Annotated in this window: 46 protein-coding genes (2 of these 46 cut by a window edge); 31 read left to right on the top strand and 15 right to left on the bottom strand. The window is 57.2% G+C overall.

What is annotated here, in order from left to right; all coding sequences use genetic code 11:
* From pgm to AB4P91_RS18230, 4 genes are all read right to left on the bottom strand, one after another.
* Positions 1-600, bottom strand: partial view of a phosphoglucomutase (alpha-D-glucose-1,6-bisphosphate-dependent) gene (gene pgm / locus AB4P91_RS18245; protein WP_150687264.1) — the beginning only. The gene continues 1,047 nt to the left of window position 1, outside the view; the window shows 600 of its 1,647 coding nt (coding positions 1-600); its start codon is at positions 598-600; its stop codon lies off the left edge, out of view.
* 105 nt (positions 601-705) lie between these two features.
* Entirely contained in the window at positions 706-2,106 is a 1,401-nt protein-coding gene (locus AB4P91_RS18240; protein WP_150591916.1) for a PLP-dependent aminotransferase family protein, read from the bottom strand.
* 49 nt (positions 2,107-2,155) lie between these two features.
* Positions 2,156-3,610 (bottom strand): hypothetical protein, encoded by a 1,455-nt coding sequence (locus AB4P91_RS18235; protein ID WP_395603359.1) that lies wholly within the window; start codon positions 3,608-3,610, stop codon positions 2,156-2,158.
* A gap of 549 nt (positions 3,611-4,159) precedes the next feature.
* Complete coding sequence (locus AB4P91_RS18230; protein ID WP_150591918.1) at positions 4,160-5,182, bottom strand: zinc-dependent alcohol dehydrogenase family protein; 1,023 nt, start codon at positions 5,180-5,182, stop codon at positions 4,160-4,162.
* 269 nt (positions 5,183-5,451) lie between these two features.
* Here AB4P91_RS18230 and AB4P91_RS18225 point away from each other — a divergent pair, with 269 nt between their 5' ends.
* A complete protein-coding gene (locus AB4P91_RS18225; protein WP_042559271.1) occupies positions 5,452-6,366 on the top strand; it encodes a LysR family transcriptional regulator in 915 nt (304 codons plus the stop codon).
* Between the two features lie 162 nt (positions 6,367-6,528).
* Here AB4P91_RS18225 and AB4P91_RS18220 read toward each other — a convergent pair whose 3' ends face one another.
* Entirely contained in the window at positions 6,529-7,278 is a 750-nt protein-coding gene (locus AB4P91_RS18220; RefSeq protein ID WP_150591919.1) for an SDR family NAD(P)-dependent oxidoreductase, read from the bottom strand.
* Between the two features lie 192 nt (positions 7,279-7,470).
* On the opposite strand from AB4P91_RS18220, the gene AB4P91_RS18215 reads away from it, so the two are divergent.
* The gene (locus tag AB4P91_RS18215; RefSeq protein ID WP_150591920.1) at positions 7,471-8,364 is read left to right on the top strand and encodes an AraC family transcriptional regulator; all 894 of its coding nucleotides are present in this window, start codon (positions 7,471-7,473) and stop codon (positions 8,362-8,364) included.
* 16 nt (positions 8,365-8,380) lie between these two features.
* On the opposite strand, the gene AB4P91_RS18210 is transcribed toward AB4P91_RS18215, so the two are convergent.
* Genes AB4P91_RS18210 through AB4P91_RS18200 form a run of 3 tightly spaced genes read right to left on the bottom strand, consistent with a single transcriptional unit; the run spans position 8,381 to position 10,515 of the window.
* On the bottom strand, positions 8,381-9,355 hold the full coding sequence (locus tag AB4P91_RS18210; protein WP_395603358.1) for a saccharopine dehydrogenase family protein: 975 nt from the start codon (positions 9,353-9,355) through the stop codon (positions 8,381-8,383).
* A complete protein-coding gene (locus AB4P91_RS18205; protein WP_210699962.1) occupies positions 9,352-9,753 on the bottom strand; it encodes a VOC family protein in 402 nt (133 codons plus the stop codon). Before AB4P91_RS18205 ends, AB4P91_RS18210 begins: the two co-directional genes overlap by 4 nt.
* Positions 9,754-9,771: 18 nt before the next feature.
* The gene (locus AB4P91_RS18200; RefSeq protein ID WP_395603357.1) at positions 9,772-10,515 is read right to left on the bottom strand and encodes an SDR family NAD(P)-dependent oxidoreductase; all 744 of its coding nucleotides are present in this window, start codon (positions 10,513-10,515) and stop codon (positions 9,772-9,774) included.
* A gap of 137 nt (positions 10,516-10,652) precedes the next feature.
* Here AB4P91_RS18200 and AB4P91_RS18195 point away from each other — a divergent pair, with 137 nt between their 5' ends.
* A complete protein-coding gene (locus AB4P91_RS18195) occupies positions 10,653-11,546 on the top strand; it encodes an AraC family transcriptional regulator (RefSeq protein ID WP_150591924.1) in 894 nt (297 codons plus the stop codon).
* 158 nt (positions 11,547-11,704) lie between these two features.
* On the opposite strand, the gene AB4P91_RS18190 is transcribed toward AB4P91_RS18195, so the two are convergent.
* Positions 11,705-11,857, bottom strand: coding sequence for a hypothetical protein (locus AB4P91_RS18190; RefSeq protein ID WP_191623970.1), 153 nt, complete (start codon positions 11,855-11,857; stop codon positions 11,705-11,707).
* Positions 11,858-12,191: 334 nt separating this feature from the next.
* Here AB4P91_RS18190 and AB4P91_RS18185 point away from each other — a divergent pair, with 334 nt between their 5' ends.
* The 9 genes from AB4P91_RS18185 to AB4P91_RS18145 all read left to right on the top strand — a co-directional run bounded on the left by AB4P91_RS18185 (position 12,192) and on the right by AB4P91_RS18145 (position 25,720).
* Positions 12,192-13,931, top strand: a complete 1,740-nt coding sequence (locus tag AB4P91_RS18185) for a dipeptidase (RefSeq protein ID WP_395603356.1) — start codon at positions 12,192-12,194, stop codon at positions 13,929-13,931.
* 193 nt (positions 13,932-14,124) lie between these two features.
* Complete coding sequence (locus AB4P91_RS18180) at positions 14,125-14,472, top strand: DUF4190 domain-containing protein (RefSeq protein WP_150591926.1); 348 nt, start codon at positions 14,125-14,127, stop codon at positions 14,470-14,472.
* 15 nt (positions 14,473-14,487) lie between these two features.
* Positions 14,488-14,940: a DUF805 domain-containing protein gene (locus AB4P91_RS18175; protein WP_150591927.1), complete on the top strand. Its 453-nt coding sequence runs from the start codon at positions 14,488-14,490 to the stop codon at positions 14,938-14,940.
* Between the two features lie 272 nt (positions 14,941-15,212).
* Positions 15,213-16,466, top strand: coding sequence for a multidrug efflux RND transporter periplasmic adaptor subunit MexE (mexE, locus tag AB4P91_RS18170; RefSeq protein WP_150596434.1), 1,254 nt, complete (start codon positions 15,213-15,215; stop codon positions 16,464-16,466).
* 15 nt (positions 16,467-16,481) lie between these two features.
* On the top strand, positions 16,482-19,673 hold the full coding sequence (locus AB4P91_RS18165) for an efflux RND transporter permease subunit (RefSeq protein WP_150591929.1): 3,192 nt from the start codon (positions 16,482-16,484) through the stop codon (positions 19,671-19,673).
* Entirely contained in the window at positions 19,670-21,091 is a 1,422-nt protein-coding gene (locus AB4P91_RS18160) for an efflux transporter outer membrane subunit (protein ID WP_150591930.1), read from the top strand. Before AB4P91_RS18165 ends, AB4P91_RS18160 begins: the two co-directional genes overlap by 4 nt.
* Positions 21,092-21,340: 249 nt before the next feature.
* Positions 21,341-22,396: a tetratricopeptide repeat protein gene (locus AB4P91_RS18155; protein ID WP_150591931.1), complete on the top strand. Its 1,056-nt coding sequence runs from the start codon at positions 21,341-21,343 to the stop codon at positions 22,394-22,396.
* Between the two features lie 157 nt (positions 22,397-22,553).
* Positions 22,554-24,053, top strand: a complete 1,500-nt coding sequence (locus AB4P91_RS18150; RefSeq protein ID WP_395603355.1) for an ATPase domain-containing protein — start codon at positions 22,554-22,556, stop codon at positions 24,051-24,053.
* Positions 24,050-25,720 (top strand): ATP-binding protein, encoded by a 1,671-nt coding sequence (locus AB4P91_RS18145; protein ID WP_150591933.1) that lies wholly within the window; start codon positions 24,050-24,052, stop codon positions 25,718-25,720. The genes AB4P91_RS18150 and AB4P91_RS18145 overlap by 4 nt, the downstream gene beginning before the upstream one ends.
* 104 nt (positions 25,721-25,824) lie before the next feature.
* Here the strand turns inward: AB4P91_RS18145 and AB4P91_RS18140 are convergent, their stop codons facing one another.
* From AB4P91_RS18140 to AB4P91_RS18120, 5 genes are read right to left on the bottom strand one after another with little or no spacing between them, the layout of a single operon-like run.
* Positions 25,825-26,202 (bottom strand): response regulator, encoded by a 378-nt coding sequence (locus AB4P91_RS18140; RefSeq protein WP_150591934.1) that lies wholly within the window; start codon positions 26,200-26,202, stop codon positions 25,825-25,827.
* Between the two features lie 44 nt (positions 26,203-26,246).
* Positions 26,247-27,461 carry a hybrid sensor histidine kinase/response regulator gene (locus AB4P91_RS18135; protein WP_150596436.1) on the bottom strand — a complete coding sequence of 405 codons (1,215 nt, stop codon included), beginning with the start codon at positions 27,459-27,461 and terminating at the stop codon, positions 26,247-26,249.
* Positions 27,455-28,048, bottom strand: coding sequence for a chemotaxis protein CheB (locus AB4P91_RS18130; RefSeq protein ID WP_150591936.1), 594 nt, complete (start codon positions 28,046-28,048; stop codon positions 27,455-27,457). The genes AB4P91_RS18135 and AB4P91_RS18130 overlap by 7 nt, the downstream gene beginning before the upstream one ends.
* Complete coding sequence (locus AB4P91_RS18125; protein WP_150591937.1) at positions 28,045-28,878, bottom strand: protein-glutamate O-methyltransferase CheR; 834 nt, start codon at positions 28,876-28,878, stop codon at positions 28,045-28,047. The genes AB4P91_RS18130 and AB4P91_RS18125 overlap by 4 nt, the downstream gene beginning before the upstream one ends.
* Positions 28,878-32,372 carry a response regulator gene (locus AB4P91_RS18120; RefSeq protein ID WP_395603354.1) on the bottom strand — a complete coding sequence of 1,165 codons (3,495 nt, stop codon included), beginning with the start codon at positions 32,370-32,372 and terminating at the stop codon, positions 28,878-28,880. The genes AB4P91_RS18125 and AB4P91_RS18120 overlap by 1 nt, the downstream gene beginning before the upstream one ends.
* Positions 32,373-32,636: 264 nt before the next feature.
* On the opposite strand from AB4P91_RS18120, the gene AB4P91_RS18115 reads away from it, so the two are divergent.
* From AB4P91_RS18115 to AB4P91_RS18055, 13 genes are all read left to right on the top strand, one after another.
* Positions 32,637-33,008, top strand: a complete 372-nt coding sequence (locus AB4P91_RS18115; RefSeq protein ID WP_150591939.1) for a response regulator — start codon at positions 32,637-32,639, stop codon at positions 33,006-33,008.
* A 154-nt stretch (positions 33,009-33,162) separates the two neighbouring features.
* Positions 33,163-34,470, top strand: coding sequence for a glycosyltransferase (locus tag AB4P91_RS18110; RefSeq protein WP_395603353.1), 1,308 nt, complete (start codon positions 33,163-33,165; stop codon positions 34,468-34,470).
* 114 nt (positions 34,471-34,584) lie between these two features.
* Positions 34,585-35,481: a phospholipase gene (locus AB4P91_RS18105; RefSeq protein ID WP_395603352.1), complete on the top strand. Its 897-nt coding sequence runs from the start codon at positions 34,585-34,587 to the stop codon at positions 35,479-35,481.
* A gap of 87 nt (positions 35,482-35,568) precedes the next feature.
* Positions 35,569-36,474: an AraC family transcriptional regulator gene (locus AB4P91_RS18100; RefSeq protein WP_150591942.1), complete on the top strand. Its 906-nt coding sequence runs from the start codon at positions 35,569-35,571 to the stop codon at positions 36,472-36,474.
* Positions 36,475-36,732: 258 nt separating this feature from the next.
* Positions 36,733-38,043 (top strand): sugar ABC transporter substrate-binding protein, encoded by a 1,311-nt coding sequence (locus AB4P91_RS18095; RefSeq protein WP_150598277.1) that lies wholly within the window; start codon positions 36,733-36,735, stop codon positions 38,041-38,043.
* Between the two features lie 154 nt (positions 38,044-38,197).
* A complete protein-coding gene (locus AB4P91_RS18090; RefSeq protein ID WP_150591944.1) occupies positions 38,198-39,124 on the top strand; it encodes a carbohydrate ABC transporter permease in 927 nt (308 codons plus the stop codon).
* A gap of 8 nt (positions 39,125-39,132) precedes the next feature.
* A complete protein-coding gene (locus AB4P91_RS18085) occupies positions 39,133-39,963 on the top strand; it encodes a carbohydrate ABC transporter permease (RefSeq protein ID WP_150591945.1) in 831 nt (276 codons plus the stop codon).
* Between the two features lie 165 nt (positions 39,964-40,128).
* A complete protein-coding gene (locus tag AB4P91_RS18080) occupies positions 40,129-41,232 on the top strand; it encodes an ABC transporter ATP-binding protein (RefSeq protein ID WP_150591947.1) in 1,104 nt (367 codons plus the stop codon).
* A gap of 19 nt (positions 41,233-41,251) precedes the next feature.
* On the top strand, positions 41,252-42,724 hold the full coding sequence (locus tag AB4P91_RS18075; protein WP_395603351.1) for a mannitol dehydrogenase family protein: 1,473 nt from the start codon (positions 41,252-41,254) through the stop codon (positions 42,722-42,724).
* Between the two features lie 206 nt (positions 42,725-42,930).
* A complete protein-coding gene (xylB, locus tag AB4P91_RS18070) occupies positions 42,931-44,427 on the top strand; it encodes a xylulokinase (protein ID WP_395603350.1) in 1,497 nt (498 codons plus the stop codon).
* A 13-nt stretch (positions 44,428-44,440) separates the two neighbouring features.
* Complete coding sequence (locus AB4P91_RS18065) at positions 44,441-45,379, top strand: carbohydrate kinase (RefSeq protein WP_150597844.1); 939 nt, start codon at positions 44,441-44,443, stop codon at positions 45,377-45,379.
* Between the two features lie 46 nt (positions 45,380-45,425).
* Entirely contained in the window at positions 45,426-46,046 is a 621-nt protein-coding gene (locus tag AB4P91_RS18060) for a hypothetical protein (RefSeq protein ID WP_395603349.1), read from the top strand.
* Positions 46,047-46,248: 202 nt separating this feature from the next.
* Positions 46,249-47,454, top strand: a complete 1,206-nt coding sequence (locus AB4P91_RS18055; RefSeq protein WP_395603348.1) for a hypothetical protein — start codon at positions 46,249-46,251, stop codon at positions 47,452-47,454.
* A 132-nt stretch (positions 47,455-47,586) separates the two neighbouring features.
* Here AB4P91_RS18055 and AB4P91_RS18050 read toward each other — a convergent pair whose 3' ends face one another.
* Positions 47,587-48,888, bottom strand: coding sequence for an OprD family porin (locus tag AB4P91_RS18050; RefSeq protein WP_395603347.1), 1,302 nt, complete (start codon positions 48,886-48,888; stop codon positions 47,587-47,589).
* Positions 48,889-49,262: 374 nt separating this feature from the next.
* Here AB4P91_RS18050 and AB4P91_RS18045 point away from each other — a divergent pair, with 374 nt between their 5' ends.
* From AB4P91_RS18045 to AB4P91_RS18020, 6 genes are all read left to right on the top strand, one after another.
* Complete coding sequence (locus AB4P91_RS18045) at positions 49,263-51,311, top strand: type VI secretion system tip protein VgrG (protein WP_150591954.1); 2,049 nt, start codon at positions 49,263-49,265, stop codon at positions 51,309-51,311.
* Complete coding sequence (locus AB4P91_RS18040) at positions 51,302-52,159, top strand: DUF4123 domain-containing protein (protein ID WP_150591955.1); 858 nt, start codon at positions 51,302-51,304, stop codon at positions 52,157-52,159. The genes AB4P91_RS18045 and AB4P91_RS18040 overlap by 10 nt, the downstream gene beginning before the upstream one ends.
* Before the next feature lie 28 nt (positions 52,160-52,187).
* Positions 52,188-55,718 carry a LysM domain-containing protein gene (locus tag AB4P91_RS18035; RefSeq protein ID WP_224795314.1) on the top strand — a complete coding sequence of 1,177 codons (3,531 nt, stop codon included), beginning with the start codon at positions 52,188-52,190 and terminating at the stop codon, positions 55,716-55,718.
* A gap of 16 nt (positions 55,719-55,734) precedes the next feature.
* A complete protein-coding gene (locus AB4P91_RS18030) occupies positions 55,735-56,733 on the top strand; it encodes a tetratricopeptide repeat protein (RefSeq protein ID WP_224795315.1) in 999 nt (332 codons plus the stop codon).
* A gap of 261 nt (positions 56,734-56,994) precedes the next feature.
* Positions 56,995-57,273, top strand: a complete 279-nt coding sequence (locus tag AB4P91_RS18025) for a hypothetical protein (RefSeq protein WP_150591956.1) — start codon at positions 56,995-56,997, stop codon at positions 57,271-57,273.
* Positions 57,274-57,671, top strand: the 5' portion of a protein-coding gene (locus AB4P91_RS18020; RefSeq protein WP_150591957.1) for a tetratricopeptide repeat protein. The gene runs 295 nt beyond the window's last position; only the first 398 of its 693 coding nucleotides appear in the window; its start codon is at positions 57,274-57,276; its stop codon lies off the right edge, out of view. It abuts the gene before it with no gap.

Genomic DNA, 57,671 nt, shown 5'->3' with positions numbered 1-57,671 from the left:
GGCCTTGAGCGCCTGCTCGTAACTGATGCGTTTCACGCCAGCCAGTTTGTTGGCCAGCAGCTCGTTGGCCTTGGCTTCGATCCACTTGGTGATGTGGGTGTCTGCCGGGCCGCCGTTGGTTGGGTTGTATTTGTAACCCCCGCTTTGTGGCGGGTTGTGCGACGGCGTGATGACGATGCCGTCGGCCAGGCCCGAAGTACGGCCGCGGTTGTAGCAAAGGATGGCATGGGAAATGGCCGGCGTCGGCGTGTACTCATCGCCTTCGGCGATCATCACGGTCACGCCGTTCGCCGCCAGCACTTCCAGAGCGCTGGCACCTGCGGGAGTCGACAATGCGTGAGTGTCAATGCCGACAAACAGCGGCCCGGTGATCCCTTGCGCCTCGCGATACAGGCAGATCGCCTGACTGATCGCCAGCACGTGCCACTCGTTGAAACTCAGGTCGAAAGAACTGCCCCGATGCCCCGACGTGCCAAACGCCACACGCTGCGTGGAAATGGAAGCGTCAGGCTGGCCGGTGTAATAAGCCGTTACCAGTCGCGGGATATCGACCAACAATTCTGCCGGTGCCGGTTTGCCCGCAAAAGGACTGAGTGTCATGCAAAACCTCTGAAATAGAGTGATTCAGGAATAGAGCGCAGTTTACTGGCAGTTTGACCGTAGTGCGACGGGATCTATCCAGAACACTCCCGATGTTTTTTAACGTTAACCCTCGGGAGCCAGTCGCAATGCGTCGCCCAGCAGCCCGACGACGTTAGCCAGATCGTGGTCACCATGGCTCAACGAGTTCAAACGCAGATGGTGCGCGTGCAATCCCTGCAGGCTGAACAACTCCCCTGGTGCAATAATGATCTGGTGCTTGAGCAGGCGCTGAAAAACATTTCCCATGTCTACCGGACGCAACGAGCTCACCCAGACCGTCGCCCCGCCCTGCGGCTCGACAACCTGCAACGCGTCGCCCAGGCGCTCGCGCAGTAGCTGGATCAACTGCGTCCGGCGCTCCTTTAGCATCCGTCGCAGTACCGACAAATGCTGGTCCAGCCGTCCGCCGCCCAACAATCTTGCAATCGCTTTCTGGCGGATTAGCGACACGCTAAACGCGCGTAACAGGAAATGGCGTTGCAGCTCACTGCGCCAATGGCGCGACAGGACAAAACCGAAAGGCGCCTCTGCACCGATGAATTTCTCGAACGTGGAAAATACCAGCAGGCGATCCGGGTCCAGCCAGTCGCGCAGGCGCTGGGAGTCGATCCCTTCATCGAGTTCGCTGTAGCAGTCGTTTTCCAAAACCCAGGTGCCATGACATCCGAGCAGATGAGCGATGGCTTGCCGATTGGGCACAGATAGCAGGCTGCCGTGGGGCATGCTCAACGCTGAGGACAACAGGATCAATCGCACCGGTTCGTTCTTGAGCAAAGACTCCAGGCGTTGCGGATCAATCACCCCATCAGCAAGTAGCGGCAACTCGATCACGCGCACGTTGGCGCAATCCAGCAGACGCAGGATCACCCAGTCACACGGAGACTCCACCACGACGGTGGCCCCACGCAACTCGAGCACCGAAATCAGGATTTCCAGCACCCCGCGCAAATCGGCGCCGATGTAGACGTCATCGGCATGCCAGCAATTCACCGTCGATGAGGTGTAACGCGCAGCGAGTACGGTGCGTAACTCCAGCTCACCGCAAGGCTGCACCAGTATTTGCGGCTGGCGCGGGTACTGGCGCAGCAGTTCCCGCTCAAGCATTAATAAAGGGCGGTCCAGCGGTTGCAGTGAAGCCGGGTCGTCAGTGCTCAGTACACACATGCCCGGTCGCTTGGCATTGACGTAGACGGTTTCGAGCAGGTCCCTGCCACAACCAGGCACGTCCAGCGCGGGCAATGCTTTCGCGTAATAACCCGACTTGGCGATGGAATAAACCCGACCTTCCTTTTCCAGCAACGAATAGGCGTACTGGACGGTCGAGATCGACACATTCAGTCGATCAGCCAGTTGCCGCAAGGACGGCAAGCGCACTGCCGAGCTGCTCCCTGCTTCCTCGATCAGCAGCGTCAGGTAGCGATAAACAGCCTGATAAACAAAGTCGTTTTCCCGCGACGCTTTCACGAGCCGGCATCCATGGGCTGAGACTCCGAGTTAGACGATTGGCTCACGGTCAGCCTTCCGCCGATCGATCGTTTGTCGGCTCGGCACCCGCCTCCTCCGCAGTGGGGCTATCGCCGCACGCCAGTAACCGAACGGGCCCCATCGAGTAAAGACGCACAATCAATTTGACCGGCAACCCACTGACGTCCGTCATCCACTTCAGCACTTGCTCGGGCGCATGCAGGCCCTGCATTGCCCGATGCAGATCCGGCAATGCCACCAACATGCCGGGATGACAATTGCGCAGAAACCGTTCCAGCCCCGCCCCGCTATCAACAAACGGCGCAAACAGCAGGCACATCAGCTGGATATCGTTCAAATCGAAACCCGCCGAGAGCCAGCCTTCCGCCTGCACGCGCAACTGTCGCGGATCCTGCAGATTGCCGAAATGGGCGAGCATCTGTTCGCAAACCGACTCGGGTACCTGTCTGCGACGCATCGCCACCAGGTTGCTATGCAGGTAGTCGCCGATTCCGGCCTCGTAGGTTCTCCCCTCGATGAATCGCGCCTGCATTCCACGCAGATGCGCCGCGACCAGTGGGTCGGCATACTCATCGTCACTTTGATAAAGACTCAGGTCATCCGCCTGGAAACCGAGAAAGTCACTGAGCAACGGCCAGCGCTCCTCGAGCTTGCCGACGATCATGTCATTGATGTTGATGAACCCGGTGCGCCGACACGCTTCGAACTCACCTTCGGGGCGCCACATGACCCGCTCCTCCTCGGTGTAGAACTCGCGATAGTAATCCCCACCCAGCCCGTCGAGCAGCGGGAACAGCGCTTCAAATCCAGCAGAGGTCATCAGCGGACCGGCGATGGCGGCTTTTTGAACGGCGCGACTCAAGCCGTCGAGGAAGTGCTTCTGGCGGTGTAACGACTCACTGCCGATCATGGCATCGACCCCCTTGTTCCATCGGGCGATCTGACCGTAGTACTCGGCAGTGGCCAGATAAGCGTCGTCCCACAACTCAAGCGCTTCGCTGTAGGTTCTTCGATGGCCCAGCAGCAACAGGTTTAGACGATGGGTCTCGCGCCCCTCTTCGCAAATCGGTGCCTGATGGTCGAATGGCAGGACCTGGCGATGATCCAGCATCAACAGCTCGACCCGGGGATCGTCATAGAGAAACAGCGCGCTGTAGCTGCGGTGCATGTTCTGCAGTGCCGTGTCACTGTTGCCGTTCCAGCGTAAAGTCGCCACCCGCAGTTGAAAGGTCCCGGGCGCACGTCCGGCGATACTCAATTGCGCTGCCCGCAGCAGCGCCAATGTGTAGCAGCTGTCGCGTGAGCCGGTCTGGTTGACCAGTACTTTGAATTGACCGATGTTCTCCATGCCGCCAGCAGCCACAGCCAGACGCTGAATCAGCAACTGCAATGCCGTGCGCTCCGCTCGCGAGAAAAAACTCAGTAAACGTTGCAATACTTGCTGGTAGACATAATTCATTGCCTGATCGTGGATCGTGCTCATCGGTATTTACCCGGTATAAAAAGTTTCATGGCGCGCAGACGAAGTACAACCGGCTGCACGACAATTCATCAATAAGTAATAGACGCTCAGATGCTAACACTTACAATTTCGTAGTTATTTGAAACACTTGACCTGACAAAAACTCTATTTTTGCCGCCATGCGATCTCAAGTAATTGTTTTCTATAATTATTTTTTTCTACTGAATATTCCTAGGAAACTTCCCACAGCGTCCCACGACAAGTGATTACAAGAAAAAGAGAAGGCGTTTCGGAATAGCCCTACAGCATTTAAACAAAGCGTGCCGCGTTTAACGAAACTGAGGCCTATATGTTGAGTTCGACAAATTGAATGCACAGCCATGACTCATTCCTTGAGATGAAAGTAATCATTCAATTATCAGGGCTTACATTGCGATTAGAAGATACAGATCCGGGCCAAAAACCAGTTCAGTTGCTGAACAGGTTCCGGACATGGCACCAGAGGAGGCGCGCTTTGAAGGGGTGTAAACACGAAAGAGTCCGTGGGGGACACGGACTCTATTGCCTGGGTTAAGCCGACTCGATTTGGAGGGCAACCCGTTCGCGGCATGGGCATTCGTCCATGTAGCGATGCGCTTCTACGAACTCGTCAAACGGGAATACCCGGGTCTTGAGCGGTAGCAAAACACGGTCTGCGGTCAACTGGTTGATGTCGCGCAGGGCACGTTGCACGGCGACGTGGTCCTGGGCGATGCCCAACTCCGGCTTGCCGGTGAAGTTGCCGATGCAGTGCACAAAGAACTGGATGTTCTTCTGGAACGCTGCGCAGGCCGGAAACGGCGTCTGGTTCCCACCCTGAAGGCCGTACAGCACAAGGCTGCCACGGGGCGCCAGTACATCGCCAAGCAGCGACATCTGCGGGCCGCCAAGGCCGTCGAAAACCACATCGACGCCGCGGTTGTCGGTGATCTTGTTGATTCGCATCAACAGATCTTCCTCTTCGGTGACAATCACCTTTTCCGCGCCCAGAGACAGCAGGTACTCGCGCTCTCCCGCCTCCTTCGTCGCGGCAATGACCCGCACGCCCATGGCCTTGCCCAGCTGTACAAACGAAGGGCCGGCGCAATGGCTGGCGTCAGTGACCAGGGCAAACTGCCCGGGTTTGACCCGTGCCAGATCGGCGTAGGCGAAATAGGCGATCAGCAGCGGTGTGTAATGCACACTGGCTTCGATCGGGCTGAGCACATCCGGATAACGGGTCAGCGCAGTACGCGGCAGTACGATCGACTCACCGTATACGGGATAGTCGTTCGGACTTTCAGCCGGGAAACTGGCGACCTTGTCACCGACGGACAGGTCTTCGACACCAGCGCCGATCGCCGTGACCACACCGGCCATTTCATGGCCAAGGCCTGATGGCAGACGTGCCTGGGACGACGCCAGGTTCTGGCGCCAGAGCGTGTCGTACCAACTGATGCCGATTGCCTCGACACGCACCTGCACTTCGCCAGGACCTGGCTGAGCGGCCGCATGCTCTTCGCATTTGAGCACCTCGGCCGGACCAAACTTGTGAAAACGGATCGTGCGGGACATCGCAAACCTCGTCAAAGTAACCTCTAATGCCATGAACTCTATCTGGGCTTTTAACCCAAGACTATCAGTGGCTATTAATAGTCGACATGCCTGTCATTGATTCCGCAGCATGGGCGGTATTGGCAAAATCCTTGAAAAACTGCTGCCACCGTCTGAGTAAAGCTGAATTTTCCGGTGCAGAGTACCAGTCTTTCCCCGTAAGATTCATGCCGGCCATTGTTCTCATATGGCCGCCCTCGTCAAGCTTGATGACTCTGCCAGGACTCCAGATGAATCGTAATGACCTGCGTCGTGTCGACCTGAACCTGTTGATCGTATTCGAAACGTTGATGCATGAGCGCAGTGTGACCCGCGCCGCCGAGAAGTTGTTCCTCGGCCAGCCGGCGATCAGTGCGGCGCTCTCGCGCCTGCGCAGCCTGTTCGATGATCCCTTGTTCGTGCGCACCGGCCGGAGCATGGAACCGTCCGCCCGCGCGGTGGAAATCTTCGCCCTGCTCTCGCCTGCCCTCGATTCGATTTCGACCGCCGTCAGCCGTGCGGCAGAATTCGACCCGGCCACCAGTACTTCGGTATTTCGGATCGGGTTGTCGGATGACGTCGAATTCGCTTTGCTGCCGATGCTGCTAAAACGCCTGCGCGCCGAATCACCGGGAATTGTGCTGGTGGTGCGCCGGGTCAACTACATCTTGATGCCGGGCTTGCTGGCTTCCGGCGAAATCTCGATCGGCGTCAGCTACACCACCGACTTGCCGGCCAATGCCAAGCGCAAGGTACTGCGCCGTAGTGCGCCCAAGTTACTGCGCGCCGACACCGTGCCGGGGCCGTTGAGCCTCGACGATTACTGCGCCCGCCCCCACGCCCTGGTGTCGTTCGCTGGCGACCTCAGCGGCTTCATTGATGAAGAACTGGAGAAACTTGGCCGCAAACGCCATGTGGTACTGGCCGTGCCGCAGTTTAATGGTTTGAGCACGCTGCTGGCCGGAACTGACATTGTCGCGACCGTGCCGGACTATGCCGCCGAAGCACTGACGTCAGCGGGCGGCGTTCGCGCAGAAGATCCACCGTTGCCGACGCGCACGTTTGAGCTGCACATGGCGTGGCGTGGCTCGCAGGATAATGATCCCGGCGAGCGTTGGCTGAGGTCGCGGATTCAGATGTTTTTTGGGGATCCGGATAGTCTCTAGGCGTCGTCGGGCTGCCTTTTGTAACTGATCATTCCTGCCTTGTAATAGGCATTAGGGTCGATGCGCTGAATCCGGGGGCCGTCCACGCGCCTGCACCGTTGGAAGCACGCCCCCGTTGCTCAATAGTCACGGGGGCGTGCGTCTTTGGCGGGTTCTGTGGTGTCAGTAGCCCACACCACGAACACCGCCCGAAGCCCGGATGGATTCACCTGTCACCCAGTGCGAATCCCGCGATGCCAGAAACACGGCCAAGGGTGCGATATCTTCCGGCTCACCGAAGCGACCCAGCGGAGTTCCGGCGATGAGCTTTTCACCAAATTCACCGGCAAAATTTCCGTCAGTCGCCGGCGTGTTCGTGTGCCCTGGCAGGATGGAGTTGACCCGGATGCCACGCGCGCCCAGCTCCCTGGCCAGTGCAAAGGTCAAGGTGTCGACCGCGCCCTTGGTCGCCGAGTAAACACTTGAAGCCAAGTAGGGATCGGTGCTGAGAATCGAGCTGATATTGATAATGCTGCCTGTCGGGCCCAGCAGCTTGACGGCCTCGCGTACAGCCAGAAGGTAGCCCAACACGTTCAGATTGAACTGCTTGTGGAAGGCGTCTTCAGTCAGGTCATCGATCATCTGGAACACCGCCACGCCGGCATTGTTAACCAGCACATCCAGGGTTCCGTATTTGATCCGGATCGTTTCAAACAGTCGAACCACATCAGCTGCCTGGCTCATGTCTGCCTGGACAGCAAAGGCGCAACCGCCGGTCTCTGCGATCTGCGCAATGACTGCATCCGCGTCAGACTTGCTGGAGGCGTAGTTGACGATGACTGTTGCGCCCTCTGCGGCCAAAGCCTTGGCGATCCCGGCGCCTATGCCTTTGGACGCACCCGTGACCACCGCTATTTTTCCTTCGAGTTTCATAAACTGACCTTTGATATGACGTGATATGAGGCTTGCTTGCAGTCGGGGCTTGCATGACCGCTGGTGCAACGAGCCGCGTGTCATCAATATTCAGCAATTGAACGATCAGACGTTTGCCGGTTATTCGCTCATCCTTGCCTATTCTTCTCAGCTGGCTTGCCACGCACCTGGATTTAGCTCACGGTGGCAGGCATGAAAAAATCACTGGCAGAACTGCGCGGCATCGTGATGCGCGCACAAGACAAGTGGACCGAAACCGGGTTGCCCCGCGTGGCCATGGTCCGGGCAGAGGCCTGTGCGGATCAGGTCTATCAGCCGATGTTGCATCTGGTGCTTCAAGGCACCAAGACCCTGTCGATCGGCGCGGATGTTTCCAGGTACACCGAGGGCACCTATTTTCTGGTGCCCGTCGATGTGCCCGCGACGGGCCAGGTACAGGCCGACACAGTGGATCAGCCTTATCTTGCCGTCAGCCTGACCCTGGATCCCGATGTAATCGCTACGTTGCTGTTGGACGAGGGCAAGGCGCCCAAGGCCTCGCAAAATACGTGTTTTGAAGGCGTGCGCGCGCCCGTTGAAATGATCGATGCATGGTTACGCATGATGCGGCTCATGGATCGCCCACATGAGGTTGCGATACTGGCGCCGATGATCGAACGCGAAATACTGCTGCGCGCGCTACAAGGGCCACTGGGCGATATTCTTCGTGACGTTGCACGACCGGATGGCCGAATGGTGCAGATCCGCCGGGTTACCCAGTGGATCCGTGAGCATTACGCAGAGCCTTTTCGCGTTGAGCTACTGGCGCGCATGTCGGACATGAGCGTTGCCGCCTTCTACCGGCACTTTAAATCCGTGACAGCTATGACACCGATCCAGTACCAGAAGCGGCTGCGCTTGCTAAGGGCGCGCTGGCTGCTGCTGTTCGATACGCTGGACGCGACGTCCATCGCTTATACCGTAGGATACGAAAGCGCCTCCCAATTCAACCGGGAGTATGCACGCCTGTTCGGTCTTCCTCCGGCACGGGACGCCGCCAGATTCAGGACGCCCGCGCAAACCGAAGGTTTAATAACAGCCTCCTGAACAGCCACCACCCACCTCAAAAGTCGGTGATCACCGTACCGTCAATACTCTCGGCAAACCCACCACCAAACATGTTGGCCGGCGTGGCAAAACCTGGCTGCCGCTCACCGTTTATCACTCGCCGCGCAGCTTCTACCGCCGCTAGCGGCGTATAGGAATAGCCGTTCACGGTTTCAATCACCGAGCGCACCGTTGCGCCATCAGCCCCGGTAACCTCAACCACTGCCCGCGCGCGATGAGCGGCCCTTTGCTGAGGCGTGGGACCATCAGGCAACTGCGACAGATCACCTTCGGGAAATCCGTCACCCGTGATATGCACGAACATCGCAATGTTGCGGATGCCGGTCGAATGCCAGCCCGTCACCAGGTCGCCGAATGACAAGGGTGCACAGAGGACCGGACCCTCGCCAAAATCAAAGAGGCGCGGCGCGGCATCCGGCGTCGCAACAAGTTCGCCATCGACCCTGGCGAGCACGCCTGCGCCGATGATCTCGCTGACGCTCATCGCCGACCCGCGAGACATCGAACCGGGGACCTGAAGCGCGATACTCAGCGCAACCGGTTTTACGGCACGCTTGGCAACATGCACCGCCAGCGAATCGGTAGGAACGACATCCCAGCCGACACCCGGTAACAGCATGACGTGATTCGCAGCCGCTTCAGCACCCAGCCCCTCGGCCATGCGGTAAATATTGATCTCGGCAGTGATATCCAAGTAGTGCACGCCGGCCCTGATACAGGCGTGCATCAACGGCTCGGCCGTTTGCGCGAACGGCCCGGCGAAGTTCAGCAATACTGAGATGCCAGACAAAGAGCTTTCGGCTTCGCGGGTATCAAACACCCGATAAGGCACGTCCAACTGCGCTGCGAGCGTTTCGAGACGCTTGGCATTACGCCCGGCGATTTCGAAATTCAGAGCGAGCGCTTTTGCTCGCTCAGCAGCCATACGACCGGTATAGCCTGTAGCTCCGTAGATCAGTAGCGTACTCATTGGACGTGCTGCCATTTCTTGTAGACGAATTCGAGGCTATACCCATCCGGGTCCAGCACATTGGCGGCGTAGTAATCGGGGTCGTAATGCAAGCGCGCCCCAGGCGGGCCGTTGTCGACCGCACCCTGATGCAGGGCCGCGGTATAAGCGGCGTCAACCTCAGCGTGGCTGCTTGCGACAAAACCAACATGGACCGCGCGCCCTTCCACGACGCCCTCACGCAACCAGAAAAACATCCGGCCATTGGCACCGAAGCCTTTCAGGTCAGGATGACCCGATGGGCCATCCTTGCCGTCGTAATTCAGCCGCGCGGTGATACCCAACGGGCTCAGGGCGGCTTCGTAGAAACGGATGGACCGTGCGATATCGCTCACGGACAAAAAGATATGATCCAGCATGGCGAAATCCTCATGTATTCAGATGTTGTAGCCACCGGCCACTTCGAGCGTCTGGGCATTGATCCAGGCGCTCTCTTCTGACAGCAACATGGCAATGACGCGCGCGACGTCTTCCGGCTCGCCGACCCGGCCGAGCGCCGTTTGCGCCGCCAGCTTCGCCTCGAACTCAGCGTTCAGTCCCCCGCCCAACCCGGTGCGGATGGCGCCGGGTGATACCGCGTTGGCCCGTATGCGCCGCTCGCCGAATTCTTTGGCCATATAACGGGTGAGCACCTCGAGCCCGCCCTTGAAGGCAGCATAGGGCGCCACGCCAGCGGTGGCGACGCGGGTAGTGGCACTGGTCAGGTTGACGATACTGGCATTTTCCGCGAACAGCGGCAGGAGGGTTTGAGTGAGAAAAAACGGCCCTTTGAGGTGCACGTTGAACAGGCCATCGAACTGCGCCTCGGTGACAGTTGCCAAGGGATTGAACAGGCCGTACCCGGCATTGTTGACCAGGCCACTCAACAGAGTGGCGTTCCAGGTGTCCCGTAAGGTCATTACCACTGACGTGCGAAACGCTTCGAAGCTGCCAACATCAGACACGTCGAGCTTGAGAGCGACGGCCTTGCCACCGACACGCTCGATGCGTTCCACGACGGTGTTCGCAGCTTGAGGATCAGTGTTGTAGGTCAGAATGACCCCCATTCCGCTCCGGGCAATGTGCTCGGCGGTACTGGCACCGATTCCACGGCTGCCGCCGGTAATCACGATAACGCTCATTTGATGTTCCTTGTGGCTTATAAGTGGCCCCACAGTACTCATCACGATCGCCAGGGTCGTACCCATTTCTACTCGAAACCTGCCTGTTTCTGCTTTTCGCTTGCATGGCGCAGGGTGCTGCCGTCAGCATGCCCGGCATGGACAATCAACTGAATGAACTCAGGTCGCTCGCGGCCAAGGCTGAAAACCGTCGTACCGAAACGGGCATCCCCCGCGTGGCCATGGTCAAGGGCAAAATCCCCGAACACATGCTGGCGGCGGTCTATGACCCGATGATCAATCTGATCCTGCAGGGCAGCAAGAGCATGAGCGTGGGGGATCGGACGCTTCGGTATGACCCTGCGACCTATTTCGTCATGTCCATTGATTTGCCAGCAGTGGGGTCTGTTCATCCAGGCGCATCGGGAGAACCTTACTTGGCAGTCAGCCTTACGCTTGATCCAGCTGTGTTGTCGACGCTATTTGAAGACCTGCCCAAACCTGTCAGCCGCCCTGAGAACAATCTCGGGTTTTCAGTGGCGTCAGTCACAACCGATTTGATGGATGCGTGGGTACGAATGCTGCGATTGATGGGGGACCCGGAGGCCATCGCCGCCCTCGCCCCGGTTTATGAACGGGAAATCATCTTCCGTGTTCTCCAGGGTCCCCATGGCTGGATGTTGCGAGAGATCGCAGCGCCAGATACGGCGATGGCCCGAGTCAACATGGCGATCCAGTGGATCCGCCGTGACTTCGCACAACCAATTGGGGTGGAACGCTTGGCGCAACGAGCATCAATGAGCGTCTCGGCGTTTCATCGCCACTTCAAGGCAGTCACCAGCCTGAGTCCTTTGCAGTATCAAAAGCGGGTTCGCCTGCTCCAGGCTAGAACACTGATGGTGGTTCACGCCAAGAGCGTCATGGCGGCTGCCTTCGAGGTCGGCTATGAAAGTGCGACACAATTCAGCAGGGATTATTTAAGGGTGTTTGGACTTCCTCCTGCACAAGATGCCGGAAGGATCCTCGGAAAAACGAGCGCCGCCAGACGCTAATCAGTCAGAGGAATGGTTAACCGGCTAGAAAAGATCCATGACCGTCAGCCAATCCGCATTTACCGGTTAGCCTCGCTGATAGTCCGAGTCATCCGCCATATTTACCTATGCATCGTGCATTAGCAGGCCTGGCGGTAAGCAAGCCGTCAGGCGCGCGACTACTTGCTCGGCTGCGCGTCATCCTTCTGCTGCATTTGTATCGATGACTTCGCGCCGTCGGTGTTGTCTTTGGTCTCGTTGTCCGAGTTATCGAAACAGCCTTGCAGCATGAGTGCACAGCACAGGCTTAGAAACAGAAGTGGCTTGTTCATATCGGGTGTCTCCATCGTTGCATGGTAGGGACGGCTCGGTTTCAGTGTCGCCAGGACAGTCATAGGGGTGGACGCCAAAAGCACCTCGACAGTTCGTTTTTTTGATCATTCTCGGCGAGAGGAGACTGCGCCGCCGATTGAAAAGCACCGTAATGAAAAAGCGCGGGATTTTAATCCGGGCTTTTTTGTTTCTGCGCCCCTTTTGCATTTCTGTGCGACAGATCCCGTTTCAGGGCTCCCCCAACCCTCTAGCACGGTGTTAGTTTGTAAGTGCATGTGTCTCAGCGTTGAGACACTCCTTTATTAACAGCACTGCCAAGGAATGCCCTTCTTAATGAATTTCCCTTTCAAGAAACTGGCCGCCACCACGCTGATGCTGGCCGGTCTATCCGCCTTCATTGCACCCGCGCAAGCCAACATCACTGCGCAGCAAAGCGCTGAAATCCTCAAGACGTTCAAGGCCGAGTCGGCTACGGATTTCCGTCAGTTCCTCGGCAGCCTGGCTAAAAGTGACTTGGCCAAGACAGCCAATATCAGCCCGGCCATTGGCGCTTTTCTCGACAACAAGACTCTGACGGCTGAACAGCAAAACGAGATCTATCGCCTGCTCGGTATCTACGCACGCGTGAAGTACAGCTCGGCGGCCACCGAGACCCTGCGCGAGTTGGTCGAGATTCCGACGTTTCGCAAGGACGGCGTTGCCCAGCATGACAATCCGGAATTCATCAAAATCGCTGAAAAGATCAAGGCCCTGGCCCAGTCTTTCAATCTGAATTTCCGCAACATCGACAACCGTGTTTACGAGATTTCCCTCGAAGGGTCCGGCGATGAAGTGGTCGGCATTCATGCGCATGCCGACGTGGTGCCGGTGACGCCGGAGAACTGGGTATTGAAGGACGGTACTCGTCTCGACCCGTTCAAGATCACTCTGATCGGCGATCGCATGTATGGTCGCGGCACCGAGGATGACAAGAACGGCATCGTGGTGACGATGTATGCCATGAAGGTCATCAAGGAAGAAAAGCTGCCGCTGGCACGTAATTTCAAGCTGTTGGTGGACACCACCGAAGAAACCACTGGCGACGCGATCCCCTACTATTTCGAGCGCAACCCGACGCCCAACTACAACCTAGCGCTGGATGGCGGTTACCCGGTGGTGATTGCCGAGAAAGGTTACGGCACCGTCATGGCCAACTTTGCCAAGCGCAAGGCTGAGGGCAAAGGCGCAGAAATCATCTCGATGACCGGTGGCTTGGCGACCAACCAGATTCCGTCGGCATCCGTCGCGACCTTGGTTACGGACAAACCTGCCGAGCTCGTCGCCAGCCTGCAAAAGGCCGGCGCCGACTATGCCAAACGTAATGGCGGCAACTTCGAGATCAGCGCCAAAGTCGATGGCAAAGACGTGAAGCTGACAGTCACAGGGGTATCTGCGCACTCCTCCGAACCCGAGTCCGGGGTCAATCCGGTGGCGCGTATGCTCGACTTCATCAATGGCCTTGATGGCAAAGTCGCGCTCAAGCACAACCACATTACTGACGCCGCACGCTACGCCGCCGACAACTGGGGGCTGGATTACCTGGGCAACAAATTGGATGTCGGTTTTTCCGATGCCTTCATGGGGCCGCTGACCACGTCGTTGACCTACGTCGCAATGGATGACAAGGCTTTTAAACTGGCGGTCAACCTGCGCGTGCCGAAAGGCAAGTCGCCGGAAAAGCTCAAGGCTGAAATCGCTGAGAAACTGGCGGCGTGGAGCAAGAAAACCCATGTTGCCGTTGCCTTCGACTATTCGATCGCCGAGCCGATGTACCGCAATCCAGAGGGCGAGTGGGTCAAAGCGCTGCTGGCGGTGGCCACTGAAAATCTGGGCATGAAACACGAGTTTGGTACTTCCGCTGGTGCAACCTCGGTGCATGAACTGCCCAATGGCGTGCAGTTCGGTCTGGCCCGGCCAGAGGCCAAATACACCGGTCACACCGACGGCGAATTCAAGACCGTGGAGCAATTCCAGCTTGATCTGCAGATCGTAACGGAAATGATTGGCCGGATCGGTCAGTTACCGAAGCTCTGATGCACGTGCGGCGAGGGATCGAACTCCCTCGCCGCCGCTCACAAATCCTCTCACAAAGTATCTCCAAAACCCTGCTTTCAACAGTCATGCCGGATAATGGCAAAGTGCCGGGTGACAAATTTGGTAATACAGTTTAACTTAGCGCGCCCCGCCAGATGGAAGGTCGGGTTTCAGCACTCAGTTAAGGAAAACGATGGCAATGGTCTATTGTCGTGCTTGCGCCAAGGAGCTTCACGAAACGGCGCTCAACTGCCCCCAATGCGGGGCTGTCCAGCAGGCCTTTGTGCCGCAAACGCAAGCCGAAACACCCTGGCTGGCCATCGTTTCACTGATCTTCGGGATTATCTGCGGACTCACCCTGTTTGATGACTCCGAATGGGACAGTGAGACGATCCTCGGCGTGGGGGTCTTCAGCATCGCAGGTCTCGCTTGCGGCATTATCTGCATCAACCAAAAACACTCAGGAAGAAACCTCGCGATCGCCGGCATTGTTTTGTCAGGCCTTACTGCGTTCGTTTTGCTCTGTCTATCGATTGAATAATTTTAGGGAAAAAATATGAGCATGGTTTTCTGCCGCGGTTGCGCCAAGGAAATAAGCACTTTGGCCGTGGCTTGCCCACAGTGCGGGGCGCCTCAAGCCACCCAACAGTCCTACCCAAGTGGCCCCGCCATTACGACGGGTAACCCGTACGTCGAGGCGTGGAGAAACTACGTAGTGTTCCGCGGCCGCGCCACTCGCCGTGAATACTGGATGTTCATTCTGATCAACCTGGGAATTTCTCTTGGCATCATCGCTATTGATGCCATGCTGAACACCAAAGGCATGCTGTACAACCTCTACAGCCTCGCGATCCTCCTGCCATCGATCGCAGTAGGCGTGCGTCGCATGCACGACACCGATCGCAGCGGCTGGTGGTTGTTGCTGCCTATCGTCAACCTTGTGTTCCTTGCGCAAGACAGCCAGCCGGGGCCGAATCGTTTCGGCGAGAACCGTAAAGGCAACAACTGATACACATCAGCATTGCTGATCGAGACGGCCTTCATGGCCGTCTCTTTGTTTCTGCAATCCATATGCATACGAGTAGCTGCATCTTTACTGGCCGCGCAAAACAGAATTGTCATCAGCCCGATTGATAGCCCCCTAACGAAAGGTGCATGCTAGAGGGCTCGCTCGGCGCTTATATCATTCCGAATGATAGTTACCTTCGCCTCATTCGATTCGTTTGCTCACTAGCCGCCGAGCATCATCCGCCCATCTTCAATACTTGGCGGATGCATTCCATGGAACAGTCACTCAAACATTTGCGCTTCCCGTTGGCCTTGTTGGCCGTACTGGTGATGAGCGCTTGCGGCAAAAATCCGGAAACCGCAGCCGCCCCGCCTGCTGCCAAAGTCAGCGTGGCCAAGGTGCTGGAACAACCGGTCAACGAGTGGGACGAGTTCACCGGGCGCCTCGAAGCGCCGGAAACTGTTGATATCCGTCCACGGGTTTCTGGCCAGATCGACCAGGTTGCGTTCACTGAAGGCGCGCTGGTAAAGAAAGGCGACCTGCTGTTCCAGATCGATCCGCGTCCATTCCAGGCTGAGGTTCGCCGCCTCGAAGCCTTGGTTGCACAATCGCGCGCCACCGCCACTCGCAGCGAAAACGAAGCCGCCCGAGGTGAACGTCTGCGTGCCAGCAACGCGATTTCCGCCGAACTCGCCGACTCGCGTACCAGTGCCGCGCAAGAAGCCCGCGCCGCCGTAGGCGCACTGCAAGCGCAACTGGATCTGGCCAGGCTGAACCTGAGTTTCACCCGCGTGACCGCACCCATCAACGGCCGTGTCAGCCGTGCCGAAATCACCGCCGGCAACCTGGTAACCGCCGACACCACGCCTCTGACCAGCGTGGTTTCTACCGATAAGGTCTACGCCTATTTCGACGCTGATGAGCGTGTATTCCTCAAATACACCCAACTCGCCCGTCAGGGTCAGCGCGGAGCCACCACCCCGGTGTACATGGGTCTGTCCAATGAAGACGGCAATCCGCACCTGGGTCAGATGAACTTCATCGACAACCAGGTCAACCCGAAAACCGGCACCATCCGTGGTCGCGCGGTGTTCGACAACAGCGACGGCACTTATACCCCGGGTCTGTATGCACGCCTGAAACTGGTCGGCAGCGGCACCTACGACGCCATGTTGATCAACGACGAAGCCGTCGGTACCGATCTGGGCAAGAAGTTCGTGCTGGTAATGGATGCGGACAACAAAACGGTTTACCGCGCCGTTGAACTCGGCCCGAAAATCGAAGGCCTGCGAATCGTCCGTAGCGGCCTGAACAAAGACGACACCATCATCGTCAAGGGCCTGCAACGCGTACGCCCTGGCTCACCGGTGACGCCTGAAGTCGTCCCGATGGCCAGCGAGCAAACCATCGCGGCACTCGCTCAACAACGTCAAGCGCTGGAAGCCAGCAACCTGCCTAAAGTCACGCCTGCCAAAGGCGCGTCCGGCTCGGTTGTGAAGCTGGCCGCTACGACCCCACGCGGTTAAGGGACGAGAACTCCGATGAATTTTTCCCAATTCTTCATTTCACGGCCGATCTTCGCAGCGGTGCTGTCGCTGCTGATCCTGATCGCCGGTGCGATTTCGCTGTTCCAGTTACCGATCAGCGAATACCCGGAAGTTGTGCCACCGACCGTGGTGGTGCGTGCAAACTTCCCGGGCGCCAACCCAAAGGTCATCGGTGAAACCGTGGCGGCGCCTCTGGAGCAAGCCATCACCGGCGTCGAGAACATGCTGTACATGTCCTCGCAATCGACCGCTGACGGCAAGATCACGCTGACCATCACCTTCGCCCTGGGCACTGACCTGGACAACGCGCAGGTGCAGGTGCAGAACCGGGTCACCCGAACCGAGCCGAAACTTCCCGAGGAAGTGACGCGCATTGGTATCACCGTCGACAAAGCTTCACCTGACCTGACCATGGTTGTGCACTTGACCTCCCCGGACAAGCGTTACGACATGCTCTACCTGTCCAACTACGCGATCCTCAACATCAAGGATGAGCTCGCTCGTCTGGGCGGTGTCGGTGATGTGCAACTGTTCGGCATGGGCGATTACTCGCTGCGTGTGTGGCTTGATCCGAACAAGACCGCTTCGCGCAATCTGACCGCGACCGATGTGGTGACCGCCATTCGTGAGCAGAACCGCCAGGTAGCCGCCGGACAACTGGGTGCGCCCCCTGCCCCGACAGCACAGAGCTTCCAGCTGTCGGTCAACACTCAGGGCCGACTGGTCACCGAGGAAGAGTTCGAAAACATCGTCATTCGTGCAGGTGACGATGGTGAGATCACTCGACTTAAAGACATCGCTCGCATTGAACTGGGCTCCAGCCAGTACGCGTTGCGTTCGCTGCTGAATAACCAGCCGGCGGTGGCGATCCCGATCTTCCAGCGTCCAGGTTCCAACGCCATCGACATCTCGAATGACGTTCGGGCGAAAATGGACGAGCTGAAGAAAGGCTTCCCGCAAGGCATGGATTACAGCATCGTCTATGACCCGACGATCTTCGTACGCGGTTCGATCGAAGCCGTGGTTCACACCCTTTTCGAAGCGCTGATTCTCGTGGTCCTGGTGGTGATCCTGTTCCTGCAAACCTGGCGCGCCTCGATCATTCCCTTGGTGGCGGTGCCGGTATCGTTGATCGGTACGTTTGCGGTGATGCACCTGTTCGGCTTCTCACTCAATGCCCTGTCGCTGTTCGGCCTGGTGTTGGCCATCGGTATCGTGGTGGATGACGCCATCGTGGTGGTGGAGAACGTCGAGCGAAACATCGAACTCGGGCTCACACCGGTCGAGGCGACCAAGCGCGCCATGCGTGAAGTGACGGGCCCGATCGTTGCCACGGCTCTGGTGCTGTGTGCGGTGTTTATTCCGGCGGCGTTCATCTCCGGCCTCACCGGTCAGTTCTATAAGCAGTTCGCACTGACCATCGCAATCTCGACCGTGATCTCGGCGTTCAACTCGCTGACCCTATCGCCGGCGCTGGCTGCTGTATTGCTGAAAAGTCATGACGCACCGAAAGACCGCTTCTCCAGAGTGCTCGACAAGATCTTCGGTGGCTGGCTGTTCCGCCCGTTCAACCGCTTCTTCGAACGTGCCAGCCATGGCTACGTCGGCACGGTGGCTCGGGTTATCCGCAGCAGTGGCATTGCCCTGATCCTGTACGCAGGCCTGATGGTACTGACCTTCTTCGGCTTCTCGCACACCCCGACCGGTTTCGTACCCGGCCAGGACAAGCAATACCTGGTGGCCTTCGCGCAATTGCCGGACGCCTCGAGCCTGGACCGCACTGAAGACGTGATCAAGCGCATGTCCGATATGGCGCTGAAACAGCCGGGTGTGGAAAGTGCTGTAGCGTTCCCGGGCCTGTCGATCAACGGCTTCACCAACAGCCCGAACGCCGGCATCGTGTTCGTGACCCTGAAACCGTTCGATGAACGTAAAGACCCGAGCATGTCTGCCGGAGCCATCGCCGGCGCCCTGAACGGCCAGTTCGCGGACATTCAAGAGGCGTACATGGCGATCTTCCCGCCGCCGCCGGTACAAGGTCTGGGCACCATCGGTGGTTTCCGCCTGCAAATCGAAGACCGGGGCAACCTGGGCTACGACGAGCTGTACAAAGAAACCATGAACATCATCAACAAGAGCCACAACGTGCCGGAACTGGCGGGCCTGTTCACCAGTTACACCGTGAACGTGCCGCAGGTCGATGCCGCTATCGACCGCGAGAAAGCCAAGACTCATGGCGTGGCGGTCAGCGACATCTTCGACACCCTGCAGATTTACCTGGGTTCGCTGTATGCCAACGACTTCAACCGTTTCGGACGCACTTATCAGGTCAACGTTCAGGCCGAGCAACAGTTCCGCCTCGAATCCGATCAGATCGGTCAGCTGAAAGTGCGTAACAACAAAGGCGAAATGATCCCGCTGGCGACCTTCATCAAGGTAAGCGACACCTCGGGCCCGGATCGCGTGATGCACTACAACGGCTTCATTACCGCAGAAATCAACGGTGCGGCAGCCCCCGGCTACAGCTCTGGCCAGGCCGAAAAAGCCATCGAGAAACTGCTCAAGGAAGAACTTCCGAACGGCATGACCTACGAATGGACCGACCTGACCTACCAGCAGATTCTGTCCGGCAACACCGCGCTGTTCGTGTTCCCGCTCTGCGTACTGCTGGCGTTCCTGGTGCTCGCGGCTCAATACGAAAGCTGGAGCCTGCCACTGGCGGTGATCCTGATCGTACCGATGACCCTGCTGTCAGCCATTACCGGTGTGATCATCTCTGGCGGCGACAACAACATCTTCACCCAGATCGGACTGATCGTACTGGTGGGACTTGCGTGTAAGAACGCGATTCTGATCGTCGAATTCGCCAAGGATAAACAGGAAGAAGGCCTCGATCCGCTCGCGGCGGTACTGGAAGCCTGCCGTCTGCGTCTGCGGCCGATCCTGATGACCTCCTTCGCGTTCATCATGGGTGTGGTGCCACTGGTGTTCTCCAGCGGTGCCGGTGCCGAGATGCGTCACGCCATGGGTGTGGCGGTGTTCTCCGGGATGCTCGGGGTGACCTTCTTCGGTCTGTTGCTGACGCCAGTGTTCTACGTACTGATTCGTAACTTTGTCGAACGCGGCGAGCAGCGCAAAGCGGCCAAGGCGCACTCTCTTCAAAAGCCACTGGAGGCGCAACAATGAGTCTGAAAGTCTTCCTGCCGAGTCTGCTGGTGCTGGCCCTGAGCGCCTGCGCCGTCGGCCCCGACTACAAGACCCCGGCGACGGAGGCGGCCAACATCACGACCGCCACCGACGGCGCCAACGGTCAGAAGAACTTTGACCGTTCGAAGTTCGAAGGCATCTGGTGGCAGCAGTTCGACGATCCGACCCTCAACCAGTTGGTGACGCAATCGCTGCAAGGCAACCGTGAATTGCGCGTGGCGTTTGCCCGCTGGAAAGCCGCACGGGCGATCCGCGATGACGCCAGCAATGACATCATGCCGACCATCACCAGCCGCGCCAGCAGTGATCTGGCCAAGGGGCAAATCCCGGGCCAGACCACCAATCGGGTCAGCAGTGAACGCTATGACCTGGGCCTGGACATGGCCTGGGAGCTGGACCTGTTCGGGCGCATCCAGCGCAATCTGGAAGCCAGCGATGCCGATCAGCAGGCCGCTGAAGCCGATTTGTACCAACTGCAAGTCACTATGATTGCCGAGCTGGTGGACGCTTACGGTCAACTGCGTGGCGCACAACTGCGCGAAAAAATCGCGGTGGCCAACCTGAACAACCAGCAGGCGTCACGCAAGATCACCATCAGCCTGCGTGATGCCGGCGTTGGCGATCAGCTCGATGTCGAACGTGCCGATGCGCGTCTGGCCTCGGTCGAAGCCAGCGTGCCGCAACTGCAAGCCGAGCAGGTTCGGCAGAAAAACCGCATCGCCACCCTGCTGGGTGAGCGTCCGGACAAACTGACCGTCGACCTGAGTCCAAAAGACCTGCCGGCAATTGCCAAGGCCTTGCCAATCGGCAACCCGGGCGAGCTGCTGCAACGTCGTCCGGACATCCTCAGTGCTGAACGCCAACTCGCCTCAGCCACAGCGCGAATTGGCGTGGCGAAAGCGGACCTGTTCCCACGGGTCAGCCTCAGCGGCTTCCTCGGCTGGACGGCCGGGCGTGGTTCACAAATCGGTTCCTCGGCGGCCAACGCCTGGGCACTCGGCCCGAGCATCACCTGGGCGGCATTCGATCTCGGCAGCGTGCGAGCGCGTTTGCGCGGTGCCGATGCGGATGCCGAGGGCGCGCTGGCGACCTACGAGCAACAAGTGCTGTTGGCACTGGAAGAGTCGGAAAACGCCTTCAGCGACTACGGCAAGCGTCAGCAACGCCTGATCTCGCTGATCCGCCAGAGTGAATCGAGCCGCAACGCTGCCGACCTGGCAGAGATTCGCTATCGCGAAGGCACCACAGATTTCCTGGTGCTGCTCGACGCCCAGCGTGAACGGCTGAATGCCGAAGACAGCCAGGCCCAGGCCGAAGTGGATCTGTATCGCGGGATTGTCGCGATCTACAAAGCCCTCGGCGGTGGCTGGCAGCCGGAGACGGTCGCCAGCAAGTAACCATTGATTGTCAAAGAGCTCCTTTGGTTGGCCGCAACCAACCAATTTTTTGCCCCGCGTATCATTCGGTCGCGGGGCTTTTTTATGCCCCAAATTGCAGGAGAGGCCAAAGTTGCTCCTCCATTTGAAATGCGTTCCGCAGCGCCTACAGGGGATCGCGTTACGTTTCGCATGCTCGGGTTTGACTCACGGCCCGAGCTGACCGAAGCTTGCCGCTCTGCTCAAGTACGTCTGTTTTCGGAAACCCGCATGCCTCAGTCTCGCCGCTATCTGCTTATCTGCCTTGGCCTCGTGCTTATTGTCGTCGTGGCGTGGCTAGCCCTGCGCAGCACCACGCCGGTGATTCCGGACGCGATCAAGCATGGCTACAGCGAAGCGCTGGGCGCTGCCCGAACCGGCGAACCGGGGGCGGCGCGTCAGCTGTATCAGCAATTGGGCCGGCCGGACCTGTCGGTCAAGCGCCGCGTCTGGCTGCACGGCGAGCTGCCCAATTACCCGAGCCCACAGGCGTTGAAACTCGCCGACGCTGACCTGCAGCACGAAGCGCCCGAGGTGCGGGTGGCAGCCATCAAAAGTGTGGTTGGACTCGTGCCGGGCGGGCAGCGCAGCCTGTTGCTGGGGCCGATGCTTGATGATGAGGAACCGACTGTCCGGTTTGCCGCGATCAATGCCCTGCTCGGCCTGACCCCGGATGAACTCGGGCTGTATTTTGCAGCGTTGCAGCAGGCCATCGACGGCTGGGAGCAAACACTCAGGGATCTACCGCCGAGCGCCGCTTCTTATGAGCAACTGGCGCGTCTCCATCTCCATAACGCAGAGTTCAAAGAGGCACAGCTCGCATTGGAGAATACGCTGCGCCTGGACCCCGGCAATTTACCGGCGCTGGTGATGCAGATCGATGTGCTCGACCGCCAGGGGCAGGCCGACGCCGCGCGACAGTTGCTCGCGCAAAAGCTTAAAGCCCAGCCTGACTCCGCCTATCTGCAACATGCCCTGGGGCTGTGGTTGCTGCACCATGGTCAGCGTGAATATGCCCTGCTCGGTTTGTCCAAAGCGGTTGAGTTGGAGCCGGATAACAAAGATTACCGCTACGACCTCGCCACCACTCTTCACGGCGCAGAAGAACTGGAAGCGGCGCAAAAGCAACTGCAGGAAATCGTCCAGCGTCACCCGGCCGATCGCAAGGCGCGGGTGCTACTGATCAACTACTGGAAAGAAAGCGGACAATTGCAGAATGTGCAGATTCTGCTCGCCCAGCTTGAACAGTTGAATCCCGACGATCCGGCAATACAGCAGGGGCTTTGACATCGTCCTGTGGTGAGGGGATAAATTCGCTCACCACAGAGAATTTCCAGCCATCATGAAAGAAAAAGCGGAACTGCCATCACGGCTACGGGTCAAGTAAACAGGCAGTCCACACTAGACGGCTGCCTCGCTTCCCCTAGTCATGAGAGGGCATTTTTTGTCTACATCTAACGAGTTGATCAGTGCAAAAGCCGCCACCGGCATTGAAGGCCTGGATGACATCCTCGCCGGAGGCTTGTCTCGCGGTCACGTATTTTTGCTGGAGGGTGAGCCTGGCACCGGCAAAACCACTGCCGCGCTGCATTTTCTAATAGCTGGCGCGAAAGCCGGCGAGCGCTCGTTGTACATCACACTCTCGGAAACCGAGCATGAACTGCGCCAAGGTGCGCTGTCGCACGGCTGGGAGCTAGACGAAAACATCAAGATCTTCGAGCTGACGCCCCCGGAAAGCCTGCTTAATGCAGAGCACCAGCAGAGTTTGCTGTACTCCTCCGATCTGGAATTGGGCGAAGCCACCAAGCAGATATTCGAAGCGGTCGAACGCTTCAAGCCGACCCGCGTTGTCCTCGACAGCCTTTCAGAGATCCGTCTGCTCGCACAAAGCTCCTTGCGCTACCGCCGACAGATTCTGGCAATCAAGCACTACTTCGTGCGTTATAACGCGACGGTTCTGCTGCTCGACGACTTGACCACCGAGTCTCTCGACAAAACCGTACACAGCGTGGCCCACGGCGTGATTCGACTGGAAGAAATCACCCCCAACTATGGCGCCGAGCGTCGCCGAGTACGGGTAGTGAAGTACCGTGGCCAAAAGTACCGCGGCGGTTATCACGACTTCACCATCATGGGCGATGGCGTGCATGTGTTCCCACGACTGGTCGCAGCCGAACACCGCGGCGACTATCCACGCCAGCAATTGTCCAGCAGCATCCCGGAAATGGACGCTCTGCTCGGTGGCGGCATTGAAACCGGCTCCAGCACGCTGATTCTGGGCCCGGCGGGTACGGGCAAATCGCTGATCTCGATGATCTTCGCCGCCGCCGCTGTAGCCCGCGGGGAAAAGGCGGCGCTATTCATCTTTGACGAAGAGCTGGAACTGCTTTACGAGCGGATGAAAAACATCGGTATCGACCTCAAAGCCCTGCGCGCCACCGGCAACCTGATGATCGAACAAGTCGACGCGGCCGAGTTGTCTCCGGGGGAGTTCTCCCATCGCGTACGTCGCTGCGTTGACGAGGGCCAGATCAAAACCGTGGTGATCGACAGCATCAACGGCTATCAGGCGGCAATGCCTGAAGAAAAAGCCTTGGTGTTGCACATGCACGAATTGCTGCTGTATCTGAACCGCAAAGGTGCAGCGACGTTCATGACAGTCGCCCAGCACGGCTTGGTCGGCGACATGCAAGCACCGGTGGATATCACGTACCTGGCCGACACGGTGATTCTGTTGCGCTACTTCGAGGCCATCGGCAAGGTGCGCCGCGCTATTTCCATCATCAAGAAGCGCACCGGTAGTCACGAATCGACGATCCGCGAATACCTTATTTCGACGCAAGGCATGGTCATCGGCGAACCGCTGGAAGCCTTTCAGGGTGTACTTCGTGGTGTCCCGACTTACCTCGGTGAGAAAAAACCGCTGTTGCAGGAACGCTTATGACTGGCTCGGTGCCGCTGGCCGAACGGGCGCTGATTCTGGCGCCCGTGGGTCGCGACAGCCAAATTGCGCTGATGATTCTCAACGAGGCCGGGTACGACGGCTTGATCACACCGAATCTCGCCGAACTGTGTGCGCAATTGGAAGCCGGTGCCGGACTGTTGCTGATCGCTGCCGAAGCGTTGCGCGGCCCGGAGCTGGAAACGTTGTTTCTGCACCTGGAAGAGCAACCCGCATGGTCGGATCTGCCGACCATTTTGCTCACCCATCACGGCGGACAGGAACAGGGCCCCTCCTCTCGACTCAGCGATCAGTTAGGCAACGTAACGTTCCTTGAGCGGCCGTTCCATCCAGCGACTCTGATCAGCCTGGTGTCCGCAGCTCTTCGCGGCCGGCGACGACAGTACGAAGCCCGTGACCGTCTGATTGATCTGAGTGAAAGCGAACGACGCCTGCAATCGACGCTGGAAACCCTCGAACAGCAAGTCGAAGAACGTACCGCGCAGCTGCGGCACAACGAAGAAGCATTGCGTCAATCGCAAAAAATGGAAGCAGTCGGTCAGCTCACAGGCGGTATCGCTCACGACTTCAACAACATGCTCACCGGCATTATCGGCAGCCTTGAATTACTTCGTCGGCGCCTGGCCCGAGGGCGCACAGAAGACCTCGACAGCCTGATCGACCTGGGCGTGACCTCGGCCAATCGGGCTGCCAGCCTGACTCATCGCCTGCTGGCTTTTTCTCGCCGGCAATCGCTCGACTCCAAAGCCGTGCAAATGAATAGCCTGGTGCTGTCGATGGGCGAGTTGCTACAGCGCAGTCTCAACGAAAGCATTCAATTTGAAATGCGGCTGGACGAAAAACTCTGGGTGGCCGAGGCGGACCCCAATCAACTGGAAAGCGCCCTGCTCAACCTGGTCATCAACGCCCGCGATGCCATGCCCGAGGGCGGCAAATTGGTAGTCGAGACGAGTAATCAGGTCCTGCATCGTGAATTCACGGTGGCTTACCCCAATCTTGAGCCCGGCGATTATGTGATGCTAAGCGTTACCGACAACGGCTGCGGCATGCCACAAAGCGTGATCAGTCGCGCGTTCGATCCATTTTTCACCACCAAGCCGATCGGTCAGGGCACAGGCCTGGGGCTGTCGATGATTTACGGCTTCAGCAAGCAGTCTCGCGGCCACGTGTCGATCGACAGCGAAGTCGATCAGGGCACGACCGTCAGACTTTACCTGCCGCGCTACCGTGGCGAAGAACTTGAGCAACCCGCGACCGACATCCAGCAATCGCCGCACGCAATAGACGGCGAAACCGTACTGATCGTCGAAGACGACCCGGCCGTACGCGTGCTGGTCAGCGCGGTGCTCGGTGAGTTGGGTTATGCGTTTCTGGAGGCTGGAGATGCCGACGGCGCAGTGCCGATTCTCAATTCAACGCAGCGCATCGATCTGCTGATCAGCGACGTCGGCCTGCCGGGCATGAATGGTCGGCAGCTGGCTGAGATTGGCCGGCAATACCGGCCGGAGCTGAAGATTTTGTTCATCACCGGGTACGCCGAGCATGCGGCGGTGCGCGGCGGCTTCCTGGACTCGGGAATGCAGATGATCACCAAGCCGTTCACCTTTGATCTGTTGACCGCCAAGGTGCGCGAGATGATCAAAAGCTGAAGCCTCAGAAAAACTGCAGGAGCCGCCTTAGGCTGCGATCTTCTGACCTTACACACGTCAAAAGATCGCAGCCTGCAGCAGCTCCTACGTGAGGGCGATCAGGCTCAGGCCAACAGTTCCTGAATCTTTTCCTGCAACGCGTCCAGATCAAAGGGCTTTTCCAGGATCGGCGCCTTGAGCGTGATCGGGCTACCGGTCTCGCGGATTTCCTGCGGATAACCGCTGATGAAAATCACCTTGAGGTCGGGTCGCAGCTTCACGGCGGGCTCGGCGATTTGTACACCGGAGATGCCACCGGGTAAACGGAAGTCCGTAATCAACATGTCCAGATGTGGCTTGCTCGCGAGGATTTCGAACGCCTGCTCACCGTTTTCGGCCTGCAAGACACGATAGCCGTGCCCCGACAGGTAATCCGTCAAAATCATCAAGATAACCGGTTCGTCCTCGACGACGAGTACTACATCTTGTGCATCTACGCTCATGGGAAGCCTATGTTCGGTCAATAGCTGCTGATACGACCGTGCGGTCACTCAGAGGTTGCGTCGGATTTGCCGTTTTCCTCGATCGGCAGACAAACGCGAAACAGGGCGCCCTCGTTGATTTGACTCTCGACGACGATGGAACCGCCATGGGCGGCGACGATCTGCTCGGAAATGAACAGACCCAACCCGAGACCGGCCACTACCGTCTTGGCGGAAACCCGTTCGAACTGTTGAAAAATACGTTTCTGATTCTCGGCGCTGATGCCGATTCCGTGGTCCTGAACCTCCACCCGAGCTTCGTTGCCCTGGCGATAGACGCGGACCTGAATCGGACTTCTGCCGCCGTAACGCAAGGCGTTGGTCAGCAGATTGGAAATCACCTGCTCGATGCGGAACTCATCCCAGCATCCTTTTACCGGCATGTCCGCTTCAAAACTGACAGTGGTTTCCGCCGCTTCGATTTGCGCCGCAAAGTTTTGCAGCAGATTGCTCACCAACTGCACAAGGTCGAACGAATTCGGCCGGATCGACAGCTTGCCGGTGCGAATCCGCGACACGTCGAGCATGTCCTCGATCAAGCGGATCAGGCTTTTGATCTGCCGCTCATCGCGATCGACCATAGCGTGCATCTTGTCGAGGGTGAACGCCGCGGCGTTGTCCCGCGCCAGGTGCATCTTGCGCAATTGAGTTTCGAGTATCAGGCCATTGAGTGGCGTGCGCACTTCGTGGGCGACGATTGACATGAAGTCATCGCGCATCCGCACCGCTTGTTCAAGCTCCGACTGGGTGCTCTGCAATTGTTGCAGCAGCGCTTCCTGCTCCCGCCGGGCCTGCTCCAGCGCTTCGACCTGTTGCTTCATGGCCTTGCTCTGGCGATACAGATCGACGAACACGTTGACCTTGCTCTTCACCGCGTGGATATCCAGCGGTTTGTGCAGAAAATCCACCGCGCCGCTTTCGTAGCCCTTGAACGCGTAGTTCAGTTCACGGCCAGCGGCGCTGACGAAAATGATCGGGATGTTCTTGGTTTTCTCTGTGCCGCGCATCAACTCCGCCAGTTCGAAGCCGTTCATGCCGGGCATCTGCACGTCGAGAATGGCCATGGCGAACTCGTGTTGCAGCAACAGCGACAACGCCTCGTCAGCCGACAACGCCTTATAGACGGTGCGGTCTTCGCGTTTGATCAGCGCTTCGAGAGCCAGCAGGTTCTCGGGCAGATCGTCGACGATCAGCAGTTTTGCCTGAATATTACTCAGCATGCGATTTGTTCCAGCTCGACTAGCAGACGGCCGATGCCGTGAATGGGTAAGACATGATCCGGCTGCTGAATTTTCAGCGCTGCCAGAGGCATGGTGGCGACCTGGGCGTCGTCGGGCGCCTGGACGATGGTCAACCCGCCGCAACGTTTGACCTGCGCCAGTCCGCGCGCGCCATCGTGATTGGCGCCGGTCAACAACACAGCGGCCAGCTTCGGTCCGTAGACGTCGGCAGCAGACTCGAACAGATAGTCAATTGATGGCCGCGAATGATGAAGGCGATCCTCAAGGCTCAAGGACAAACTGCGATCCTGCTCCACCGACAAGTGATAACCGGGCGTGGCGAAATACACCGTGCCGGCCTGGATATCCTGCTTGTCCGTGGCTTCTTCGACCGGCAGCTGCAGACGTCGGGCGAACACTTCAGCCAACTGGCTGCGACGCTCTTCCGGCAAGTGCAACACGATGATGATCGGCAACACAAAACCCTGGCGCAACGGGCCAAGCAGCTTGATCAATGCCTCGACGCCACCAGCGGAAGCACCGACAACAATAGCCTCGATTCGAGGCAAATCCGCCGTATCGTTCATTTTTTGCGGTAGATCCGTTCTTGCTTTACCAGCGGCTCGAACTGGTTCGCATAGCTGGAAAAATCCAGCGTCTCCTTGCTGCCCAGTACAAGAAAACCGCGATGACAAAGCGATTCATGGAACAGCCCGAACGCCCTGTCCTGAAGCTTCTTGTTGAAGTAGATCAGCACATTGCGGCAAGAAATCAATTGAGTTTCGGAGAACACACTGTCAGTGGCCAGGCTGTGATCGGCGAACGTCACGTTTTCGCACAGGCTCTTGTCGAAAATCGCGTAACCATAAGCCGCCGTGTAGTAATCGGAAAATGAACACTGGCCACCGGCCTGCTGATAATTGGCGGTGTAGGCCCGGACATTTTCCATCGAGAAAATACCCTGCTTGGCCTTGTCCAGCGAACGCGGGTTGATGTCGGTCGCGTAGATGATCGTGCGATCGAGCAGGCCCTCTTCGCGCAGCAGAATCGCCATCGAATAGACCTCCTCCCCGGTGCTGCACCCGGCAATCCAGATCTTGATCGACGGGTAGGTGCGCAGCAGCGGCACCACCTCTTTGCGGATGGCGAGGAAGTGCGACGGATCACGGAACATCTCGCTGACCGGAATCGTCAGCAATTGCAGCAACTGCATGAACGCTGTCGGGTCATGCAGGACTTTTTCCTGCAACGCCGAGATGGTCGCGCACTCGAACTGGCTCAAGGCGTGCTGCACCCGACGCTTGATCGAAGCGCCGGAGTAATCGCGAAAATCGTAGCTGTACTTGAGGTAGATCGCCTCAATCAACAGCCGCAATTCGATTTCACTGTTTCGCTCTAATGAGTGATTGCCGTCCACTAAATGCGTTCCATCTTCGGTAACCACACACGAATCAGCGAGAACAGGCGATCCAGGTCGATAGGCTTGGCCAGATAATCGTTGGCGCCCGCTTGCAGGCAGCGCTCCTGATCGTCCTTCATGGCCTTGGCCGTCACCGCAATAATGGGCAGTTTGCGCCAGCGCGGATCCTTGCGGATCTCAATGGTGGCTTCGAAACCATCCATTTCCGGCATCATCACGTCCATCAGCACCAGATCGATGTCCTCGACTTCATTGAGTTTTTCAATCGCCTCACGACCGTTCCGGCCGATCACCACGACTGCGCCTTTGGTCTCCAGCGCGCTGGTCAGGGCGAAGATGTTGCGTACATCGTCGTCCACCAGCAGCACTTTGCGACCCTCGAAGACCTTGTCGCGGCTGCGCGCGGTCTTGAGCATCTTCTGCCGTTCATGGGACAACTGCGATTCGACTTTGTGCAGAAAGAGTGTGACCTCATCAAGCAAACGTTCCGGCGAGCGCGCCCCCTTGATGATGATCGAGCGCGAATACTTGCGCAGCTCGGCCTCTTCGTCGCGGGTCAGGTTGCGCCCGGTGTACACAATCACCGGAGGGAACGAACAGATGTCTTCGGTGGACATGCGCTTGAGCAGCTCGTTGCCGAGCATGTCCGGCAGCTTCAGGTCGATCACCATGCAGTCAAAGATCGTCGTGCGCAGCAGATCCAGAGCCTCTTGAGCCAGGCCCACGGCGGTGATTTCGATGTCTTCATCGCCAATCAGCCGCGCAATGCTTTCGCGCTGCAGGTCATCGTCCTCGACCAGCAGCACACGTTTTACCTTTTGCGTCAGTTTGGCTTCGAGACGGGCAAACACGTCCTTGAGCTCTTCGCGAGTGGTCGGCTTGACCGCGTAACCGATGGCGCCCATGTGCATGGCCGCTTCGACACGATCCTCCACCGAGATCACGTGGACCGGGATGTGACGGGTTTCGGCGCGCTCTTTCAAACGCTGCAGCACGGTCAGACCGGAGTGGTCTGGCAGACGCATATCAAGCAGGATCGCATCCGGCAAGAAATCGCGCGCCAGATCGTAGCCTTCGTCCGCGCCATGGGCGACCAGGCACTGATAACCCAACTCATGCGCCAGATCGTAAAGGATGTGAGCGAAATTCGGCTCGTCCTCGACCACCAGAATGCAGCGGGTGGCAAACGGCCCTTTGTCGCGGTCATCGGCGAAGCGCGGGATGTTGACCGGTGCAAGTGATGTAACCGGTGCCGCTGGCGCGGCAACGTGCGTCACTGCCGCGGGTGGAGTAAAGCTCAGCGGCGTGAACGCCGTATCGCCCGGCTCGCTGTACTGCAACGGCAATACCAGGGTGAACACACTGCCCTGCCCCGGCGTGCTGCTGACACTGATAGAGCCGCCGAGCAACATTGCCAGGTCCCGGGAAATCGATAACCCCAGCCCGGTGCCGCCGTACTTGCGATTAGTCGTGCCATCGGCCTGACGGAAGGCTTCGAAGATGCTTTCCTGCTGATCCGTGGCAATGCCGATCCCCGAATCCTGGACGATGAAGGCAATGCGCTCATCGGGCTGACTGGCAATCGTCAGGCTGACCGAGCCTCGCTCGGTGAACTTGATGGCGTTGGACAGCAGGTTTTTGATCACTTGCTCAAGGCGCTGGCGGTCAGTGAACATCATCGTCGGAGCGCCAGGTTGCACTTCGACACGGAACGCCAGCTTCTTATCCGCCGCGATCGGTTCAAAGACACCCCGCAAACCGTCCGCCAGCCGCGCGACGTGGGTGTTTTCCGGCAAGACTTCCAGCTTGCCCGCCTCGACCTTGGAAATGTCGAGGATATCGTTGATCAAGTTGAGTAGATCGTTGCCGGCGGAATAGATCGACTCGGCAAACTTGACCTGTTCGGCGCTGAGGTTGTCTTGCGGATTTTCCGCGAGCAACTTGGCGAGAATCAGCGAACTGTTCAGCGGCGTGCGCAGTTCGTGAGACATATTGGCGAGGAACTCGGACTTGTACTTGCTCGAACGCTGCAACTCTTCGGCGCGCTCTTCCAGTTGCACCTGTGCGTGGTTCAGCTCGGTGTTTTTCAAGTCCATGGCGTCGCGTTGTTCTGCAAGTGTCTGGGCCTGTTCAGCCAGTTGCTCGTTGGTCTGCTCAAGCTCCACTTGCTGGGTTTCCAGATGCGCCTGGGACTCCTTGAGAATCCGCGACTGCTCTTCCAGCTCTTCGTTGGCGGTTTTCAGCTCTTCTTGCTGCACCTGCAACTCTTCGTTGAGTTGTTGGGTTTCGGCCAACACTTCTTGCAGGCGCTGGCGATAGCGGGCCGCCTCGATAGAGGTGCCGATATTGCTGGCGATCAGCTCCAGCAACTCGATGTCGCGGTCATTGAGTGGACGCAGGAAGCCGAGTTCGATCACGCCGTTGACCCGGTCGTCTTCGGTGGTCGGCACCACCAGTACGCTGTGCGGCAGACCTTCGCCAAGCGCCGAGCTGACCTTGAAATAATCGAATGGTACCGAATCCAGCCGCACCAGACGCGCCTGCTGCACCACTTGGCCGACGATGCCTTCAGCGCTGTGAATCGCCTGCCCCTGCTCTTCCTGTTCCCGCGAGAAACCATAGGTGGCGACCCGCTTCAGGTCACCGTGTTCTTCGCGAACATAAAGAGCAGCCACCGCGCTGCCGAGATATTGAGCGCAGAACTGCAGAATGTTGCGTCCCAACAGATTCAGTGTCAGCTGCCCCAGCACCTGCTCGGCCAGTTCGGTCTGGCCGTTGCGCAGCCAGGCCTGGCGCTCCAGGCGTTCGGCGCTGGCCTGCTGCGCTGCCAGCGTGGCACCGTAGCTTTCCGACAAATTGACCAGATCGCGACGACCAATGTAGGCCAGCAACCCGCTGATACCCGCAACGAAAATCAAATAAAGGGTGATGCTCCAGATTGTAGTGCGGCGCACCTCTTCATTACGCGAGGCGCGCAACTGCTGCTCCATGTCGATCACGTCTTCGAACTGCTTGCGAATCTCGTCCGTCAGGCGCTTGCCGCGCCCGGCCTTGACCGCGCCACGGTAATCACCGCTGCTGCGCTGTAAATCGATCATCGATTGCGCGTAGGTCGCCCATTCGGTCTGCAAGGCTTGCAGGCGGCGTAAATGATCGGTTTGCACTGGGTTGTCGCCGGTCAACTCAAGCAACGTATTGAGCGCCACGGCGATTCGCGGCTTGGCGGTTTCGTACGGATCGAGGAAGTGCTCATCGCCGCTGAGCAGGTAACCGCGCATGCCGGTTTCCAGATCCACGGTCAGTTTCACCGCTTCGTTGGCGTTATTGATCACCCGGTCAGTGTGTTCAACCCACTGGATGACCGATAGCAGGTAAGTGATCAGCGACACGAAGAACACCGCGCTGAGCACGCCGACGCCCAGTGGCAGACTGACGTTGCGACTCAGGAGTTTGCGAAAGCGTTGCTCATCAACCGAAGACGGAGAGGACATGGGGCAGCCTTGTCGAACTGTTGAAAACCCGAGAGTTTGCCCCAAAACACCGCCGTGGATCCATTTTTCTGACAACTTTGGCAGTAAATTCCTACATTTGCCTGCGCCTGGATGCGTGCCAACAGTTATCCTTGCACGCCTCGCAGCTGCTAATCTTTTTTGTATCAAAACGGGAACTTGTGGCTATGCGCCACTTACTCATGCAAGAGCCCGGCATTTTTGATCGACCGGCGCGCCCGAATTTCATCCTTGAGAGCCTTTATCATGTCCACCACTGATTCCATCATTCTTGTAGTCGAAGACGACGACATCGTGCGTATGCTGATCGTCGATGTGCTGGAGGAACTGGAATTTGAAGTGCTGGAGGCGGATGGCAGCGAACAGGCTCTGAAAATCCTCGAAGACAAGGCCAGGCACATTGATCTGATGATGACGGATGTAGGTTTACCCGGGATGAATGGCCAGGAACTGGCCGGGAAGGCGCGCGAGTTGCGTCCCGTATTGCCGATTCTGTTTGCCAGCGGTTTCGTCGAAAGTATCGATGTGCCTGATGGCATGCACGTTATCGGTAAACCTTTTTCTATTGACCAGTTGCGCGACAAGGTCAAAGGCATTCTTGCAAATCAAGGCGTTTGATCAGCTTGTCCCCGCCATGGCCACAGACTCCCGGTAACACCGTAAATGCTCTGCCCTGACACCCCTTCCAACTGATATCGACAAACCGGACACCGTCCGGTTTTGTGTTTTAATCCGCGCTTTTTTCCCCACCGTACGTTTAGGAATCCGCGTTATGAGTCAGTCTGCGACCAAAGTTCTCGTTATTGGTTATGTCTGGCCCGAACCCCGCTCTTCCGCCGCCAGCGGGCACGTGATGCAAATTCTCGAGACGTTCCTGGGCCAAGGCTGGGACATCACCTTCAGCAGCCCGGCGGGCCCCGGTGAGCACAAGGCCGATTTGTGTGCACTGGGGATCCGCGAGGTGCCCATCGAACTCAACAACAGCAGCTTCGATACCTTTATCAGCAACCTGGCGCCCGACATTGTGTTGTTCGACCAGTTCATGATGGAAGAACAGTTCGGCTGGCGGGTTGAAAAGCATTGTCCAGATGCCCTGCGTGTTCTGGAAACATCCGACCTGCAGAGCCTGCGACATGCCCGCCATCAACGTCAGAAGGATCGTTTGAAAATCAACGACGATCAGAATGACCTCAGCGATTTGTTCGCCCCGGCATTGCGCGAAGAGTTTGAGTTGATGGCCGATACCGACCTGGCCAAGCGTGAAATCGCTGCGCTGTATCGCTGTGACTTGAACTTGATGATTTCCGAGGTCGAGATTGATCTGCTGGTGTCACAGTTCGGGTTGCCGCGACAACTGTTGCACTGGTGCCCGTTGATGATCGAGACACCAACAGCGGCATTTCGCCCGTTCGCGGAACGCGCGCATTTTCTGAGCATCGGTAATTTTCGCCACGCGCCCAACTGGGATGCCGTGCTTTGGATGAAGACCACGATCTGGCCGCTGATCCGCCAGCAACTGCCGCAGGCGCAACTGCATATCTATGGTGCGTACACCCCACCCAAAGCCACTGCGCTGCATAATGCGGCGCAAGGTTTTCACATCATGAACTGGGCTGAGGATGCTTTGCAGGTGATGTCGGCAGCGCGGGTCTGTCTGGCCCCTCTGCGTTTCGGTGCCGGCATCAAGGGCAAACTGGTTGACGCCATGCTCTGCGGAACACCTGGCGTGACCACACCTATCGGCGCCGAAGGCATGCATGGGGATCTCCCTTGGCCCGGAGCAATCACACAAACGGCAAGCGACTTCGCGAACAATGCCGTTCAACTGTATACCGATGAGATACGTTGGCAAGCGAGCCAACAGGCAGGAACTGTATTGCTCAATGAGCGTTACTCTGTTTCAGTTCATGGCCCGGCATTGATAAAAAAACTGATCAGTTACCAACTAAACCTGAAACAACTCAGAGCCAGTAACTTTATCGGAAACATGCTACGCCACCACTCCCACAAAAGTACTCAGTACATGGCGCAGTGGATTGAGGCAAAGAATCGTAACATTGCGCCAGGCACCGATACTTAAGATCCGACAAACACACAACTCGAACAACATCATCATTAGTCAAATCTCTGTCATTCGTTATATACATCCTGCGCAGCTAACTTAAACAACTTATTAAGCCAGCAGGATGTAAACATGACACCAAGTAGTTTTAAAGATTTCCCCGCTCACGAGTGGATGAGAGCGACCCCTGAATGCGACAATCTATCGCTTAGAGAAATGACATTGCCCGGCACGCACAATGCGGGCTGCGACCTGGAAGCTTCTTACTCCAGTGTATTCACCCGTAACTGGTTCGCTTGTCAGGACGTGCCCTTCTACAGCCAGCTGAATCGCGGCGCTCGGGCACTTGATGTACGTTTGGTCTATGACGCCCAGGCGCGCGGACTTGAAAAATTTCGTTTCGTACATAACGGAGCGTGGTCTTCGCGCACACTGGTTGATCTTGTTCGCGACATTAAAGCTTTTCTCGAACGAAGCTTTAACGAGTTCATCATCCTGGACTTTCACAAACTCGAACATGGTAACGAAAAGTTTGACTTCGGCTACTTCAGCGACATGATGAAGGAGCACCTGGGAGAACACATCATACCGCCAGAAAACATGAACCTGACGCTTGGAGATTTAAAGGCAGTCAGCCGCCCTCAGCGAGTTCTGGTCACTGCACCTTATAACAACAGTCTTGATAGAAATATCTTCGCATCGGAAACCCCGCATCGATGGGCCGGCAGCGACCGTACAAAGATTTTTGAAGATACGTTCTCTCACTCGCGTTTAAAACTTTATATCGCTGAAGTTCTGGCCAATCCTCCCGGGCAACGGGCGCCGTGGTCGCTGTCGGCTGCCGTCTATGACGCGGGTGGGCCAGTCAGAATGCTGAAAGACCTCGACGAATGGTTCGACCCTGCAAAAAGTGATTGGGCGGAAAAATGCAGCATCATCAACTTCGACTTTATTAAAAACTCCAAAATCGTCTATTTCTGTTATCTGGCAAATCTCAAGAAGGCGAGCAAGAAAGCGCTCCAGGGTTGATCAGCCAGCCTATTGAAGCATCGGGCTGGCACCTTTTGCCCTGAAAGAGGCATGATCGCCAGGCGATAATAAAAAAAGCGCTCAGCCATGACCCGAACCGCACGCGTGACCGATCCCTCTTACGAGTTGATGGATGACCATAACGGGCTGTCCATCATCTACCGCCAGCATGGTTTTCCCTGCCCGTTGGTGCGTTGGCATTTCCACAAGGAATACGAGCTGCACCTGATCGTTGCCAGTTCGGGCAAGGTGTTCATCGGCGATTACATCGGCAACTTCTACCCCGAATCGTTATTCCTCACCGGGCCCAATCTGCCGCACAACTGGATCAGCCAGGTGGCCGAAGACGAAATCGTCGAAAAGCGCGACATGCTGGTCAATTTCACGGATGAATTGTTTGAGAGCGGCCACCAGGTGTTCGCGGAATTGAAGACGCTGGCGCCATTGTTGGAGCGTGCTCAGTACGGCATTGAGTTCCGCTGCAAACGCACGATTCGCCAAGCCATGACGTTGATGCAACGAATCGCCGACAGCAGCGGCATCACTCGGCTTGGGCACTTTTTTATCCTCATGGAGTTGCTCGCGGCCAGCGATGATTTCCAGTTATTGTCCGGCGCCACTACGCCGCAACTGGCGGACGAGCACAATATCGATCGCACCAACCGCGCGGTCGATTACATCTTCAGCCACTACGCCCGGGACATTTCTCTCGAAGAAGTCGCCGAGCATCTGGGCATGACACCGACCTACTTCAGCCGGGTATTCAAACAGGCGACCGGGCGCACTTTCATCGAGTTCGTCAATCGCTTGCGCATCAGCAAATCCTGCGAGCTGTTGGCCGATGGGGATAAACCGGTGACAGATGTGTGTTTCGAGTCGGGATTCAACAATATTTCCAACTTCAATCGGCGCTTTCAGCAGCTCAAGGGCATGACGCCTTCGCATTATCGACGTCTGGCGGTGCAGCGCCTGACCGAGCAAAACCATAGCTGACGTCCCACATTTCCATGTGGGAGCTGTTTTCGGGATGTAAACCTGTACGTATCCGCTGTCCTCCCCCCGCTGCAATCCCCTTCCCTGCGTTTCCCCCGTCAAAGTGCAGTGCAAAAAAGTATCAATCCAAGTGCGACGGATGATTTGTCAGGTCGGCGATTGAAGGCTGTAATCAGCGCACATTCTTCCTGCACGGGAAGACACAAAAACAATAACCGTCCTTCTGCCTCCCCCGGGGTGCAGAAAAAGGAGTGCACGATGCAACCCACTGCAAAAGCTCTGCTTGCCCTCACCTGCATGACCCTCAGCAGCGTCAGCCTTGGCGCCCAGACCCTGACCATCGCCACCGTCAACAACAGCGACATGATCCGCATGCAGAAGCTCTCGAAAACGTTCGAAACCGAGCACCCGGACATCAAGCTCAATTGGGTCGTGCTGGAAGAAAACGTCCTGCGCCAGCGCCTGACCACCGACATCGCCACTCAAGGCGGGCAGTTCGACGTGTTGACCATCGGCATGTACGAAGCTGCACTGTGGGGCGCCAAGGGTTGGCTTGAACCGATGAAAGACCTGCCGGCCAGTTACGCCCTCGACGATGTGTTCCCGTCGGTGCGCGAAGGTCTGTCGGTCAAGGGTTCGCTGTACGCCCTGCCGTTCTACGCCGAAAGCTCGATCACCTATTACCGCACCGACCTGTTCAAGGAGGCCGGTCTGACCATGCCAGAGCGTCCGACCTGGGAACAGATCGCCGGTTTTGCGGAAAAACTCACCCACAAAGATAAAGAGCAATACGGCATCTGCCTGCGCGGCAAGGCCGGTTGGGGCGAGAACATGGCGTTGATCACCACCGTGGCCAATGCCTATGGCGCACGCTGGTTCGATGAGCAGTGGAAGCCGGAATTCACGGGGCCCGAGTGGAAAAACGCGCTGAATTTCTATGTCGACACCATGAAGAAATCCGGCCCGCCAGGCGCCTCCAGCAACGGTTTCAACGAAAACCTTGCGCTGTTCAATAGCGGCAAATGCGCCATCTGGGTCGATGCCAGCGTTGCCGGCTCGTTCGTCACCGACAAGACCCAGAGCAAGGTTAGCGACCACGTCGGCTTCACCTTCGCACCGCATCAAGTCACCGACAAAGGCTCGGCATGGCTGTATTCGTGGGCGCTGGCGATTCCGACCAGCTCCAAGGCCAAGGATGCCGCAAAAACCTTCAGCGCCTGGGCCACGTCGAAAGAATACGGCGCACTGGTTGCCGAGAAGGACGGGATTGCCAACGTACCGCCGGGCACCCGCGCCTCCACGTACAGCGACGCTTACATCAAAGCCGCACCGTTTGCCAAGGTCGCGCTGGAATCGCTGAAGGCGGCCGACCCCGGCAAACCGACGCTGAAACCGGTGCCGTACATCGGTATTCAATTGGTAACCATCCCTGAGTTCCAGGCGGTGGGCACTCAGGTCGGCAAGCTGTTCTCGGCGGCGCTGATCGGCCAGACCACGGTGGATCAGGCGCTGGCGTCAGCGCAGCAGACCACTGAACGCGAGATGAAGCGCGCGGGTTATCCGAAGTAACCCGCAGAACTCGCTCCTGCCTCCTGTGGGAGCGAGCTTGCTCGCGAATGCGATCTGACATTCAGCATTGATGTCGACTGACACGACGCTTTCGCGAGCAAGCTCGCTCCCACATGGGATCTTCATAGGTCTGTATGACTCGGTTGTGATCACCATGAATACTTCAACTGCCAAAGCCCAAATCGACCTGTCCCGACCGCAGCGCAAAAGCCGCGTGGCCAATCCCGGGTGGTTTCTGGTCAGCCCCTCCGTGGCCTTGTTGCTGCTGTGGATGATCGTGCCGCTGGGCATGACCATTTACTTCTCGATGATTCGCTACAACCTGCTCTACCCCGGTGAAAACCAGTTCGTGGGGCTTGAGAACTTCACTTATTTCCTGACCGATTCCGGCTTCATGCCCGGCGCTACCAACACCTTGCTATTGGTCGGCAGCGTGTTGCTGATCAGTGTGGTGTTCGGCGTGTTGATCAGTGCCTTGCTGGAGGCCAGCGAGTTTCTCGGCCGTGGCATCGTGCGGGTCATGCTGATTTCGCCGTTCTTCATCATGCCCACGGTTGGCGCGCTGATCTGGAAGAACCTGATTTTCCATCCGGTGTCGGGAATCCTCGCCTACCTCTGGAAACTGTTCGGCGCACAACCGGTGGACTGGCTGGCGCACTACCCGCTGCTGTCGATCATCATCATTGTGTCGTGGCAATGGCTGCCCTTCGCGATCCTGATCCTGATGACGGCCATGCAGTCCCTCGACCAAGAGCAGAAAGAAGCCGCGCGCCTCGACGGTGCAGGTCCCATCGCCATCTTCTGGCACCTGACGCTGCCGCACCTGGCTCGGCCGATTGCGGTGGTGGTGATGATCGAAACGATCTTCCTGCTGTCGGTGTTCGCCGAGATTTTCACCACCACCAACGGCGGCCCCGGCTACGCCTCGACCAACCTCGCCTACCTGATCTACAACCAGGCGCTGGTGCAGTTCGACGTCGGCATGGCCTCGGCGGGCGGCTTGATTGCCGTGGTCATCGCCAACATCGCCGCGATCATTCTGGTGCGGATGATCGGCAAAAACCTGACTGACAAAGCCTGAGGCCTGCCATGACTCTTCAACAATCCCGCCGGCTGCAAAGCCTGCTGCTCGGCACCCTGGCCTGGGCCATCGCGATCGTGATTTTCTTCCCGATCTTCTGGATGGTGATGACCAGTTTCAAGACCGAAATCGACGCCTTCGCCACGCCGCCGCAGTTCATCTTCACGCCGACGCTGGAGAATTACCTGCACATCAACGAGCGCAGCGACTACTTCAGTTTTGCCTGGAATTCGGTGGTGATTTCCTTCAGCGCTACCGCGCTGAGCCTGCTGATTGCGGTGCCGGCCGCCTACTCGATGGCGTTCTACGAAACCCAGCGCACCAAAGGCACGCTGCTGTGGATGCTCTCCACCAAAATGCTGCCGCCAGTGGGCGTATTGATGCCGATCTACCTGCTGGCCAAGAGTTTCGGCCTGCTCGATACGCGCATCGCGCTGATCGTGATCTACACGCTGATCAACCTGCCGATTGTGGTCTGGATGGTTTACACCTACTTCAAGGACATCCCCAAAGACATCCTCGAAGCCGCCCGCCTCGACGGCGCCACGCTGTGGCAGGAAATGGTCCGTGTGCTGTTGCCCATCGCCAAGGGCGGCCTGGCCTCGACCGTGCTGCTGTCGCTGATCCTGTGCTGGAACGAGGCCTTCTGGTCGCTGAACCTGACCTCCTCGAAAGCCGCACCACTGACCGCGTTGATCGCCTCGTACTCAAGCCCTGAAGGATTGTTCTGGGCCAAGTTGTCGGCGGTGTCGACTCTGGCCTGTGCGCCGATTCTGATCTTCGGCTGGATCAGCCAGAAACAACTGGTCCGCGGGCTGTCGTTTGGCGCTGTGAAATGAAGATCTTCAATCGAATGCGATTCCCTGTGGCAGCGAGCCTGCTCGCGAAAGCGATGTGTCATCCAACAAAGAGGGTGACTGACACGGCCCCTTCGCGAGCACGCTCGCTCCCACAGAAAAACCGATCCGGTTCAACTGAACAATAAATTGCGGAGGCCCATCACCATGGCCAACCTGAAAATCAAGAATCTGCAAAAAGGCTTCGAAGGTTTTTCCATCATCAAGGGCATCGACCTGGAAGTGAACGACAAGGAATTCGTGGTGTTCGTTGGCCCGTCCGGCTGCGGCAAGTCCACGCTGCTGCGCCTGATCGCAGGGCTGGAAGAAGTCAGCGGCGGCACCATCGAACTGGATGGCCGCGACATCACCGAAGTCAGCCCGGCCAAGCGCGACCTGGCGATGGTGTTCCAGACCTACGCCCTGTACCCGCACATGACCGTGAAAAAGAACATGTCCTTCGCCCTCGACCTGGCCGGTGTGCCGAAAGCCGAAGTCGAGCAGAAAGTCGGCGAAGCGGCGCGCATTCTTGAGCTCGGGCCGATGCTTGAGCGCAAACCCAAACAGCTCTCCGGCGGTCAGCGTCAACGTGTCGCGATTGGCCGCGCCATCGTGCGCAATCCGAAAATCTTCCTGTTCGACGAGCCGCTGTCCAACCTCGACGCCGCGCTGCGCGTGCAGATGCGTCTGGAACTGCTGCGCCTGCACAAGGACCTGCAAGCGACCATGATCTACGTGACCCACGATCAGGTTGAAGCGATGACCATGGCCGATAAAGTCGTGGTGCTCAATGGCGGCAGGATCGAGCAGGTCGGCTCGCCGCTGGACCTCTATCACAGCCCGGCCAACCTGTTTGTCGCCGGTTTCCTCGGCACACCGAAAATGGGTTTCCTCAAGGGCAAGATTACCCGCGCCGACGGCCCAAGCTGCGAAGTCGCGCTGGACGCCGGCACGCGCATCACCCTGCCTTTCAACGCCGGCCACCTGAGCGTCGGCAGCGCCGTGACCTTGGGTATTCGCCCTGAACATCTGGAGCTGGCACAACCGGGCGACTGCACCTTGCAAGTCACCGCCGATGTCAGCGAACGTCTGGGCAGCGACACCTTTTGCCACGTCAAAACCAACGCAGGCGAAGCCCTGACCATGCGTGTGCGCGGTGATCTGGCGAGCCGTTATGGCGAGCAACTGAACCTCTATCTGGACGCCGCCCACTGCCATTTATTCGATGCCGAAGGCGTGGCGCTGGCCCGTCCGCTGCGTGCGGCTGCCTGATTTTTTCGAGAGTTTTCCCATGAAACTGAACACACAGAATCTCAACCGCCTCGCCGCCGAAGTGCAACTGCCGGCCTACAGCCTCAGCGACACTCGCCAGGGCATCGCACACATTGGTGTCGGTGGCTTTCACCGGGCGCATCAGGCGTATTACACCGACGCGCTGATGAACACCGGCGAAGCCTTGGACTGGGCGATTTGCGGCGCCGGCCTGCGCACTGAAGACCGTCGCGCCCGCGACGATCTCAAAGAGCAGGACTACTTGTTCACCCTGTTCGAACTCGGCGACCGCGATGACACCGAAGTGCGCGTCATCGGCGCGATTCGCGACATGCTTCTGGCCGAAGACGGCGCGCAGGCGTTGATCGACAAACTCGCCGATCCGCAGATCCGCATCGTCTCGCTGACCATCACCGAGGGCGGTTACTGCATCGACGACAGCAACGGTGAGTTCATGGCGCACCTGCCGCAGATCCAGCACGATCTGGCGCACCCGGGCGCACCGACAACCGTGTTCGGCTTCCTCTGCGCGGCGTTGGAGAAACGCCGTGGCGCAGGCACGCCGGCGTTCACGATCATGTCCTGCGATAACCTGCCGCACAACGGCGCGGTGACCCGCAAGGCGCTGCTGGCCTTCGCCACCCTGCGCAACACAGGGTTGCGCGACTGGATCGAGCAGAACGTCAGTTTCCCCAACGCGATGGTCGACCGCATCACCCCAATGACCAGCACCGCGCACCGACTGCAACTGGCCGACAAACACGCGGTGGACGACGCCTGGCCGGTGGTCTGCGAACCGTTTGTGCAGTGGGTGCTGGAAGATAAATTCGTCAACGGTCGCCCGGCGTGGGAGAAGGTTGGCGTGCAGTTCACCGACGATGTGTCGCCGTACGAAGAGATGAAGATCAAATTGCTCAACGGCAGCCATCTGGCGCTGACCTATCTGGGTTTTTTGAAGGGCTATCGCTTCGTCCACGAAACCATGAACGACCCGCTGTTCGTTCGCTACATGCGCGCTTACATGGACCTGGATGTCACGCCGCAACTGGCGCCGGTGCCGGGTATCAACTTGGACGATTACAAAGACACGCTGGTAGCGCGGTTCTCTAACCAAGCAATTGCCGATCAGCTTGAGCGGGTGTGTTCGGATGGTTCGTCGAAGTTTCCCAAGTTCACGGTTCCGACGATCAACCGGTTGATTGCCGATGGGCGCGAGACCCGTCGCGCGGCGTTGGTGGTGGCGGCCTGGGCGTTGTATTTGAAGGGCGTGGATGAGAATGGCGACACCTATTCCATTCCTGATCCGCGGGCTGCTTTTTGTCAGGCGCTGGTGGCGGAGGATGCGTTGATGACGGCGCGTTTGTTGGCGGTCGAGGAGATTTTCGGCACCGCGATACCGCGGTCGGCGGAGTTTGTCGCCGCGTTTGAATGGTGCTGCAATAGTTTGCGGGAGGTGGGGGTTACGCGGACTTTAGAGCGGGTCCTTGCCTGAAAAGCCCTCTCACCCTAGCCCTCTCCCAAAGGGAGAGGGAACTGACCGAGGTGGTCTTTTTAGTTGCATCGACCTGAGATACCGAGTCGAACTCAGGATTTGAAAAGCATAAATTTCTGCTCCCTTTCCCCCCTCGCCCCCTTGGGGGAGAGGGTTGGGGTGAGGGGGTGGCTCTTGATCTTTACCGCTAACCGACTGGATCCCACATGACAACCCGACAACTCTTCCTCGGCATAGACTGCGGCACCCAAGGCACCAAAGCGATCATCCTCGATGCCGCCAGCGGTCAGGTGCTCGGCCAGGGCGCCGCGGCGCACACGATGATCAGCGGCGCCAATGGCCGTCGCGAGCAAGACACTCAGCAATGGCTTGAAGCGTTCGCCCTCGCCACCCGCCAGGCGCTGCTGGCGGCGGATGTCGACGGCCAAGCAATCCTCGGCATCGGCGTTTCCGGCCAGCAGCACGGCCTGGTGCTGCTCGATGATGAAGGCGAAGTCCTGCGCCCGGCCAAGCTCTGGTGCGACACCGAAACCAGCGCTGAAAACGACCGACTGCTCACCCATCTGGGCGGTGAAAAAGGCTCTCTGGAACGCCTCGGCGTGGTCATCGCCCCGGGTTACACCGTGTCAAAACTGCTCTGGACCAAAGAACAGTACCCAGACGTATTCGCGCGCATCGCCCGCGTTTTGCTGCCCCACGATTACCTCAACTTCTGGCTCACCGGCCGAGCCTGCAGCGAGTACGGCGACGCTTCCGGCACCGGTTATTTCAACGTACGCAGCCGCCAGTGGGATTTGCAGCTGTTGCGCGACATCGACCCCAGCGGACGTCTGCAAGCGGCGTTGCCGGAGCTGATCGATGCGCATGAAGCGGTAGGCACGATCCTGCCCGCGATTGCCGAACACCTCGGCATCAACCGCAACGCATTGGTGTCCAGCGGTGGCGGTGACAACATGATGGGCGCCATCGGCACCGGCAATATCCAGCCCGGCGCGATCACCATGAGCCTCGGGTCGTCCGGCACTGTGTACGCCTATGCTGATGCGCCGACGGTCAGTGCGGAGGCTTCGGTCGCGACTTTTTGCTCCTCCAGCGGCGGATGGCTGCCGCTGATCTGCACCATGAACCTGACCAACGCCACAGGCGCGGTTCGCGAACTGTTCGACCTCGATCTCGATCAGTTCAACACTCTCGTCGCCCAGGCCCCTATCGGCGCTGAAGGCGTGTGTATGCTGCCATTCCTCAACGGCGAGCGCGTCCCCGCCCTGCCCCACGCCACCGGCAGCCTGCACGGCTTGACGCTGGACAACCTGACGCCGGCCAATCTGTGCCGCGCCGCCATCGAAGGCACGACCTTCGGCTTGCGTTATGGACTGGATTTACTCCGGCACAATGGTTTACAAAGCCGCAGCATTTGCCTGATCGGCGGCGGTTCGAAAAGCGCCGTGTGGCGCCAAATCGTCGCCGACATCATGGACACCCCCGTCATCTGCACCGAACAAAGCGAAGCGGCCGCCCTTGGCGCGGCGATTCAGGCGGCGTGGTGCAAGTCATGGTCCCATGGCCACGAAGACACCCTGGCCGATCTGTGCCAGCGCTGCGTGAAGCTTGACCTGAGCAGTGAAACCCTGCCGAACGCCGCCAATGTCGCGGCATTCCAGCAGGCTTATGAACGCTATCAACGGCATGTCGCAACCCTATAAAGAGCAAACAATTATGTATTTGGTGTGTGGCGAAGCGCTGTTTGATTTCTTCAGCGAAGACGATGCCAGTGGTCTGGCCTCGAAAGTGAATTTCAAGGCGATTGCTGGCGGCTCGCCGTTCAACGTCGCGGTGGGTTTGCGCCGTCTGGGTGTGGACTCGGCCTTGTTCGGTGGGCTGTCCACCGACTACCTCGGCCGCCGCTTGCAACAGGTGCTGCAGGACGAAGGTGTGTGCCCGGATTATCTGGTGGACTTCGCGGCACCGACCACGCTGGCGATGGTCGCCGTCGGTGCCAATGGCTCGCCGCATTACAGCTTTCGCGGTGAAGGCTGCGCTGATCGGCAACTGAGCCTGGCGCATCTGCCTACGCTAGGCCCCGAAGTACGCGGCTTGCACATCGGCTCGTTTTCGCTGGTGGTGCAGCCGATTGCCGACACACTGCTGGCGCTGGTGCGGCGTGAAAGCGGCAAACGCCTGATCAGCCTCGACCCCAACGTGCGCCTCAATCCCGAGCCAAATATCGACCTGTGGCGCGAACGAATCGCCACGCTGGTGCAACTGGCCGATCTGATCAAAGTCAGCGATGAAGACTTGAGCCTGCTGTATCCCGAGCAGGATCCGCAGCGGGTCATCGAAGGCTGGCTGGAGCATCGCTGCCACATGGTATTCCTCACCCGTGGCGGTGAAGGCGCAAGCGTGTTCAGCCGCGCCCATGGGTCTTGGTCGGTGCCGGCATGTCCTGTGAAGATCGCCGATACCGTCGGCGCCGGTGACACTTTCCAGGCTGCATTGATTACTTGGCTGACCGAGCAGGGTCTGGACTCGGTCGAAGGCGTGCAGCAATTGGCCCGCGAACAGATCGACGCCATGCTCAAGTTCGCCGTGCAAGCGGCAGCGCTGACCTGCAGCAAGACCGGTCCGGATCTGCCCTATCGTCATCAATTGGCCTGAGCGCGTAAACTGTCGCCCTTTTATGCGCATGACAGGATGACGGCTTTTGAATTCTCGGCAGACAATTGGACTATTGATACTCGCGGCGCTGTTGACGGGCTGCGGCACCTCGCCGCCCCGCTCGCCTGAAAACATCTGCGAGATCTTCCGGGAAAAAAGCGATTGGTACGACGCCGCGCAAGTCACGCAAAAGCGCTGGGGCGTACCGATCCAAGTGCCATTCGCGATCATGTATCAGGAGTCCGGCTACCGCTACGACGCCAAGACGCCACGCAAATACCTGCTCTGGGTCATTCCGTGGGGCCGCGTCTCGACCGCATCGGGCTATGCGCAGGCCAAGGATGAAGTCTGGTCCGACTACCAGAAAAGCACCGGCAGAAACTGGGCCGACCGCGAAGACTTCGACGACGCCATCGACTTCGTCGGCTGGTACATGGACAAGACCACCTCGATCAACGGCGTCTACAAATACGACGCCTATGGCCAGTACCTCAACTATCACGAGGGCTGGGGCGGTTATCGCAACAAGACTTACGCCAGCAAGGCGTGGCTGATGCCGACGGCGCGCAAGGTGCAGAATCGTTCCGACATGTATGCGCAGCAATATGCTGTTTGCAAGGAGGATCTGAATCGCGGGTTCTGGAGCCGGTTCTGGCATTGGTTGTAACACCCGTGTAGTCACTCGCTAGCTCTAGCATGGCAAAGAGCATGTAGTCACCTGTCAGATATGCCAGTTGCCTGCGCCTTGTCTCTCCTTTCTACTAAGTTCGACCGCGCCATTAGCATCTACGGCGCCGTCAGGCCAGGACATCGAATTCTGCATCGACGCCTGTTTGCAAAACCTGAACGACGAACATGGAAGATCCGTCATGAACTTCTCCCTTGCGCGACCAACCGTCATTTCTACCACTGTACTTTTACCGCTGTTGATGTCGATGCTCAGTCCCGCTCAAGCGGCGCCCCCTCAAGCCGTGCTGGTCGGACCGATCGGCAAGATATGTTTGACCGCGGCAGTCACCGATAACGGTAACGTACTGGGCGCCTGCATAAAACAGACTCCAGAGCAGACGTGGTTTTTTCGCCCACCATCATCCTTCACCTACCTGCGGCCATTGGTTGCCGGCAGGTCGTGCGTGCCTTTTCATATGGGGGTCAACGTGATGGTGGGGGGCTGTAATCCGCTGCTTGGCGCAAAGGTCCCTGTGACATGGTCTCTCAATACGCCCTCGGCTCGGCCAATCCAGCTCAAACCGTTGCCTCTGGACCTGACAGCTGAGTATAGAGCGGCCAACCTGTTCGGGCATGTGGCAGGGCAAAGTTCCGGCGTCGCGGGACCAACGGCCGTCATCTGGCCGCTGTTCGGTGAAGGAAAGCCGATAATGGTTTCCAACCTCTATGATAATTGTAAAGTTGTCGACATTAACGATGAGGCTAACAACGGTCTTCCAAATATTGCACTCAATTGCGGGATTGTTCCGAAGGTTGCGATCTACAATGGAACGGAATATGTTTTGTCCACACTCAAGGTTCCTGCAGATGTAAACAACTGCGTACTTACCGCGATCAATAACAGTAATAGGGCTGCCGGCACTTGCGAATACGCGGATGGACCGGACAGAGCGGCTTTCTGGTCGAGTTTCGACGCAGTGCCGACAACACTGGTGTCTGCGAATGGCTACGCAACCGAGACCCAGTTTTTCAACGAAAACGACCTCATCGTCGTGAAGGAGACGAATACGACGCCTGGGCAAAAAGTACGGCAGCGGTTGTGGCGCCAAGTGCCCAATCAGGCACCGTATGTGCCCCTGCCTTCTGGCTGCAATCTCATCCAGGTCGACGCACTTGCCCAGGCTGTCGACAAGACCATCATGACCTGCGTGCCCACTGATTCGAATGCGCCGCTGGGCGTCTACACTTGGAGCCCTGCCGAAGGGTTGACTGAAGTACTGGGAATGGCAGGAACTGGAGATAACCTCGCGAAGGCAATCTCCATCAGTGGCACCCTTGGCGGTGGTTATGGCGTGACTCCTTCCGGCAGCGCGCAGGCTTCCCAGGTTTCACTTCCCGGACTTTGAAGCGACGCGTTACTTGAAATTGCTCGCTCCTACATTGGACGTCTAGCGAACACAGAATCCGTGTTCACTGGACATCCTTCTGGAAGCGGGCTTGCCCGCCATAGCGTTGGGTCAAATCCGAAAATCCAACGGTCACAACACTGAAAAGTTGTAACTCACAATCAACCGGGTTTCATCCACATCCCGGGCAAACTGCTGGTAATTCGTCCGGTAAGTCGCATTACGCAAGCGTAAACTCACGTCCTTGAACGTCCCCGTCTGAATCACGTACTTCAACTCGCTGTCACGTTCCCACTCTTTGCCTTCCTGATCACTGCCCACGACCTTGATGTGATCACCGTTCACATAACGCGTCAGGAAACTCAGACCGTTGATGCCGATCGCCTTGAAGTCGTAGTCATAACGCAATTGCCAGGAGCGTTCCTGCGCAGCGGCGAAGTCGTTGACTTGCACATAGTTGACCAGATACGGGTTGCTGCCATCGAGATACGGCATCGAGTTGTCGCCGTTCATGCGCTGCCAGCCAGCACTAAAAGTGTGGCCGCTGATGGCGTAAGACAGCATGCCGCTCAGTGCCCGGTTGTCGATTGAGCCGGCCTTTGCATCGCCGCTGTCGGCACTTTTCAGCAAGCGCAAATCAGCTTTCAATACACCGTTGCCCAGCGGCTGATTGCCCAACAACCCCACGAAGTGCTGACGATAGATGTCTTCAAGTTCGGCGTAGTGATACTGCGCAGTCAGACGTTCGTTGATCTTGTAGTCGAAGCCGTACATGTCGAAATGGTCGGCGGTGGTGTTGCACGAGTAGCGCTTGTTCTTGCAGTGCACGCGGATGTCTTGTGAATCGGTGGAATCACGCGCGGTGTACTTGTCCAGACGCGCCGCCATGAAGGTCAGATCCTTCACTTCTTTTGAAGTCAGCAGTGCGCCATTGAACATCGTCGGCAGCAGACGACCATCGTTGTACTTGAGCAGCGGCAGATCCGGCAGCAGCGCGCCGTACTTCAGCACCGTGTCCGAAACCTTCACTTTCGCGGTCAGGCCCATTTTCGCGTACTGATCTTTCGAACCGCGCGGATCCTGCCCGCTGGACGGCAGTAAACCGCTGTTACTGCTGTCGGCGCTGGAATCCAGTTTGAAGCCAAGCATGCCCAGCGCATCGATACCGAAGCCAACCGTGCCCTCGGTGTAACCCGATTGCAGATTGAGAATGAAACCCTGCGCCGACTCTTCACGTTTGGACGCGCCCTGATCGTTGGACGTATGCCCATCACGGAAATCGCGGTTGAAGTACACCGTGCGCGACTCGATTTTCGCCGTTGTGTCTTCAAGAAATCCGCTGGCCTGCACCTGCGCGGTGAAACCGGCGCACAGCACAAAGGCTCCGAAGCCAAACGACTGGCGCGGGGTGATGAGAAAAAATGGGGGACGCATGAAAAACTCCAACATTGAAGCGTTTGCGCAAAGGCGCAATAAGCCAGAAAAATAGCTCCCGTCCCGGATCAATGAAGCGCCGAGAGGAAGTGAACACGCAGGGGTGAGTCGCAATGATGGCAGATGGCTTTGACGTGCTACAGACGACTTTAGTCTGAAACTGACTGGCTATTCTTCGGCGCTCTGTCGTTTGAACCCTCCAGATTGGCGAGCCATGCTTTTGGGGAATAGCCGATTTTATTGGGCCGAACGTTCGTCCTAAGGGTTTTCCCTATAACCCGCACAGGCTGGGCATACGGCATTTGCGCCTTGAACGAGACGGTCTAATCCTGCAACATCCACCTCCTGCTTATTCAACGGACGGAATTCAAGGCATGCTGGACGCCAACGCAACCCACATCACCCTCACCCTCGAAGGCGTTTCCGCTGACCTGCAAGTGCTGAGCTTCACCGGTCGCGAAGCCCTCAACGAACCGTTCCGTTTTGACCTCGAACTGGTCAGCGCTCGCCCCGACCTCAAACTCGAAGAGCTGCTGCACAAGCGCGGCGTCCTGACCTTCGGCGCCACCGGCGAAGGCACGATCCACGGTTTGGTGTACCGCATCGAGCAAGGCGATTCCGGCAAGACCCTGACGCGCTACAGCATCAGCTTGGTGCCGCAACTCGCTTATCTGCGGCACAACCACGATCAGCAGATTTTCCAGCAACTGACCGTGCCGAAGATCATCGCTCAGGTGCTGGAAGATCGCGGCATTCTTGCCGACGCCTACAGTTTCCAGCTCAGTGCCGAGTACCCGGAACGCGACTACTGCGTGCAGTACGACGAATCCGACCTGCATTTCATCCAGCGTTTGTGCGAAGAGGAAGGCATTCACTTCCACTTCCAGCACAGCAGCAGCGGCCACAAACTGGTGTTCGGCGACGACCAGACCGTGTTCCGCAAACTCAAAGCCGTGAGCTATCAGCAAGACTCCGGCATGAGCGCTGACAAACCGGTCATCAAGCGCTTTAACCTGCGCCTGGAAACCCGCACCACCCGCGTCAGCCGCCGCGACTACGACTTCGAAAAACCGAAGATCCTGCCCGAAGGCGCGGTCAAGTCCGAGTTCGCTCCGGACCTTGAGGACTACGACTACCCCGGCCGCTTCACCACTCGCGAGCGCGGCAAATTCCTCTCGACCCGAGCACTGGAACGCCATCGCAGCGACTACAAACTCGCCGAAGGCAAAGGTGACGAACCGACCCTCACCAGCGGCCATTTCCTCACCCTCGCCGAACACCCGCGCGCCGAGTGGAACGACCTGTGGCTGCTGCTGGAAGTCTTCCACGAAGGCAAACAACCGCAAGTGCTCGGCGAAAACGTCACCAGCGACGTCACCGACAACAAAAGCGATTTCCACCAGGGCTACCGCAACAGCTTCATCGCGACCCCGTGGGACGCGCACTACCGCCCTGCCCTCGAACACCCGAAACCGAAAGTCCTCGGCAGCCAGACCGCCGTCGTCACCGGCCCGGCCGGCGAAGAAATCCACTGCGATCAATACGGCCGCATCAAAGTCCAGTTCCACTGGGACCGCGACGGCCAGTCCAACGACAAAACCACCTGCTGGATGCGCGTCGCCAGCGGCTGGGCCGGCGCAGCCTACGGCGGCATCGCCATCCCGCGCATCGGCATGGAAGTCCTCGTCACCTTCCTCGAAGGCGACCCCGACCAGCCACTCGTCACCGGCTGCCTGTACCACAAGGAAAACGTCGTCCCCTACGACCTGCCGGCAAACAAAACCCGCAGCACCTTCAAAACCCTGAGTTCACCGGGCGGCAAGGGCTACAACGAGTTTCGGATCGAAGACAAGAAAGGCGTCGAGCAGATCTACATCCACGCCCAGCGCGATTGGGACGAAAACATCGAGCACGACCAGAAAATTCGTGTGGGCAACGAACGGCACGACACCGTTGAAGCCAATACGCTGAGCGAGTTCAAGGTTGAAGAACACCGGATTACGCATCTGGATCGTAAAAGCGAAATGCGTGCGGATGATCATTTGACTGTCGGTGTGACTCAGCATGTGAAGGTGGGGACTGCTCAATTCGTCGAAGCCGGCACGGAGATTCACTATCACGCTGGCGAAAAGGTCGTGGTTGAGGGGGGCATGGAGCTCACGGCCAAGGCTGGTGGGAGTTTTGTGAAGGTTGATGCGGGTGGTGTGACGATTAGTGGCGCTGAGGTGAAGGTTAATACCGGGGGTGCGCCTGGGGTTGGGACGCCTGCCGCGCCGTTGCTGCCGGGGCCGATGAAGGTGGCGGATGCGGATAAGGCGGGCAAAGCACCGCTCCCCGTCCGTTTGAATGAGTCAGGCATTACACCGTTGTGCGGAAAACAAAGTAACGGCGCTTGCAGCCGTAAGGATTGCACATGCATGTAAAAGCGCTAAGCGCTCTCCTAGCAGAGCCCCGCTACAACTTCTCGGACCTGCCGGCTGCCAGCGAGTCGCTATGTTTCATCATCGACCGAGGCCTCCAGCCAGAAGCCTTGGTTCGGCTCTACCGCACAGGCGAACCGGTTGTCTCCCAAGGACTGTTTTTCTCGACAGATTTCGCAGCTATGCCTGATGGCCCCTTGTGGCTGGTAGCGCCCAAGGGCAGCAAAGTAGCTGCCGAAGCTGCAAAACTTTGTAAGGAACGCTTTTCAGGAATTGCGATCTCAACACCCGATCCTGCAAAAGCCCTGGCTCACGCGCGCTGGCTACTCAAAGCGAACGACGGCTCCGGTGGACAGAGTTTGCTGAGCTTTCACAAACCGAGCCTGTGGGCAGCGTTAACGTACACCGCCGATAAAACCTTTGATCAGTTGATGGGTTGCTGGAGCGCGGTCTACTGCCCCGCCCCAAAGCATTTCGGTGAACATCGCGGCCCATGGCTGGCCTGGGTCGCTAACGAGAAATCTACATGGCCCGGTGCCAGAGCGGCGTTCAATCTTCCGGAGGCCGCCGCACAGGTACAAGCTCGACTTGGATGGTTGTATTGGGTGGACGAGGAATATGCCTCATTCGATGAGCCGGGCGATGATCGCTTGAATGACATAGCTGACAATCTCGACCTGCTGCTTCAATGCAACATTTATGACGGTGATCACCTGCTCAAGCTTGGCCATGTGGTGAACAGTGCACTGTTTGAAACACGGCCCGAGATCATGGCAATCCTGCAATCAAAGGACGAGTCGTTTATCAAAGTAGATCGGCTCTTGGAATCAGCCGCGGTCGCCCAACGTTAGGGCGACGCGACAACAGAACGGAATCACCATGGAAATCACGAATCACGCCGTTATGCCGGGCGAAACCCTGGACCAGATCGCCTCGCGCTACAACAGCACCGTGGCGCAACTTCGCCAGCTCAACCCCTTCATTACCAATCCTGACAATGTCAAAGTCGGTTGGAATTTGAGCGTACCGAAAAGCACGCAAGCCTCTTCGGCTGCGCCTGCTGCTCAGTCTTCCGCTACGCCTCAACCCCCTGCGCAGGCAACCCCCGAAGCTGCTACTCAGTGCTCTGCCCAGGACATGGTTGAACTCGATCCCGTCAAAGACGCTCCAGATCAGAATTCAAAGACTTTCAAACCGCACGCGCCTCCGTGCTCTAAAAAGTTTGCCAGCGCGATTTATGCGACCGAGGAGCAAGAGTTCTGGCTGCTCCCTGAACGTGCAAAGTCCGCCATCAAGGAGTCGATGTTCGCGCTGGAGAAAATGATTGCACCCAACAAACCCCGTGATGAGCGCCTGAACGGGCTGCAAGAATCGGGTTTGCTTGAATACTTCCTTGAGCCCAAGTTGAGCAACTTCCTCACCGGCGCCCAACGTGCTCGTATGGAACAGTTTGAAGCGATGGGAGATGAGATAAATATCGATCCCGCCACCGCTAAAAAGAGGCAAAACGAAGCTAATCGAAACAAACCGGCACCGGCTCCTGCACAGTCCACGCAAGAGGACACCGCGCAATCTCGCATCGACCGTCTAACGGCAGACTTGGCTAATCAACAAGGCATCCACAAAGAGCTTGTCGACTTTCAAAAGCAGACGGCGGAGTGGCGCGCGCTAAAAAAAGAAGCGGTAGCGGCTGCGAAGCTGGAAGGCTACACCTACGAAAGCGGCTCGCTGTACTCCAAAGAGTCGATTGAAGCCCGCGCACGTGTGCAAACTTATCTAGAAGCTCGCAAGAAACTCCTAAGCAATAAGGATTTCAAGCAGGTTCCATTGGAAGACGTCGCGAAGGCTTTGGCTGAAAAGAAAAAAAGTTACGACAATATCTGCAGCGGCATGAATGACTGTACTGCCGATCTCGTCGGATACGCTTACACGTTATACAAAAACTCTGACGCACTGGATTACTACGCTTACACCGAATCCATTATCAGGGCGTCCGAGTACGGCATCGCACTTCCGGAATTCGCTCTGATCAGCGATGGCCTTCCATCTGGCATTGAGCAATTCAAGCGGTATCTGGACACCGAGAAGAAGCAGTCCGAAGTAACCGCACAGCTTCAGGAAAAGTACAAACGCTGGATCGAAGCCACCGGCCAAAACGCCCAGGCGCCGGCGGGTTTGGTTGATGTCGAGCGTGCCGAATGGGACAGCCTACAGAAAATCATGGACGACCTGCAAACCACTGCTCAGAACAATGTGAAGGCCTCGAAAATAGGACGTCACTTGATTTGGGATGCAGAGGCGTTTCAGCCAAAGCCAGTCGACCGGATGGTAAAACCCGGCTTCCCGCTGCGTGAAGTCAGTCTTTCTGATGCCAAGGGCACGCCTTTGGGCTGGTTCAGCATGACGAACCTGAAAGACGCAAAAAAGATCATGGCCGCGGATTCTAAAAAAGCTGTCAGCGCAATAAAGAAACCTTTTCAAAGCCTACCCACGGATGCTACCGAAGGCTCCGATAAAAACAGTGAAATCAACTCCTTCCGCCAATGGCTTTTGGATCAGGGCGCCATCAAGTTCAGTGATCAGGTTGGCGACTGTTTCGATGAAAAAGGTTGGTTCAAAGCAAACGACTTTTATGCTCATCTGAAAAAGGAAGGCTATGAGGTTACTGAACTTGAGGACAATGCAGCCCTGACGAACTGGGGCAAGCACCTTCAGCAACTGGTATTCAAGAAAAGTGTTCGCGGCAAAGTAAGACTCTTCGATAACAGCCCTCAGGCTCAATTCGTCCGCTGCCTGACACCTCCACAACCCAGTATTCATGGTGAAGTGAAGCTCGAAGGCCCGAAAATGTCCGCCGCCGAGGGCTTCCAGATATCTGGCGAGATGGGATTGAGCCTGGACTTGGCCCGCGGCGAAGTGCAGTTGATGAAAGTCGATATGCCTGCCAAAGAAAGCGCTACCGACATAACGCTGGATTACTCCCTGGACGGGGTACCTCAGAAAATGAGCTTTGGCCGGTTCTCCTTTCACTTTGGAGTAAAGGCCTGGGGCTACGCAGGAGCATCCCTGCTGTTGGCAGGCACCGTCGAATTGAGCCCGATATTCGGTAACGTCAAGTACGGAGCGTCACTGAGCCCTGTAAAACGCGCACAGCGTGAAGATGCTTCCGCAAAAGAAGAACGCGCCGATCACGAAGCCGCCAAGAAAGCCAAGACAGACAGCGGTGACGACAGCCCTACTCCCGACCTTGAACACAAGTCGAAATCCGCTACCTATACCGATTCCAAAAGTACAGATCAGCTGCGGGGCGGACGTTTCGCCAAAGTGCAAATCGAAAACGGCGCAAAAGCAAACTTCAATGTATTTGGAGGTTTGCAAGCCGCCATCGAACTCACCGGAGCACTGAACTGGGCACCACCAAAAGAACTCGTCGCACTGCGCACCGCCCCAACGATGGGCATAGGCAGCGACAAGAATGCGAAGAAAGCGAATCCATGGTTAACCCTCGCCAAACTGAGCGGGTCTGTGGGTGTTGCGTTAGGCGCAGGCTTTCAGGGGACTGCGCAGATTTCGTTGGATAAAGGACGGTTTATTCTCAATTTGAAAGCGGCTGTGGTACTTGGCCCTGGTGCCAATGGTAGTTTCAAGTTTGAAGTTGGTTACGAGGCAGTAGTTGACCTTATCAATTTGTATCGCAAAGAACTTCATAAAACTAAAGGCGGTAAAGTTGAGTGGATGGAACCCGAGGCGAGTGAGTATGCATCTGCACTTAATGCACTGGGTGCTGCCGGATTGAATGTTGCGATGGCGTATATGTTGCGTTGGGATGTCGTGATGAACCTGTATCAAGCTTTGACCCGTAGTGGCAAAGGAGGCCCAATTGCAGATGCAATCGTGGAGTTCGGCAACCAAGATGAGCTCGAGGAGTGGTGTGTTAATGCAATCCCTGGAGCATTAGGGCCATTATTTAGAACATTAATCAGCGCTCCTGAGGCATTCTCTATAAACAGTACAGGCGCAAAACGTACGTACGAGCAGCGAGCAGCCCATGCACTCCAGCAAAAAGCAATTGAGCGAATCCTAGGATGGATCGTTAAGAATGCGCAGAAAAACAATACATTAGACAAGGCGCAAAGCCAATTTGAAATAGCTTGCATGTCGATGAATGAGTTCGGCACAAAAACTTCGGATTCAGAACAGGACTATTGCAGAAATAAATCTGCTCTAGATAGCTTTATGGCTGAAGGCGTTCAAAGATTACTAGACAAACAAAGTAACAGTGCTCGGGAGCGCTACAAAAATCACGTCAAATTACTTGGTGCAAATCGAGCGGATTATTGCAAAAAATATTTTATTCCCATCCCGGACTACTCCCCAAGCGGAGCGACGCCACTTTTGAAAAACTACTGACGAGTCCTGCAGAAAAATGAATACATCTAAAACAATTAGATCGCTAATTATTGTAACTTTTGTAGCTTCTGCAATCTTTAACGCAGGAAAATATGCATCTGCGTCAGAGACTGAAAAAAATGGCGCCCTAAAAAACGGAATAATCTTATATAACCAGTTAAAAATCGACGCGGCTATACCCCACCTAGAGAAAGAAGCCGAAAACGGCGATATAGATGCGCAATATTATTTAGGGGAGGCACTTCGAAAGCGAAATCGGCATATGACTACCGGAGCGCAGCGATGGTACGAAACCGCTGCAAAAAATGGCTCAATATTTGCGATGATTCAGTTAGGGCGGCAAAACGATGATATTTGCCAAAAAATGAGCAATTGCCCTCCTAGTGAGAAATCAAGCGCCGAATGGTTAAGCCAAGCTACAGAACTAGCAAAAAAAGAAGCAAGCAAAGGCGACCCCGAGTCGCTGTATTTAATGTATGAAATAACTTTTGATCGTACTTGGTTAGAAAAATCCGCTACCGCAGGTTACGCACTTGCACAATACTGGATGGCGGTTGGCGATCGCCAAGGCGAAGGGGTTTTCCTTGTTCCTGGACGTCGAGAAGAAGCCGTAAGCAAATGGTTGAAAGCAGCCTCTGAGGGTGGTAATCCGAAAGCAATGATGGATTACATTGAGATCCTCTACAAGAAAGGTGATCTTGAGGGTGTCCGCCACTGGCTTCAGGCTGCCGCTGAAACAGGCGACCAAAACGCCATTGGTAGTTACGGCTCTTACATTGCACACACCCCCGACCAAGTTGGTTATCCTTTGGACCTAGTAAAGGGATATGCATTAATTTCACTATTAAAAGAGCTGGATGGCGGCGGTGCAATTCAAGATTTCGTTCAAGATACGCTCGAAGAGATCGGTAGCAAAATGACTCCTGAACAGATCAAAAACTCAGAAGCGGTGGCGAAAGAATGGAAAGATACTCATCCACCACTTTCCTTCTTTCCCGAAAAACTCGGCAGATGAAACAGGGCATATATATTCGGCGAACCCTACTGATCTCCCATTCGTCCGAGCACCAATGAGTCCACTGGAAAAATGCGGCAAAAACAATGCTAGAGTATTCATCCACCGCTTATCTTTTCTCCAGACGAACAGGTTAAGTGATAGCTATTAGTTAGAAGATCCGAATAAACTCTTAGGGACTCCATCCCGTTAGTTTTTATTCTAGCGCACCCCGAACTCAATAAAGTAGTTACCCCTTAATGCTGATCTGGAAAAACAGTAATGGAACTAATGTACATTGCGCCAATTCTGTTAGCGATTACGACTACCCAGTCACTCGCTCTCACAGACGAACAAACTCAGGCAAAAATCAAAGGCATCGAACTCTATAATCAATACAAGGCAATTTCCGCAATTGCTTTCCTGAAATTCGCAGCCGATGGCGGTGACGACAACGCTCTTTACTACTTAGGAGAGTCAATAAGGAAACACAACCGTCACATGACTCGCGAGGCGCAAAAAGCCTACGAAGAGTCTGCAAAAAAAGGCAATATCTATTAGATGATTCGACTTGGAGGAGTCGATGAAGACTTGTGCGTAACCATGAAAAATTGTGCTCCTGCTCAGCAATCGCCCGAGGAGTGGATAAATAAAGCTAAAGAGCTTGCAACTGAACAGGCATCCCAGGGTAACGCTGAGTCGATGTACCTGTTCTGGGAAATAACAGGTAATGATGATTGGCTAGAGAAATCTGCAGAAAGTGGGTTCGCTTTGGCGCAGTTTCGTTTAGCCACTAAGTATCAAGAAGGCGAGGGAGTATTCCTTCTGCCGTCTCGAAGGTCAGATGCAATTGAAAAGTGGATGAAAGCATCTGCAGAAAATGGCTATCCTCCAGCCATGATGGGGTTTGCAGCAGCCAGAATGAAAAAAAACGATTTATCGTCTTTCAGAATCTGGAA

Origin of the sequence: Pseudomonas sp. B21128 (assembly GCF_044218865.1) — a bacterium.
Classification (GTDB): Bacteria; Pseudomonadota; Gammaproteobacteria; order Pseudomonadales; family Pseudomonadaceae; genus Aquipseudomonas; species Aquipseudomonas iridis.
This window is presented reverse-complemented; position numbering and strand designations above follow the sequence as displayed.

What these genes read in the sequence shown, in the direction of transcription:
- AB4P91_RS18235 (WP_395603359.1), bottom strand. Translation starts at nt 3,610, where the DNA reads ATGAGCACGATCCACGATCAGGCAATGAATTATGTCTACCAGCAAGTA.
- AB4P91_RS18230 (WP_150591918.1), bottom strand. Translation starts at nt 5,182, where the DNA reads ATGTCCCGCACGATCCGTTTTCACAAGTTTGGTCCGGCCGAGGTGCTC.
- AB4P91_RS18225 (WP_042559271.1), top strand. Translation starts at nt 5,452, where the DNA reads ATGAATCGTAATGACCTGCGTCGTGTCGACCTGAACCTGTTGATCGTA.
- AB4P91_RS18220 (WP_150591919.1), bottom strand. Translation starts at nt 7,278, where the DNA reads ATGAAACTCGAAGGAAAAATAGCGGTGGTCACGGGTGCGTCCAAAGGC.
- AB4P91_RS18215 (WP_150591920.1), top strand. Translation starts at nt 7,471, where the DNA reads ATGAAAAAATCACTGGCAGAACTGCGCGGCATCGTGATGCGCGCACAA.
- AB4P91_RS18210 (WP_395603358.1), bottom strand. Translation starts at nt 9,355, where the DNA reads ATGAGTACGCTACTGATCTACGGAGCTACAGGCTATACCGGTCGTATG.
- AB4P91_RS18205 (WP_210699962.1), bottom strand. Translation starts at nt 9,753, where the DNA reads ATGCTGGATCATATCTTTTTGTCCGTGAGCGATATCGCACGGTCCATC.
- AB4P91_RS18200 (WP_395603357.1), bottom strand. Translation starts at nt 10,515, where the DNA reads ATGAGCGTTATCGTGATTACCGGCGGCAGCCGTGGAATCGGTGCCAGT.
- AB4P91_RS18195 (WP_150591924.1), top strand. Translation starts at nt 10,653, where the DNA reads ATGGACAATCAACTGAATGAACTCAGGTCGCTCGCGGCCAAGGCTGAA.
- AB4P91_RS18190 (WP_191623970.1), bottom strand. Translation starts at nt 11,857, where the DNA reads ATGAACAAGCCACTTCTGTTTCTAAGCCTGTGCTGTGCACTCATGCTG.
- AB4P91_RS18185 (WP_395603356.1), top strand. Translation starts at nt 12,192, where the DNA reads ATGAATTTCCCTTTCAAGAAACTGGCCGCCACCACGCTGATGCTGGCC.
- AB4P91_RS18180 (WP_150591926.1), top strand. Translation starts at nt 14,125, where the DNA reads ATGGCAATGGTCTATTGTCGTGCTTGCGCCAAGGAGCTTCACGAAACG.
- AB4P91_RS18175 (WP_150591927.1), top strand. Translation starts at nt 14,488, where the DNA reads ATGAGCATGGTTTTCTGCCGCGGTTGCGCCAAGGAAATAAGCACTTTG.
- mexE (WP_150596434.1), top strand. Translation starts at nt 15,213, where the DNA reads ATGGAACAGTCACTCAAACATTTGCGCTTCCCGTTGGCCTTGTTGGCC.
- AB4P91_RS18165 (WP_150591929.1), top strand. Translation starts at nt 16,482, where the DNA reads ATGAATTTTTCCCAATTCTTCATTTCACGGCCGATCTTCGCAGCGGTG.
- AB4P91_RS18160 (WP_150591930.1), top strand. Translation starts at nt 19,670, where the DNA reads ATGAGTCTGAAAGTCTTCCTGCCGAGTCTGCTGGTGCTGGCCCTGAGC.
- AB4P91_RS18155 (WP_150591931.1), top strand. Translation starts at nt 21,341, where the DNA reads ATGCCTCAGTCTCGCCGCTATCTGCTTATCTGCCTTGGCCTCGTGCTT.
- AB4P91_RS18145 (WP_150591933.1), top strand. Translation starts at nt 24,050, where the DNA reads ATGACTGGCTCGGTGCCGCTGGCCGAACGGGCGCTGATTCTGGCGCCC.
- AB4P91_RS18140 (WP_150591934.1), bottom strand. Translation starts at nt 26,202, where the DNA reads ATGAGCGTAGATGCACAAGATGTAGTACTCGTCGTCGAGGACGAACCG.
- AB4P91_RS18135 (WP_150596436.1), bottom strand. Translation starts at nt 27,461, where the DNA reads ATGCTGAGTAATATTCAGGCAAAACTGCTGATCGTCGACGATCTGCCC.
- AB4P91_RS18130 (WP_150591936.1), bottom strand. Translation starts at nt 28,048, where the DNA reads ATGAACGATACGGCGGATTTGCCTCGAATCGAGGCTATTGTTGTCGGT.
- AB4P91_RS18120 (WP_395603354.1), bottom strand. Translation starts at nt 32,372, where the DNA reads ATGTCCTCTCCGTCTTCGGTTGATGAGCAACGCTTTCGCAAACTCCTG.
- AB4P91_RS18115 (WP_150591939.1), top strand. Translation starts at nt 32,637, where the DNA reads ATGTCCACCACTGATTCCATCATTCTTGTAGTCGAAGACGACGACATC.
- AB4P91_RS18110 (WP_395603353.1), top strand. Translation starts at nt 33,163, where the DNA reads ATGAGTCAGTCTGCGACCAAAGTTCTCGTTATTGGTTATGTCTGGCCC.
- AB4P91_RS18105 (WP_395603352.1), top strand. Translation starts at nt 34,585, where the DNA reads ATGACACCAAGTAGTTTTAAAGATTTCCCCGCTCACGAGTGGATGAGA.
- AB4P91_RS18100 (WP_150591942.1), top strand. Translation starts at nt 35,569, where the DNA reads ATGACCCGAACCGCACGCGTGACCGATCCCTCTTACGAGTTGATGGAT.
- AB4P91_RS18095 (WP_150598277.1), top strand. Translation starts at nt 36,733, where the DNA reads ATGCAACCCACTGCAAAAGCTCTGCTTGCCCTCACCTGCATGACCCTC.
- AB4P91_RS18090 (WP_150591944.1), top strand. Translation starts at nt 38,198, where the DNA reads ATGAATACTTCAACTGCCAAAGCCCAAATCGACCTGTCCCGACCGCAG.
- AB4P91_RS18085 (WP_150591945.1), top strand. Translation starts at nt 39,133, where the DNA reads ATGACTCTTCAACAATCCCGCCGGCTGCAAAGCCTGCTGCTCGGCACC.
- AB4P91_RS18080 (WP_150591947.1), top strand. Translation starts at nt 40,129, where the DNA reads ATGGCCAACCTGAAAATCAAGAATCTGCAAAAAGGCTTCGAAGGTTTT.
- AB4P91_RS18075 (WP_395603351.1), top strand. Translation starts at nt 41,252, where the DNA reads ATGAAACTGAACACACAGAATCTCAACCGCCTCGCCGCCGAAGTGCAA.
- xylB (WP_395603350.1), top strand. Translation starts at nt 42,931, where the DNA reads ATGACAACCCGACAACTCTTCCTCGGCATAGACTGCGGCACCCAAGGC.
- AB4P91_RS18065 (WP_150597844.1), top strand. Translation starts at nt 44,441, where the DNA reads ATGTATTTGGTGTGTGGCGAAGCGCTGTTTGATTTCTTCAGCGAAGAC.
- AB4P91_RS18055 (WP_395603348.1), top strand. Translation starts at nt 46,249, where the DNA reads ATGAACTTCTCCCTTGCGCGACCAACCGTCATTTCTACCACTGTACTT.
- AB4P91_RS18050 (WP_395603347.1), bottom strand. Translation starts at nt 48,888, where the DNA reads ATGCGTCCCCCATTTTTTCTCATCACCCCGCGCCAGTCGTTTGGCTTC.
- AB4P91_RS18045 (WP_150591954.1), top strand. Translation starts at nt 49,263, where the DNA reads ATGCTGGACGCCAACGCAACCCACATCACCCTCACCCTCGAAGGCGTT.
- AB4P91_RS18040 (WP_150591955.1), top strand. Translation starts at nt 51,302, where the DNA reads ATGCATGTAAAAGCGCTAAGCGCTCTCCTAGCAGAGCCCCGCTACAAC.
- AB4P91_RS18035 (WP_224795314.1), top strand. Translation starts at nt 52,188, where the DNA reads ATGGAAATCACGAATCACGCCGTTATGCCGGGCGAAACCCTGGACCAG.
- AB4P91_RS18030 (WP_224795315.1), top strand. Translation starts at nt 55,735, where the DNA reads ATGAATACATCTAAAACAATTAGATCGCTAATTATTGTAACTTTTGTA.
- AB4P91_RS18025 (WP_150591956.1), top strand. Translation starts at nt 56,995, where the DNA reads ATGGAACTAATGTACATTGCGCCAATTCTGTTAGCGATTACGACTACC.